At 56.1% G+C, this 56,092-nt stretch carries 58 protein-coding genes (1 of these 58 cut by a window edge); 35 read left to right on the top strand and 23 right to left on the bottom strand.

The annotated features are described in order from the left end of the window. Both bioH and HBA26_RS05150 read left to right on the top strand, forming a co-directional pair. Nucleotides 1-7 carry the 3' end of a pimeloyl-ACP methyl ester esterase BioH gene (bioH, locus tag HBA26_RS05155; protein WP_126345940.1) on the top strand. The gene continues 767 nt to the left of window position 1, outside the view, so the window shows 7 of its 774 coding nt (coding positions 768-774); the start codon falls outside the window, past its left edge; it ends in the stop codon at nt 5-7. Between the two features lie 111 nt (nt 8-118). After that, on the top strand, nt 119-388 hold the full coding sequence (locus tag HBA26_RS05150; RefSeq protein WP_028014676.1) for a YdgH/BhsA/McbA-like domain containing protein: 270 nt from the start codon (nt 119-121) through the stop codon (nt 386-388). 33 nt (nt 389-421) lie between these two features. On the opposite strand, the gene feoC is transcribed toward HBA26_RS05150, so the two are convergent. The 5 genes from feoC to greB form a co-directional block, all read right to left on the bottom strand. Further along, nucleotides 422-658 (bottom strand): [Fe-S]-dependent transcriptional repressor FeoC, encoded by a 237-nt coding sequence (gene feoC, locus HBA26_RS05145; protein ID WP_048960506.1) that lies wholly within the window; start codon nt 656-658, stop codon nt 422-424. A 12-nt stretch (nt 659-670) separates the two neighbouring features. Then, a complete protein-coding gene (gene feoB, locus HBA26_RS05140; protein ID WP_126345939.1) occupies nt 671-2,989 on the bottom strand; it encodes a Fe(2+) transporter permease subunit FeoB in 2,319 nt (772 codons plus the stop codon). A 30-nt stretch (nt 2,990-3,019) separates the two neighbouring features. Beyond that, nucleotides 3,020-3,247, bottom strand: a complete 228-nt coding sequence (feoA, locus tag HBA26_RS05135; RefSeq protein ID WP_006177893.1) for a ferrous iron transporter A — start codon at nt 3,245-3,247, stop codon at nt 3,020-3,022. A 301-nt stretch (nt 3,248-3,548) separates the two neighbouring features. Then, on the bottom strand, nt 3,549-5,879 hold the full coding sequence (locus tag HBA26_RS05130; RefSeq protein ID WP_028014673.1) for a Tex family protein: 2,331 nt from the start codon (nt 5,877-5,879) through the stop codon (nt 3,549-3,551). A gap of 86 nt (nt 5,880-5,965) precedes the next feature. Beyond that, complete coding sequence (gene greB / locus HBA26_RS05125) at nt 5,966-6,439, bottom strand: transcription elongation factor GreB (RefSeq protein WP_014885539.1); 474 nt, start codon at nt 6,437-6,439, stop codon at nt 5,966-5,968. A gap of 228 nt (nt 6,440-6,667) precedes the next feature. Between greB and ompR the strand changes: the two genes are divergently transcribed. Continuing rightward, on the top strand, nt 6,668-7,387 hold the full coding sequence (gene ompR, locus HBA26_RS05120) for a two-component system response regulator OmpR (protein ID WP_001157751.1): 720 nt from the start codon (nt 6,668-6,670) through the stop codon (nt 7,385-7,387). Further along, nucleotides 7,384-8,730: a two-component system sensor histidine kinase EnvZ gene (gene envZ / locus HBA26_RS05115; RefSeq protein WP_028014672.1), complete on the top strand. Its 1,347-nt coding sequence runs from the start codon at nt 7,384-7,386 to the stop codon at nt 8,728-8,730. Before ompR ends, envZ begins: the two co-directional genes overlap by 4 nt. Before the next feature lie 90 nt (nt 8,731-8,820). Here the strand turns inward: envZ and pckA are convergent, their stop codons facing one another. The 5 genes from pckA to HBA26_RS05090 form a co-directional block, all read right to left on the bottom strand. Then, a complete protein-coding gene (gene pckA, locus HBA26_RS05110) occupies nt 8,821-10,440 on the bottom strand; it encodes a phosphoenolpyruvate carboxykinase (ATP) (RefSeq protein WP_041911911.1) in 1,620 nt (539 codons plus the stop codon). Nucleotides 10,441-10,795: 355 nt separating this feature from the next. Next, nucleotides 10,796-11,680 (bottom strand): Hsp33 family molecular chaperone HslO, encoded by an 885-nt coding sequence (hslO, locus tag HBA26_RS05105; protein WP_161495995.1) that lies wholly within the window; start codon nt 11,678-11,680, stop codon nt 10,796-10,798. Nucleotides 11,681-11,698: 18 nt separating this feature from the next. Beyond that, nucleotides 11,699-12,100, bottom strand: a complete 402-nt coding sequence (gene hslR, locus HBA26_RS05100) for a ribosome-associated heat shock protein Hsp15 (RefSeq protein ID WP_028014669.1) — start codon at nt 12,098-12,100, stop codon at nt 11,699-11,701. Then, complete coding sequence (yrfG, locus tag HBA26_RS05095) at nt 12,097-12,780, bottom strand: GMP/IMP nucleotidase (RefSeq protein WP_028014668.1); 684 nt, start codon at nt 12,778-12,780, stop codon at nt 12,097-12,099. The genes hslR and yrfG overlap by 4 nt, the downstream gene beginning before the upstream one ends. Nucleotides 12,781-12,847: 67 nt before the next feature. Further along, nucleotides 12,848-14,983 carry an intracellular growth attenuator family protein gene (locus HBA26_RS05090; RefSeq protein ID WP_028014667.1) on the bottom strand — a complete coding sequence of 712 codons (2,136 nt, stop codon included), beginning with the start codon at nt 14,981-14,983 and terminating at the stop codon, nt 12,848-12,850. 322 nt (nt 14,984-15,305) lie between these two features. Here HBA26_RS05090 and nudE point away from each other — a divergent pair, with 322 nt between their 5' ends. Next, complete coding sequence (gene nudE, locus HBA26_RS05085) at nt 15,306-15,866, top strand: ADP compounds hydrolase NudE (RefSeq protein ID WP_028014666.1); 561 nt, start codon at nt 15,306-15,308, stop codon at nt 15,864-15,866. Between the two features lie 79 nt (nt 15,867-15,945). On the opposite strand, the gene mrcA is transcribed toward nudE, so the two are convergent. Beyond that, nucleotides 15,946-18,498: a peptidoglycan glycosyltransferase/peptidoglycan DD-transpeptidase MrcA gene (gene mrcA / locus HBA26_RS05080; protein WP_028014665.1), complete on the bottom strand. Its 2,553-nt coding sequence runs from the start codon at nt 18,496-18,498 to the stop codon at nt 15,946-15,948. Nucleotides 18,499-18,618: 120 nt separating this feature from the next. On the opposite strand from mrcA, the gene HBA26_RS05075 reads away from it, so the two are divergent. The 12 genes from HBA26_RS05075 (at nt 18,619) to trpS (ending at nt 28,587) form a co-directional block, all read left to right on the top strand. Beyond that, nucleotides 18,619-19,395, top strand: coding sequence for a DNA utilization protein HofM (locus HBA26_RS05075; protein WP_126345938.1), 777 nt, complete (start codon nt 18,619-18,621; stop codon nt 19,393-19,395). Beyond that, entirely contained in the window at nt 19,392-19,886 is a 495-nt protein-coding gene (locus HBA26_RS05070) for a PilN domain-containing protein (RefSeq protein ID WP_047367193.1), read from the top strand. The genes HBA26_RS05075 and HBA26_RS05070 overlap by 4 nt, the downstream gene beginning before the upstream one ends. Before the next feature lie 3 nt (nt 19,887-19,889). Next, the gene (locus tag HBA26_RS05065) at nt 19,890-20,345 is read left to right on the top strand and encodes a HofO (RefSeq protein WP_164558239.1); all 456 of its coding nucleotides are present in this window, start codon (nt 19,890-19,892) and stop codon (nt 20,343-20,345) included. Then, nucleotides 20,335-20,739 carry a HofP DNA utilization family protein gene (locus HBA26_RS05060; RefSeq protein ID WP_126345937.1) on the top strand — a complete coding sequence of 135 codons (405 nt, stop codon included), beginning with the start codon at nt 20,335-20,337 and terminating at the stop codon, nt 20,737-20,739. Before HBA26_RS05065 ends, HBA26_RS05060 begins: the two co-directional genes overlap by 11 nt. Next, nucleotides 20,651-21,889 (top strand): DNA uptake porin HofQ, encoded by a 1,239-nt coding sequence (gene hofQ, locus HBA26_RS05055; RefSeq protein ID WP_126345936.1) that lies wholly within the window; start codon nt 20,651-20,653, stop codon nt 21,887-21,889. Before HBA26_RS05060 ends, hofQ begins: the two co-directional genes overlap by 89 nt. Nucleotides 21,890-22,175: 286 nt before the next feature. Continuing rightward, nucleotides 22,176-22,697 (top strand): shikimate kinase AroK, encoded by a 522-nt coding sequence (gene aroK / locus HBA26_RS05050; RefSeq protein ID WP_003861630.1) that lies wholly within the window; start codon nt 22,176-22,178, stop codon nt 22,695-22,697. A gap of 57 nt (nt 22,698-22,754) precedes the next feature. Then, nucleotides 22,755-23,843: a 3-dehydroquinate synthase gene (gene aroB / locus HBA26_RS05045; protein WP_041911921.1), complete on the top strand. Its 1,089-nt coding sequence runs from the start codon at nt 22,755-22,757 to the stop codon at nt 23,841-23,843. Nucleotides 23,844-23,935: 92 nt separating this feature from the next. Continuing rightward, a complete protein-coding gene (gene damX / locus HBA26_RS05040; protein ID WP_126345933.1) occupies nt 23,936-25,237 on the top strand; it encodes a cell division protein DamX in 1,302 nt (433 codons plus the stop codon). A gap of 67 nt (nt 25,238-25,304) precedes the next feature. Then, nucleotides 25,305-26,117: an adenine-specific DNA-methyltransferase gene (dam, locus tag HBA26_RS05035; RefSeq protein ID WP_126345932.1), complete on the top strand. Its 813-nt coding sequence runs from the start codon at nt 25,305-25,307 to the stop codon at nt 26,115-26,117. Nucleotides 26,118-26,158: 41 nt separating this feature from the next. Beyond that, complete coding sequence (gene rpe, locus HBA26_RS05030) at nt 26,159-26,836, top strand: ribulose-phosphate 3-epimerase (protein ID WP_023333698.1); 678 nt, start codon at nt 26,159-26,161, stop codon at nt 26,834-26,836. Beyond that, the gene (gene gph / locus HBA26_RS05025; protein WP_028014658.1) at nt 26,829-27,590 is read left to right on the top strand and encodes a phosphoglycolate phosphatase; all 762 of its coding nucleotides are present in this window, start codon (nt 26,829-26,831) and stop codon (nt 27,588-27,590) included. The genes rpe and gph overlap by 8 nt, the downstream gene beginning before the upstream one ends. Continuing rightward, nucleotides 27,583-28,587, top strand: coding sequence for a tryptophan--tRNA ligase (gene trpS / locus HBA26_RS05020; RefSeq protein WP_166720816.1), 1,005 nt, complete (start codon nt 27,583-27,585; stop codon nt 28,585-28,587). Before gph ends, trpS begins: the two co-directional genes overlap by 8 nt. A gap of 72 nt (nt 28,588-28,659) precedes the next feature. On the opposite strand, the gene HBA26_RS05015 is transcribed toward trpS, so the two are convergent. The 5 genes from HBA26_RS05015 to tsgA form a co-directional block, all read right to left on the bottom strand. After that, nucleotides 28,660-28,830 carry a YhfL family protein gene (locus HBA26_RS05015; RefSeq protein ID WP_008503029.1) on the bottom strand — a complete coding sequence of 57 codons (171 nt, stop codon included), beginning with the start codon at nt 28,828-28,830 and terminating at the stop codon, nt 28,660-28,662. A 144-nt stretch (nt 28,831-28,974) separates the two neighbouring features. Next, nucleotides 28,975-30,348, bottom strand: coding sequence for a siroheme synthase CysG (gene cysG / locus HBA26_RS05010; protein ID WP_126345931.1), 1,374 nt, complete (start codon nt 30,346-30,348; stop codon nt 28,975-28,977). A gap of 135 nt (nt 30,349-30,483) precedes the next feature. Beyond that, nucleotides 30,484-30,810, bottom strand: a complete 327-nt coding sequence (nirD, locus tag HBA26_RS05005; RefSeq protein WP_045259347.1) for a nitrite reductase small subunit NirD — start codon at nt 30,808-30,810, stop codon at nt 30,484-30,486. Beyond that, nucleotides 30,807-33,350 carry a nitrite reductase large subunit NirB gene (nirB, locus tag HBA26_RS05000; protein WP_028014653.1) on the bottom strand — a complete coding sequence of 848 codons (2,544 nt, stop codon included), beginning with the start codon at nt 33,348-33,350 and terminating at the stop codon, nt 30,807-30,809. Before nirB ends, nirD begins: the two co-directional genes overlap by 4 nt. 259 nt (nt 33,351-33,609) lie before the next feature. Then, entirely contained in the window at nt 33,610-34,794 is a 1,185-nt protein-coding gene (gene tsgA, locus HBA26_RS04995) for an MFS transporter TsgA (protein ID WP_045259345.1), read from the bottom strand. 278 nt (nt 34,795-35,072) lie between these two features. Here tsgA and ppiA point away from each other — a divergent pair, with 278 nt between their 5' ends. The 4 genes from ppiA (at nt 35,073) to HBA26_RS04975 (ending at nt 38,238) form a co-directional block, all read left to right on the top strand. Next, nucleotides 35,073-35,645 carry a peptidylprolyl isomerase A gene (gene ppiA, locus HBA26_RS04990; protein ID WP_032644556.1) on the top strand — a complete coding sequence of 191 codons (573 nt, stop codon included), beginning with the start codon at nt 35,073-35,075 and terminating at the stop codon, nt 35,643-35,645. Nucleotides 35,646-35,752: 107 nt separating this feature from the next. Continuing rightward, nucleotides 35,753-36,337 carry a putative adenosine monophosphate-protein transferase Fic gene (locus tag HBA26_RS04985; RefSeq protein ID WP_126345929.1) on the top strand — a complete coding sequence of 195 codons (585 nt, stop codon included), beginning with the start codon at nt 35,753-35,755 and terminating at the stop codon, nt 36,335-36,337. A 30-nt stretch (nt 36,338-36,367) separates the two neighbouring features. Further along, entirely contained in the window at nt 36,368-36,931 is a 564-nt protein-coding gene (gene pabA, locus HBA26_RS04980) for an aminodeoxychorismate synthase component 2 (RefSeq protein ID WP_041911930.1), read from the top strand. A gap of 86 nt (nt 36,932-37,017) precedes the next feature. Next, entirely contained in the window at nt 37,018-38,238 is a 1,221-nt protein-coding gene (locus HBA26_RS04975; RefSeq protein WP_206512927.1) for an aspartate aminotransferase family protein, read from the top strand. Here the strand turns inward: HBA26_RS04975 and HBA26_RS04970 are convergent. Then, complete coding sequence (locus tag HBA26_RS04970) at nt 38,235-40,322, bottom strand: YccS/YhfK family putative transporter (protein ID WP_126345969.1); 2,088 nt, start codon at nt 40,320-40,322, stop codon at nt 38,235-38,237. The genes HBA26_RS04975 and HBA26_RS04970 overlap by 4 nt on opposite strands. A 57-nt stretch (nt 40,323-40,379) precedes the next feature. Continuing rightward, entirely contained in the window at nt 40,380-41,012 is a 633-nt protein-coding gene (gene crp, locus HBA26_RS04965; RefSeq protein ID WP_000242758.1) for a cAMP-activated global transcriptional regulator CRP, read from the bottom strand. 311 nt (nt 41,013-41,323) lie between these two features. Between crp and HBA26_RS04960 the strand changes: the two genes are divergently transcribed. Continuing rightward, the gene (locus HBA26_RS04960; RefSeq protein WP_166720819.1) at nt 41,324-41,728 is read left to right on the top strand and encodes an OsmC family protein; all 405 of its coding nucleotides are present in this window, start codon (nt 41,324-41,326) and stop codon (nt 41,726-41,728) included. A gap of 66 nt (nt 41,729-41,794) precedes the next feature. On the opposite strand, the gene HBA26_RS04955 is transcribed toward HBA26_RS04960, so the two are convergent. The 4 genes from HBA26_RS04955 to HBA26_RS04940 all read right to left on the bottom strand — a co-directional run bounded on the left by HBA26_RS04955 (nt 41,795) and on the right by HBA26_RS04940 (nt 45,948). Further along, on the bottom strand, nt 41,795-42,664 hold the full coding sequence (locus HBA26_RS04955; protein ID WP_028014646.1) for a phosphoribulokinase: 870 nt from the start codon (nt 42,662-42,664) through the stop codon (nt 41,795-41,797). A 30-nt stretch (nt 42,665-42,694) separates the two neighbouring features. Continuing rightward, nucleotides 42,695-42,913 (bottom strand): YheU family protein, encoded by a 219-nt coding sequence (locus tag HBA26_RS04950; protein ID WP_013099053.1) that lies wholly within the window; start codon nt 42,911-42,913, stop codon nt 42,695-42,697. Next, complete coding sequence (locus HBA26_RS04945) at nt 42,910-43,932, bottom strand: hydrolase (RefSeq protein ID WP_048998964.1); 1,023 nt, start codon at nt 43,930-43,932, stop codon at nt 42,910-42,912. Before HBA26_RS04945 ends, HBA26_RS04950 begins: the two co-directional genes overlap by 4 nt. 111 nt (nt 43,933-44,043) lie before the next feature. Continuing rightward, on the bottom strand, nt 44,044-45,948 hold the full coding sequence (locus HBA26_RS04940) for an ABC transporter ATP-binding protein (protein ID WP_028014644.1): 1,905 nt from the start codon (nt 45,946-45,948) through the stop codon (nt 44,044-44,046). 132 nt (nt 45,949-46,080) lie between these two features. Here HBA26_RS04940 and kefG point away from each other — a divergent pair, with 132 nt between their 5' ends. From kefG to slyD, 4 genes are all read left to right on the top strand, one after another. Then, nucleotides 46,081-46,632 (top strand): glutathione-regulated potassium-efflux system ancillary protein KefG, encoded by a 552-nt coding sequence (kefG, locus tag HBA26_RS04935; protein WP_006812200.1) that lies wholly within the window; start codon nt 46,081-46,083, stop codon nt 46,630-46,632. Then, on the top strand, nt 46,632-48,437 hold the full coding sequence (kefB, locus tag HBA26_RS04930; protein WP_028014643.1) for a glutathione-regulated potassium-efflux system protein KefB: 1,806 nt from the start codon (nt 46,632-46,634) through the stop codon (nt 48,435-48,437). Before kefG ends, kefB begins: the two co-directional genes overlap by 1 nt. Before the next feature lie 13 nt (nt 48,438-48,450). Beyond that, nucleotides 48,451-48,651 carry a YheV family putative zinc ribbon protein gene (locus HBA26_RS04925; RefSeq protein ID WP_003861689.1) on the top strand — a complete coding sequence of 67 codons (201 nt, stop codon included), beginning with the start codon at nt 48,451-48,453 and terminating at the stop codon, nt 48,649-48,651. Between the two features lie 94 nt (nt 48,652-48,745). Next, complete coding sequence (slyD, locus tag HBA26_RS04920) at nt 48,746-49,330, top strand: peptidylprolyl isomerase (protein WP_023331458.1); 585 nt, start codon at nt 48,746-48,748, stop codon at nt 49,328-49,330. A 51-nt stretch (nt 49,331-49,381) separates the two neighbouring features. On the opposite strand, the gene HBA26_RS04915 is transcribed toward slyD, so the two are convergent. Then, nucleotides 49,382-49,600, bottom strand: coding sequence for a protein SlyX (locus HBA26_RS04915; RefSeq protein WP_166720818.1), 219 nt, complete (start codon nt 49,598-49,600; stop codon nt 49,382-49,384). A gap of 238 nt (nt 49,601-49,838) precedes the next feature. Between HBA26_RS04915 and fkpA the strand changes: the two genes are divergently transcribed. From fkpA to HBA26_RS04870, 9 genes are all read left to right on the top strand, one after another. Further along, complete coding sequence (gene fkpA / locus HBA26_RS04910) at nt 49,839-50,660, top strand: FKBP-type peptidyl-prolyl cis-trans isomerase (protein ID WP_023331457.1); 822 nt, start codon at nt 49,839-49,841, stop codon at nt 50,658-50,660. A gap of 165 nt (nt 50,661-50,825) precedes the next feature. Beyond that, nucleotides 50,826-51,548 carry a transcriptional regulator gene (locus HBA26_RS04905; RefSeq protein ID WP_014885489.1) on the top strand — a complete coding sequence of 241 codons (723 nt, stop codon included), beginning with the start codon at nt 50,826-50,828 and terminating at the stop codon, nt 51,546-51,548. Then, complete coding sequence (tusD, locus tag HBA26_RS04900) at nt 51,548-51,934, top strand: sulfurtransferase complex subunit TusD (protein WP_126345927.1); 387 nt, start codon at nt 51,548-51,550, stop codon at nt 51,932-51,934. Before HBA26_RS04905 ends, tusD begins: the two co-directional genes overlap by 1 nt. Beyond that, nucleotides 51,934-52,293: a sulfurtransferase complex subunit TusC gene (gene tusC / locus HBA26_RS04895; RefSeq protein WP_063438501.1), complete on the top strand. Its 360-nt coding sequence runs from the start codon at nt 51,934-51,936 to the stop codon at nt 52,291-52,293. The genes tusD and tusC overlap by 1 nt, the downstream gene beginning before the upstream one ends. Before the next feature lie 7 nt (nt 52,294-52,300). Continuing rightward, nucleotides 52,301-52,588, top strand: coding sequence for a sulfurtransferase complex subunit TusB (gene tusB / locus HBA26_RS04890; protein WP_063438502.1), 288 nt, complete (start codon nt 52,301-52,303; stop codon nt 52,586-52,588). Between the two features lie 124 nt (nt 52,589-52,712). Further along, nucleotides 52,713-53,087 (top strand): 30S ribosomal protein S12, encoded by a 375-nt coding sequence (gene rpsL, locus HBA26_RS04885; protein WP_000246815.1) that lies wholly within the window; start codon nt 52,713-52,715, stop codon nt 53,085-53,087. A 96-nt stretch (nt 53,088-53,183) separates the two neighbouring features. Next, nucleotides 53,184-53,654, top strand: a complete 471-nt coding sequence (gene rpsG / locus HBA26_RS04880) for a 30S ribosomal protein S7 (protein ID WP_003861706.1) — start codon at nt 53,184-53,186, stop codon at nt 53,652-53,654. Between the two features lie 96 nt (nt 53,655-53,750). Further along, nucleotides 53,751-55,865, top strand: coding sequence for an elongation factor G (fusA, locus tag HBA26_RS04875; protein WP_028014637.1), 2,115 nt, complete (start codon nt 53,751-53,753; stop codon nt 55,863-55,865). A 69-nt stretch (nt 55,866-55,934) separates the two neighbouring features. Next, a partial coding sequence (locus HBA26_RS04870) for a GTP-binding protein (RefSeq protein ID WP_227507214.1) occupies nt 55,935-56,092 on the top strand: 158 nt, incomplete at its 3' end.

Raw genomic sequence — 56,092 nt, 5'->3', positions numbered from 1 at the left:
AGACTGATTATTTTCTATCCAGCCTGGAAAAAGTTACACACCGCAACCATACTCCAGATGTCGTTGCGGTTGTTCTGCCTACGATGATCAAAACAACAATCCTATGGAGAGTCAGGCTATGAAACTTGTTACAGGTATTGTCACTTCTCTGGTTATTGGGTCACTGTCATTTGGCGTTTTTGCGGCAAAAGAGCTGGAAAAAGATAAAGTTGCCGGGATGAATCTGACGAAAATTGGTGAGATTTCTACGTCTGACACCACCGCGCCGATGGATGCAAGAAAAGAGCTGTCGAAGAAAGCGGATGAGCTGGGCGGGACATACTTCGTCGTCACCAGCGCAGAAAAACAGACCAAAAACGTACGCGCTACTGCGGACGTCTATAAGTAATACGATAAAACCGGGCAGCAATGCCCGGCTTTATTAGCGCAGTGCCCACCACTCCCTGAGACAGGCCTTTCCTTCCGGACAGCTTTTACAACTGCCGGAGAGGCAACCCTCCGCTTCGTCCTGAATCCGCACGGCTTTACCCATGGCTTCCAGGCGCTCCAGCATGGCATCGATCATCGGCTGCGGCGTATGCAGGCTAAGGCTGAGCTGTTTTGCCTCCATGCGTCCCTGTAATGCCAGTAAGTCACGAACCTGAATCAACGATGCCATCTGTTTTTCCCCTTAGTGACAGTCGCCAGCCGGGCTGTTGCAGCAGGTGGCCGGGGTTTTACGCGTCGCCAGCAGGTTGATATCAACGCGGCTTCGCGCCCGGCGCAGCAGGCCAATCACAATCACGTTAAACAGGATGACCGCCAGGATGCTGACCAGGCTGTAGCGCGGATGCTGGCTGAAGTTAACGGTCTGGTAAAACAGCGTCGCCAGCGAGTAGGCGATATTCAGCCCCCACAGAATGGAGAAGCCCATCCAGCCGCGGCTGGACTCACGGGCAATCGCCCCCATCACCGAGATGCACGGAATATAGAGCAGAACGAAGATGAGATAGCTGTAGGCCGCTGACGCGCTGCCAAACTTCTCGCCCATCACGCCCATGGCACCGGTCGCCATTTCGCCATCGCCTTTGCTGGCCTCAATCGGGTTAGCCAGCACGCTCAGGCTGAAGGTGCCTTTCAGGCTCTGCCAGGTCTCCTCTACGGCCCCCAGCAGTTCGTCACCGAGGTGGAACTCCGCCGGGTTAAATTCCTGCTCCTGAATGTTCTCTGCGGTGTAGAGCGTGTTCAGGGTCCCGACGACCACCTCTTTCGCCATCGCACCGGTGAACAGGCCCACGGTCGCCTGCCAGTTATCCTCCTGCACGCCAATCGGTTTGAAGACCGGCGTGATGACGCGGCTGACGGAGGCGAGGGCAGAGTCGTTGATGTTATCTGCCGCCTGACCGGTGAGGGTGAAGCTGTTCAGCGCGCTCAGGAAAATACTGACAATAACAATCACCTTACCGGCGCGCAGCACAAAGCCTTTCAGGCGCTGCCAGGTCTGGATCGCCAGGCTTTTCAGATGCGGGACGTGATAGACCGGAAGCTCCATTACAAACGGTGACGCTTCACCGCGCATGATGGTGTGCTTGAGCATTAAGCCGGTCAGGATCGCCATCACGATGCCCAGCACGTACAGCGAGAAGACCGCCAGCGCGCCCTGCTGGCCAAAGAAGGCTGCCGCGAAGACGGCAAAGATTGCCAGACGCGCACCGCAGGACATAAACGGCGCCATCATAATGGTCATCAGTCGTTCACGCGGTGCATCCAGGGTGCGCGCGCCCATTACCGACGGCACGTTACAGCCGAAGCCGACGATCAGCGGGACGAAGGACTTTCCCGGCAGGCCAAGCGCCTGCATCAGGCGGTCCATCACGAAGGCGGCGCGCGCCATGTAGCCGGAATCTTCGAGGAACGAGAGGAACAGATACATCATGCCGATCTGCGGTACCAGCGGCAGAACGGTGTTGATACCGCCGCCAATCCCCTGGGCAAGGAAGATGGTCAGCCATTCCGGGAAGTGCAGGGTGTAACCTACCCACTGAATACCGTGTACGAAGACCGCGACAGAACCGGCGTCAAAAATCGGCTGCAGCGCGCCACCGATGTTAATCGCGAGCAGGAACATCACGTACATCACCAGCAGGAAGATGGGTAAGCCGAGGAAGCGGTTGAGCACAATCTTATCCACCGCCGCCGTGAAGCGGCTGGGCTCTGCGGTAAGGGCGTTGCTGACCACGTCGCAAATTGACGCAATGGCCTGATAACGCGCATCGGCGATGTGCAGCGCCGGATCGTCCAGCTCGTCGCTGAGACGGGCGAGGGCCACGTCCAGTTTATCCGCCGCATGTCCGGCATAGGCGCGGCTGTAGATATCCCCTTCCAGCATCTGCAGGCCGAGCCACAGGCGCTGTTTTGCAGGCATGCTGTTGTCCATTTCCTGCGCCAGCCGTTCGGCTTCGCGCAGCAGCGGCTGGGCGTAGTGCACCAGCTCAACGTCGCGGTTTCCCGCGTGGCGGTCAATCGCCAGCTTAAGGGCGTCGATACCGCGAGCGCGGGTCGAGACCAGCGGAACCACCGGACAGCCCAGGCGCGCGGAGAGCGCATCGACGTCGATGCGCAGCTTTTGTTTTTCCGCAATGTCGAGCATGTTGAGCGCCACGATGCAGGGGATCCCCAGCTCCAGCAGCTGTAGCGTCAGGTAAAGGTTTCGCTCGAGGTTCGAAGCGTCGACCACGTTGATCAGCAGATCCGCGTCGCCGCCTAGAATGTAGTGGCAGGCAATTTGCTCATCGAGCGAAGTCTGGGATGAAATCGTGGTTAAGGAGTAGGTTCCGGGAAGGTCAACCAGGGTGACCTGATTGTCCGTTGTCGTGAACTGGCCTTCTTTACGTTCAACCGTTACGCCTGCCCAATTTCCCACGCGCTGGCGCGCGCCGGTTAACTGATTAAATAAGGTTGTCTTGCCGGAATTAGGATTGCCAATTAAGCCAATAGTTAATTTTTTCATTGTATTAGACCCACCGAAACCGCTGGCTTGTTAACGGGATAAAGATTCAACTTCAATTAATGCGAGGTCTTTTTTGCGCAGAACCAGATTTACGCGCCGGGTTTCGATATGAACAGGATCGCCCAACGGCGCCACACGCACGACCTGGAATGATGAGCCGGGCAGCATGCCAAGTGACAGCAGCTTCTGCCGATAGGCCGGGCTAATTTCGCGGGTAAAACCGGTAATTTTCCATGCACTGTCTGGAGTGAATTGCATAATGCCTGATTCCACGAGAGGTTAAATAATCTACACTGCGATGATAATGAGAATAGTTTTTATCAGCAATAATAAAAATGTGACGGGATGTTGTTAATCGTATTAATTTGCGGTCTGATTGACCTTGCTCAATATTTGCAGAATTACCCGGGAAGGAATAAAAAGCGTATTTGTTAATGGAGTGATAAATAGCGGTTTGAATATGGGTGTGCAATCGGTTTCATATATTTCGAGAGGATTTTATTCCCCTCACCCCGGCTCTCTCCCCTTTGGGGAGAGGGGTAGGGTGAGGGGGGTTACCTTAGCGTTTCTTACCCATCGCCGCCGCCAGCGCGTCCATCATCGCGCTGTTGCCCGCAGGCTGCGCGTCACGCCCGCGCGGTTTTGTGGCTTTCGTGGCCGGACGCTGCTGCTCGCGGCCTCCGCCGTTGCCGCCACGGCGCGCGCTGGTGTCGCCCGGCTGCTCATCCAGACGCATGGTCAGGGCGATACGCTTGCGCTGCAGATCCACCTCCAGCACTTTCACCTTCACGATGTCGCCCGCTTTGACCACGGTGTGCGGGTCTTCAACGAACTTGTCGGCAAGGGAAGAGATATGCACCAGACCGTCCTGGTGCACGCCGATATCCACAAACGCGCCGAAGTTGGTGACGTTGGTCACCGCGCCTTCCAGCACCATGCCCGGCAGGAGATCGTTCATGGTCTCGATGCCGTCAGCAAAGGTCGCCGTTTTGAACTCAGGACGCGGATCGCGGCCCGGTTTTTCCAGCTCTTTGATAATGTCGGTAACGGTTGGTACACCAAATTTGTCGTCGGTGAAATCAACGGCTTTCAGGTTACGCAGAGCGCTACTGTCGCCCATGAGATCCTTCAGCGCCTGCTGGGTGGCGGCCAGGATGCGTTCCACCACTGGATACGCTTCCGGGTGAACGGTAGAGGCATCCAACGGGTTATCGCCGTGGTTGATGCGCAGGAAGCCCGCGCACTGCTCAAACGCTTTCGGCCCCAGACGGCTCACTTTCAGCAGCTGCTGACGGTTCTGGAACTGGCCGTTCTCATCGCGCCAGGCGACGATGTTCTGCGCCATCATGCGGGTTAAGCCCGCCACGCGGGTCAGCAGAGGAACGGAAGCGGTGTTCAGGTCCACGCCGACGGCGTTTACGCAGTCTTCCACGACCGCGTCCAGCTTGCGCGCCAGCTGCGTCTGGCTCACGTCGTGCTGATACTGGCCCACGCCGATGGATTTCGGATCGATCTTCACCAGCTCCGCCAGCGGATCCTGCAGACGACGGGCGATGGAGACCGCGCCGCGCAGGGAAACGTCCAGGTCAGGGAATTCCTGCGCCGCCAGCTCAGAGGCGGAATAGACCGATGCGCCCGCTTCACTGACGATCACTTTCTGTGCCGTCACTTTCGGGAACTGCTTTTGCACGTCGAGGTAGAAACGCTCGGTTTCGCGTGATGCGGTGCCGTTACCGATGGCAACCAGCTCCACGTTGTACTTCTCGCACAGCGCCGCCACCACGACGGCGGCTTTCGCTGCCTGGCCGGTGTGCGGGTAAATGGTATCGGTGGCGACCAGCTTGCCGGTGCCGTCAACGACCGCCACCTTCACGCCGGTACGCAGGCCCGGATCGAGCCCCATGGTGGCGCGCAGGCCCGCAGGAGCGGCCATCAGCAGGTCATGCAGGTTACGGGCGAAGACGTTGATCGCTTCATCTTCCGCGCGCTCGCGCACGGTGCCCATCAGCTCGGTTTCCAGGTGCATCAGCACCTTGATGCGCCAGGTCCAGCTCACCACGCCTTTGCGCCAGCTGTCCGCCGGGGCGTTGTTCAGGCGCAGGCCGAGATGGTCGATAATAATCTGCTCGCAGTGGCTCTCTTTCGGCGGCTCGTCAAACTGCGGGTCGGCGTTCAGGGAGAGCTGGAGCACGCCTTCGTTGCGGCCGCGGAACATCGCCAGCGCGCGGTGAGACGGGGTGGTCGAAATCGGTTCGTGGTGATCGAAGTAGTCGCGGAACTTCGCGCCTTCTTCCTCTTTGCCCGCGACGACGGTAGAGACGATGTGGGCGTTCTTCCATAGATAATCACGCACTTTGGCCAGCAGGGCGGCGTCTTCCGCGAAGCGCTCCATCAGAATGTAGCGCGCGCCGTCCAGAGCGGCCTTGGTGTCAGCGACACCTTTGTCGGCGTCGACGAATTTCGCCGCTTCGGTTTCCGGGTCGTGAGATGGCTCATTCCACAGCAGCTCTGCCAGCGGCTCAAGGCCCGCCTCAATCGCAATCTGCCCGCGGGTACGGCGCTTCGGTTTGTACGGCAGATAGAGATCTTCGAGTTCGGTTTTGCTCAGGGTGCCGTTAATGGCGCTTTCCAGCTCGCTGGTCAGCTTGCCCTGTTCGCCGATGGATTTGAGGATCGCCTGACGACGTTCTTCCAGCTCGCGCAGATAACCCAGGCGGGTCTCCAGGTTACGCAGCTGCGTGTCATCCAGACCGCCTGTGACTTCCTTACGATAACGTGCAATAAACGGCACGGTGTTCCCTTCATCAAGCAGGCGAACGGCAGCTTCTACCTGTTCGGCTCTGGCCTGAAGTTCACCCGCAATAATGCGGCAGAGCGAATCTTTCATCATGGCTTTATCATCTTGTGGGTCAAAAATCAGGGGATAGTTATACGGGCTGACACGGCAAAATGCCAGCCGGGGAGGGCGCTCTCGGACTATTTTACGTAGACGATCTCATTGACGTACCAGCTGGCTTCACCGGCTGGGGTCTGAACGACGGCTAAATCGCCCACTTCCTTTTTCAGCAGCGCGCGGGCCATCGGGGAGTCGATAGAAATGTAATCTTTACGACCAAAAATTTCATCGTAACCGACGATGCGAAAACGCAGGGTGTCACCATCGTCGTTTTCAATCTCCACCCACGCGCCGAAGAACACTTTGCCCTCCTGCTGCGGGGAGTAATCGACGATTTTTAGATTCTCAAGACACTTCGTCAGATAGCGTACCCGGCGGTCAATTTCACGCAGCCGCTTCTTGTTGTACTGATAATCAGCATTTTCGCTGCGATCGCCCAGGCTTGCCGCCCAGGTCACCTTTTTGGTTACTTCAGGACGCTCTTCGCGCCACAGGTAATCCATCTCTTTTTTGAGCTTTTCGTACCCTTCGCGGGTGATCAGGGGCGTTTTCATGGTGCTGCCTTTGCTGCCGGTTCTCTGTTTTGCGCACAATACGTACCACACAGTGTAACAGACAGGATTAATAATGATTTATGTGATGAAATGAACAGATAAGCTGCTGTTAAATATGCTTTGTAACAATTTCGACTAGAATTTATACCAGAATTAACTGGTCGAATACGTGCACTTTTTTAGAATACGCTGTTACAAAGACTATCCGAACCTTTGGGAGTACACACAATGCAAGAAAACTACAAAATTCTGGTCGTGGATGACGACATGCGCCTGCGCGCGCTGCTTGAGCGTTATCTGACCGAGCAGGGCTTCCAGGTTCGTAGCGTCGCGAACGCTGAGCAGATGGACCGTCTGCTGACCCGCGAATCTTTCCATCTGATGGTTCTCGACCTGATGCTGCCGGGTGAAGACGGGCTTTCTATCTGCCGCCGTCTGCGCAGCCAGAGCAACCCGATGCCGATCATCATGGTTACGGCGAAGGGCGAAGAAGTTGACCGTATCGTGGGCCTCGAAATCGGCGCCGACGACTACATTCCAAAACCGTTTAACCCGCGCGAGCTGCTGGCGCGTATTCGTGCCGTGCTGCGCCGTCAGGCGAATGAACTGCCGGGCGCGCCGTCCCAGGAAGAGGCGGTGATTGCCTTCGGCAAGTTCAAGCTGAACCTCGGCACGCGCGAGATGTTCCGTGAAGATGAGCCAATGCCGCTCACCAGCGGCGAGTTTGCCGTACTGAAAGCGCTGGTCAGCCACCCGCGCGAGCCGCTTTCCCGCGACAAGCTGATGAACCTGGCGCGCGGTCGCGAATACTCCGCAATGGAACGCTCCATCGACGTGCAAATTTCCCGCCTGCGCCGCATGGTGGAAGAAGATCCGGCGCATCCTCGTTATATTCAGACCGTATGGGGTCTGGGCTACGTGTTCGTTCCGGACGGCTCTAAAGCATGAGGCGAATGCGCTTCTCGCCGCGAAGCTCGTTTGCCCGCACCCTCTTACTGATCGTCACCCTGCTGTTCGTCAGCCTGGTGACGACCTACCTGGTGGTGTTGAACTTTGCGATTCTGCCGAGCCTCCAGCAGTTTAATAAGGTCCTGGCCTACGAAGTGCGTATGCTGATGACCGATAAGCTGCAGCTGGAGGACGGCACGCAGCTGGTTGTTCCCCCGGCATTTCGCCGTGAAATCTACCGTGAACTGGGCATTTCGCTTTACTCCAATGAAGCGGCGGAAGATGCTGGCCTGCGCTGGGCGCAGCACTATGAATTCCTCAGCCAGCAGATGGCGCAGCAGCTGGGTGGCCCGACGGAAGTGCGCGTTGAGGTCAACAAAAGCTCGCCCGTCGTCTGGCTGAAAACCTGGCTGTCACCCAACATCTGGGTACGCGTTCCGCTGACTGAAATCCATCAGGGCGATTTCTCGCCGCTGTTCCGCTATACCCTTGCCATTATGCTGCTGGCGATAGGCGGCGCGTGGCTGTTTATCCGTATCCAGAACCGACCGCTGGTCGACCTGGAGCACGCGGCGCTGCAGGTCGGTAAAGGCATTATTCCTCCTCCACTGCGCGAATATGGTGCCTCTGAAGTGCGCTCAGTAACGCGCGCGTTTAACCACATGGCGGCAGGCGTTAAGCAGCTGGCGGATGACCGTACGCTGCTGATGGCCGGCGTCAGTCATGACCTGCGCACCCCGCTAACGCGTATTCGTCTGGCGACGGAGATGATGGGTGAAGAGGACGGTTATCTCGCCGAGTCTATTAACAAGGACATCGAAGAGTGTAACGCCATCATCGAGCAGTTCATCGACTACCTGCGCACCGGTCAGGAGATGCCGATGGAAATGGCCGATCTGAACGCGGTGCTGGGCGAAGTGGTGGCCGCAGAAAGTGGTTATGAGCGTGAAATTGATACTGACCTTCAGGACGGTGAAATTCAGGTTCGTATGCACCCGCTTTCCATTAAGCGTGCGGTGGCCAATATGGTGGTTAACGCGGCGCGCTACGGTAACGGCTGGATTAAGGTTAGCAGCGGGTCTGAACTCAACCGCGCCTGGTTCCAGGTGGAAGACGACGGCCCGGGCATTAAGCCCGAGCAGCGTAAGCATCTGTTCCAGCCATTTGTGCGCGGCGATAGCGCGCGCAGCACCAGCGGTACGGGCTTAGGCCTGGCGATTGTGCAGCGTATTGTGGATAACCATAACGGATTGCTGGAGATTGGTACCAGCGAGCGGGGCGGGTTGAGCATTCGCGCCTGGTTGCCGGTTCCGGTGACGCGGGGGCAGGTGAAAGAGGGATAGTGCGGTCTGATGCCCTCACCCCGGCCCTCTCCCACGGGGAGAGGGAGAAAACATTAAAAAAGGCAACTTTCGTTGCCTTTTTGCTTTTACCTACAGCTTCGGTCCCGCACTCACCAGCGCAGCACCCGCCGGGGTATCGGTGTACTTCTCGAAGTTCTCGATAAACAGCTTCGCCAGCGATTCCGCCTTCTCGCGCCACTGTTCCGGCGAACCGTAGGTATTGCGCGGGTCGAGGATACGCGTGTCCACACCCGGCAGTTCCGTCGGAATGGCCAGATCGAACATCGGCAGCGTGAAGGTTTCAGCGTTATCCAGAGAACCATCCAGAATGGCGTCGATAATGGCGCGGGTATCTTTGATGGAGATACGTTTGCCGGTACCGTTCCAGCCGGTATTCACCAGGTAGGCCTGCGCGCCGGATGCCTGCATGCGTTTCACCAGCACCTCAGCGTATTGCGTCGGGTGCAGCGACAGGAATGCCGCACCGAAGCAGGCGGAGAAGGTTGGGGTTGGCTCCGTGACGCCACGCTCGGTACCCGCCAGCTTGGCGGTAAAGCCAGAGAGGAAGTGGTACTGCGTCTGGCTGGCGGTCAGGCGAGACACCGGTGGCAGCACGCCGAACGCATCCGCCGTCAGGAAAATCACCTTCGTGGCATGGCCCGCTTTTGACACCGGCTTCACGATGTTGTCGATGTGGTAGATCGGGTAAGAGACGCGGGTGTTTTCGGTTTTTGACGCATCGTCGAAGTCGATAGAGCCGTCGGCACGCACGGTGACGTTTTCCAGCAGCGCGTCGCGGCGGATCGCGTGGAAGATATCCGGCTCGGCCTCTTCAGACAGGCGAATGGTCTTCGCGTAGCAACCGCCTTCGAAGTTAAACACCCCGTCATCGTCCCAGCCGTGTTCGTCATCGCCAATCAGACGGCGTTTTGGATCGGTGGAGAGCGTGGTTTTCCCGGTGCCGGAAAGACCGAAGAACACCGCTACGTCGCCTTTCTCGCCGACGTTCGCCGAGCAGTGCATAGAGGCAATACCGCGCAGCGGCAGCAGGTAGTTCATGACCGAAAACATCCCTTTCTTCATTTCGCCGCCATACCAGGTACCGCCGATCAGCTGAATACGTTCGGTCAGGTTGAAGGCAATGAAGTTTTCGGAGTTCAGACCCTGCTCTTTCCACTGTGGGTTAGTGCATTTCGCACCGTTCATCACGATGAAGTCAGGTGTGAAGTCCTGCAGCTCTTCGTCGGTCGGACGAATAAACATATTCTTAACGAAATGCGCCTGCCAGGCCACTTCGGTAATGAAACGCACGGAAAGGCGGGTGTCGGCGTTAGCGCCGCAGAAAGCGTCGACAATGAACAGACGCTTACCGGAAAGTTGATGGGTGACGAGCCCTTTCAGATGCTGCCAGGTTTCCGGGGAGAGCGGTTTGTTGTCGTTCTTCCCTTTGCCCTTGTCAGCCCACCACAGCGTATCGCGGGTAGTTTCGTCTCGGACGATATACTTATCTTTCGGCGAACGACCGGTAAAGATACCGGTATCGACGGCGATAGCACCAAGGTTCGTCAACACACCGCGCTCGTATCCTTCCAGTGCTGGATTGAGCTCTTCCTGATACAGCGTATCGTAATCGGGGTTGTAGACGATTTCCTGGACGTCGTGAATACCATAAGCCTTGAGATCTTGCGGGGTTAAACCAGTAACACGCATATCACTGCTCCTTAGCCAATATGTACTGCCTGAAATTGTAGGGTTTTTCTGGGGATGTTAACCGCGACGGGGCTCATAGATTTGTGCATCTGGATAAAACCCTTACTAACGGAAAACGCTGCGACTCCAGTCACAGTGCAGGCGGATTATCGCAGGAATCGCTTTTTGGTTGGGGAAAATGTTCCGAAAAGGTTAAGAGGTGGTGATTTTATCGGAGAGAATGTGAATGTAATCGCATACATGTAAGAAAATTACGTAAGAGTTACACAGGGAAAACGATTCAGCTTTCGGGAGATTTTTGCCCCTCACCCTAACCCTCTCCGCAAAGGGAAAGGGCAGGGTGAGGGGTAGCGTATTAATGAACCTGCGGATCCGCCGGAGAGGCGTTATTGCGGATTTCAGCGATATCCATTGAATTGAACACGTAGTGCGTACCGCAGTAGTCACAGTGCATATCAATTTCGCCGTCTTCAGCCATGATGCTGTCGATCTCTTCATCCGGCAGAGTTTTCAGTGCGCCAGCGCAGCGCTCGCGCGAGCAGGTGCACTTAAACTCCACGGACTGCGGATCGTACACGGTTACTTCTTCTTCGTGGTACAGACGCCACAGCACGTCGGTCGCCGACAGGTTGAACAGCTCTTCCGCCTTGATGGTTTCGGTCAGCGTCGCCAGATGCTCAAAGTCATTGGTCTGCGCGTCCTGCGCTGGCAGAACCTGCAGCAGCATGCCGCCCGCAGCAGGCTGGCCGTCCACTTCACCGGTACGGATGAACAGACGCGTCGGCAGCTGTTCGGAGCGCATGAAGTAATCTTCCAGGCAGGCTGCCAGGGTATCGCCTTCCAGACCGACCACGCCCTGATAGCGTTCACCTTCCTCCGGGGAGATGGTGATCACCAGGTAGCCATTGCCCACCAGCGTTTTGAGATCAGCATTTTCAGGAACGTCGCCCTGAACGCGCGCTACGCCGCGCATCTGCTGCTGGTTATTGCCGTTGATCACCGCCAGCGTCATCGGGCCGTCACCCTGCAGCTGCACGGTGATATCACCGGCAAACTTCAGCGTTGCGGTCAGCAGGCTGGTGGCAACCAGCAGTTCGCCCAACAGGGTCTTCACCGGCAGCGGGTAGTTGTGGTTTTCCAGAATCTGTTTCCAGGTTTCGGATACGGTGACCAGCTCGCCGCGCACGGCGAATTGTTCAAACAGATAGCGGTGTAATTGGTCGTGTTGGGCCATTTTCATCTCTCGTGCGGGTGAGGGTTACTCGCTCTCACCGTGTTTAAATTTCATCAGATCGCGGCGCTCTTTTTTATCCGGTCGCCGGTCCGGGTGGGGCATGGTCAGCGCATTCATTTTGCGCGCCAGCGCGGTCTTCTCGCGCTTTTCAACGCTTTCAGCCGTCTCTTCGTAAAGCAGTACGGCTTCCGATGCGGGCCGCCGCTGTTCGGTAATGGCTTTAATCACTACCGTACGTTCGTCGTTGCCCTGGCGCAGCGTTAAGGTGGCGTTCAGCTCAACCAGCTTGCTCGGCTTGCTGCGCTGGCCGTTGTAATGCACTTTACCGCCGTCAACCATTTCACGGGCAAGGGCGCGCGTTTTATAAAAACGGGCTGCCCACAGCCATTTATCCAGTCTTACCCCATCTGAGGGCTTTTCTTTCATGGCGTCTCCTTCACGGTCAGTGAGGGGATCATCTGGCGGTAGTCGTTCAGTCCCGGATGGCGCAGATAGCTTTTTTCAGCCAGACCAGAGTCAGGATTAGTGACACCCAGACAGTAGCGAATGCCAAACGTTGCCGCAGAATCCAGAATAGGCTCGCTGTCGTCAATGAACAGCGTGCGCTCCGGCTGCAGGCCGGTCTCTTCCTTCACCGCATGCCACAACCGCTGATCCTCTTTCGGATAACCAAATGTGTGGGTGGAAAGTAATAAATCAAGGTGCGACGCCAGTCCCGTATGCTCCAGCTTCACGGCCAGGTTATGTGGATGCGCGTTAGTCAGCAAAATACGGCGCTTGCCGCTTGCTTTCAGCGCGTCCAGGAAGGGAACCGTATCTTCGCGCAGCACGGCGCGTGGTCCCTGGGCAGTGGTCATGGCACAAATATCCAAACCGAGGCGCTCGCTCCAGTAGTCCAGACAGTACCAGTTTAGCGTATGTTGCACCGCGCTATATTGCGAACGAATGAACGCCTGCGCTTCTGCCGGGGAGATACCCTGCTGCTCACCATAGGTTTCCGGCACCAGCTTTTGCCAGAAATAGTTATCAAAGGCGAGATCGAGCAGCGTGCCGTCCATATCCAGCAGAACGGTGTCGACCTGCTGCCAGTCGATATCAAGATGCATAGGGGGGAACTCCAGCCAGAAGAAACGTGCGCGACAGGGTAGCACATCTTGTCGCGCAACGACGTTATCAGATCAGGCTCTCAGAGGAGGGGATCAGCTTAGGATTGAGGCAATTCTCATAATATTGCTGGATCTCCGCCAGACGCGTGCGGGAGCGCTGGTAGCGGCGCAGGGCCATAAAACCGTTCCAGAAAATGGCGATCAGCATGGCGATCATCAGCAGAGAGGTGCCAATGTAACGCCACAATCCTGCGCTGTCCGGCATCCGGTGCAGGCCGATATGGCGCGTGCCGTTGGCGTCGGTGTAGATGCTTGTGACAATCCCTTCGGCACTGAACGGCGTTTGCATCAGCATCTGCGCCAGACGCTGGAACTGGCTCCACTGCTCCTGGGCCGGGTAGTCATAAAGCGCTACCTGCGGGTAAGGCTGATCGACCAGGTCGCTGCCTTCATCGCTGGCAATCACAAAGCCGCCCGGTGCCGGACTGTTGAGCGCCTGAGCCGCCCGGGTGGTTTCGCGCATCATAAACGGCGATGTCGAGGTGGCGACCAGGTTATCAAGCGATTCCGCGCTGACCGGACGCAGCAGCACGTTGACGCCATCCAGTCGTCCCGCCTCGGCGCGTTTCACCAGCGAGTCCCAGTCTTTACTGTTCCCGAGGTTAACCAGCGCGTTCTTGAGGCGTATGCACTCATCCTGCGAGGAGCATAAGTCCTGGGTTTTCAGGACAATGTCGCCAAAATCATCCAGCAGAATCATGCCTGATTTCTGGATGGCGGAACGCAGCGCGGGGCTGACGCGTGAATCATCGTCCGGTTTCGGGTGCAGCTGGCGGTTGACCGTCTGGGTCAGCGCCGTGGCTTTATTCACCACTTCGGATTCCGGCAGCGGCAGCGGCGGGGCGTCGTTCCAGATAATTTGCGAACAGTCGAACGGCGTGAACGGTGAATTCTGGCGCGTGTTCCACGCCCCCGGGGTATGGATATTACACATTCCGGTGCCTTTCAGGCGCAGCGTATCGCCCACCCGTACACCCGCTTCATCGAGCTGGTTGACGCTGGTCGCCTCGATGGTCTGCGCGCCTTTGATCCACGACAGGGTAAATTTGATGGGCATATCCAGCGGCACGAAAAGCAGCAGCATGATAAACACCAGCCCGGCGCCGGCGGCGATGACCGTGCTGCGGAGCCAGTGCTGAAGCGGGAAATTTTTCACTTCATCATGCAGAGACAGGAAGCGCCCCTGTCGCACAACGTGGCGGTCAAGATAGATATCAATATCGGTTTTCTGCCCTAAATCCTGCGCAATCCACGGTTGCCAGTGGCGCGGGTAGATCAGGTCGATAATCCCGAGTGAGATATTGTTGAGATGCTCCTGATCGTTCTCACCGAACAGGCCCCAGCGCTTTGGCGTGCCGCGCAGGCAGTGGATCTCCCGCAGCGAGGTTTTGGCCGGCGGGGCAAAGAGCCCCCACAGCCCGGCCGCAAGAAGCAACACCGCGCCACCCGCCAGCCATGGGACAAAGACGTCCGGCGTCAGCAGGCAGACAAAAAAGAGCAGGAAAGCGGCAACGATCAGGATGGCTTCACGAATACCGTCCGGACGGCTCAGGGCATACTCTTCATGCGTCTCCTGACGAATATTCAGCAGCTCAATCTGCTCGGTCTCTTCACCACGAATAGAGGCCTGCGTTGAACTCGCGCGTTCCAGCGCAAAGCGCGGGGCTTCGTGAAGATAGTCATTCAGGGTATGGCCGTTGAGCGAGATTACCAGCGGCAGCGAATCGGTGTGAATTAGCTCAACGCTGTTTTCGTCGTTAATGTACTGCTCCCAGGACGGAGGCAGATGCACCTCAACCGAATCCAGGTAGTAGCGCCACTTGTTGGGGTCGTCAGTCGTAATGCCGTAGCGCGTGATGGAGCGCGTCACGCAGAGCACGGTGTCACTTTGCGCGTTAAGCTTAAGCGCGACAGGTGCAGTCGTGGCTCCCGTCGGCCCAGGCGTTAACTGAGAACGGTTCAGCGTTTCGAGATAGTTTTCAACTGCATCGCGCTCGTCTTGCGTGAGTTTACGCGTTGTCGCACCCGCGAAGGCATTTAAAAAGGGCAGCCGGTAACGGCGCTGTATGCGTCGCCTGTACAGCCACCCTGCAATCAATGCGCTGACCAGCATAGCAGCGAGAACAATCAAAATGGTGCTCATGCTTTCCCCATCTTACTTATCTTACAGGTGTAGTCAGTAGCACCTTTACATTGAATGAGAGTCTGTGGCTGGCTATCGGCAAGTATGGAGTCGAACTTGAGCATTTTAAAGCGCATCCCAGTGACCGGTGATGATAGCAAAGCCTGTCATGGCGCGATATCAGCAAATTCCTGGAAACATTTCAACCTCTTGACATTTGTTTTGAATTGAGGATTGATCCCTGCTGCGTTGCATAAATGTAAATAAAGAACAATTGACATTGCCGAAACCGTGCGGCATATCGCACAATAACGCCAGTTCACACTGCTAAGACCCCATCAAGATGAGCAAACCACTACAAAAACCCACCATTCTGCACGTTGAAACTGTCGCCAAATCGCGCCTGTTTAACGTCGAGAGTGTGGATCTGGAGTTCAGCAACGGTGTGCGTCGTGTTTATGAGCGTATGCGCCCCTCTTCGCGCGAAGCGGTGATGATTGTCCCTATCGTCGACGATCATCTGATTTTGATCCGCGAATACGCCGTGGGGACGGAATCTTACGAGCTTGGGTTCTCGAAAGGGCTCATCGATCCGGGTGAAACGGTCTTTGAAGCAGCAAACCGCGAGCTGAAAGAAGAGGTGGGTTTTGGCGCGAACGAACTGTCGTTCCTGAAAAAACTGAGCATGGCGCCGTCCTATTTTTCCAGCAAAATGAACATTGTGGTGGCTGAAGATCTCTATCCTGAATCGCTGGAGGGAGATGAACCAGAGCCGCTGCCGCAGGTTCGCTGGCCGCTGGCGCATCTGATGGATCTGCTTGAAGACCCTGACTTTAACGAGGCTCGCAACGTGAGCGCGCTGTTCCTGGTTCGCGAGTGGCTGAAGGGGCAAGGGCGGCTGTAGGCCATAAAAAAGCCGGGTGGCGGCTTCGCCTTACCCGGCCTGCAATTCTTTGCCCGGTTTTTACCGGGCATTTTTATGCTTAAAACAGCTCGTGCGTCTCGCCGTTATCAATAATCTCTGTACCCACCTCATGCACCGCCTGTGTGGTTGGCTGCGTACCTTCGATGAAATACTCGGCACGGCTATTACCGCCGTTAGCGAGCTGGCCGGTGCTGCGGTCAATATTGACCGTCACCACGCCCGGTGGCGGCGTCAGCGGCTGCTCCGGCACGCCTTCAAGAACGGATTTCATGTAGGCATCCCAGGCCGGCTGCGCGCTTTTGGCGCCGCCTTCGTAGCCGGAAATCTGATCTTTAATCGCGCCGGATGCCGTGGTACGGCCTAAATCACGGCGATGATCGTCGAAACCGATCCAGACTGACGTCACCACGCCCGGCCCATAGCCGGAGAACCACGCATCTTTCGAGCTGTTAGTTGTCCCGGTTTTACCGCCGATATCATGGCGCTGCAGATCGCGCCCTGCTCGCCAGCCGGTACCCTGCCAGCCGGGTTCACCGAAGATGTTGGTGTTCAGCGCGCTCTTGATCAGGAACGCCAGCGGCGTGTTGATCACGTGCGGGGCATACTCCTGCGCGCCGGTTTGCGCCACCAGCGACTGGTTAGCCTGCTCCAGCTGCGGCTGCGGCAAGACGATATTTGGCTGCTCCTGAGAAACGGCAGGGTCTTCCATGTCTTTGTTTTCGAGCACCTCGGATTTCGGCGTATTGCCGTAAATGACCGGAATATCACATTCAGGGCAGGCAATTTTCGGCTTCGCTTCAAACAGCACGCCGCCCTGGTCGTTCTCGATTTTGCTGATGAAGTACGGGTCAACCAGGAAGCCGCCGTTGGCCATCACCGAGTATCCGCGGGCGACCTGAAGCGGCGTAAAGGAGGCTGAGCCCAACGCCAGCGACTCGGTGCGAACGATGTTCTGCGCCGGGAAGCCGAAGCGCTGCAGGTACTCTGCTGCATAGTCGACGCCCATCGCGCGCATGGCACGCACCATCACCACGTTTTTCGACTGCCCCAGACCCTGGCGAAGACGAATAGGACCGGCATACTCCGCAGGAGAGTTCTTCGGCTGCCAGTCGGAACCGGCACCGGCATCCCAGCGGGAGATCGGCACGTCGTTTAGGATGCTGGCAAGCGTTAGTCCCTTATCCATCGCAGCCGTGTAGAGGAACGGCTTGATGTTGGAACCCACCTGACGCAGCGCCTGCGTGGCGCGGTTAAATTTGCTCTGGTTGAAATCGAACCCGCCGACCAGCGCCATTACCGCCCCGTTCTGTGGGTTGATGGAGACCAGAGCCGAGTTCACATCCGGTACCTGCGCCAGCCACCAGGCATCGCCTGACTTGCGCACCCAAATCTGCTGCCCGGCCTGTACCACGTCGGTCACCTTGCGCGGCGTTGGCCCCTGCAGGGTGTCCGAACGGTATGGACGCGCCCAGCGAATACCGTCCATGCGCAGGGAGACGGACGTGCCGTCCGCCAGCGTCGCAACGGCTTCCTGAGGATCGGCCTGCGTCACTACGGCTGGAAGGAGCGGACCATAGGTTGGCAGCGCTTTCAGCGTGCTGGTGATTTTTTTGCTGTCCCATGCGCTTTCGCCCACTTTCCAGAGCACGTTCGACGGTCCGCGATAGCCGTGACGCATATCGTAGTCCATCACGTTATTGCGCACCGCGTCCTGAGCCGCCTGCTGCACTTTACGGGTAACGGTGGTGTACACGCGATAGCCATCTTCATAGGCCTTGTCGCCATAACGACTCACCATCTCCTGGCGCACCATTTCGGTCAGATAAGGGGCAGAGAAGGCGATCTCAGGGGCGTGATAATTGGCGTCAATGACGTCGTTACGCGCCTGGTCGTACTCGCTCTGGCTGATATAGCCTTCACTCAGCATACGTGACAGGACGACATTACGACGTGAGGTAGCGCGATCGAGCGAGTAAAGCGGGTTAAACGTGGACGGCGCTTTTGGCAGACCGGCAATGGTTGCCATTTCGCTTAGGGTGAGCTGTTCAACAGGCTTACCGAAGTACACCTGCGCGGCTGCCCCCACGCCATAGGCACGGTAGCCCAGGTAGATTTTATTGAGGTACAGCTCAAGGATCTCGTCCTTGTTCAGCAGTTGCTCAATACGGATCGCCAGGAACACCTCTTTGATCTTACGCGTCAGCGTCTTTTCAGGGCTGAGGAAGAAGTTACGCGCCAGCTGTTGCGTAATGGTGCTCGCCCCCTGGGAGGCGTGACCGGAGAACAACGCAATGCTTGCGGCACGGAAAATCCCGACCGGATCGACACCGTGGTGCTCGTAGAAACGGCTGTCCTCCGTGGCGATAAAAGCTTTCACCATCACGGGGGGAATTTGGTTTAAGGTCAGCGGGATACGACGCTTCTCGCCATACTGCGCCATCAGCTCGCCATCGGCGCTATAGACCTGCATTGGGATCTGGAGACGCACATCGCGGAGCGTGGCGACATCAGGTAGCTGTGGCTCAATATATTTGTACAAACCGTAAATCGAGCCTGCTCCCAGCAGAATGCAACAGACTGCAAGGATGAATAAATACTTTACGAACTTCACCGGAGATTTCCCATTTGGTTTCACTTGGGCAGTTTCTAAACAATCGCGCGGTAGTATAAAGGCAAGCCTGATTCATTGATATAGCCGTCAAGGCGACGGGCGATAAGGAGATCGTGAAGCATGGCTTTCAAAACATGGCAAACGGGCGTTCATATTCAACAGGATAAGGTCCTGATTACGGCACTGGTCCGGGAGAGAGGCGGCTGGTGCTTACGCCGCTGGTGGGCCATTTCTCTGGCCGAAGGCATCATTCGTGACGGCAAAATTTGTCAGCCAGAAGCGCTGGCCGATGCCTTACGCGACTGGCGAAAAGCGCTCCCGCACTACCATCGGGTATTTCTCTCCTTTCCTGCTGCACGGACTCTGCAAAAAACGTTGCCCCGACCGGCTCTTGCATTGCGCGACAGCGAGCAGCTCTCGTGGATGGGGGCGGCGTTTTCGCGCGAACTGGAGATGTCGACAGAGTCCCTCTGTTTCGACTACACCCAGGACACCTTCAGCAATACGTTTCACGTGACTGCTGCACAAAACAAAGAGGTTGAAACGCTTCTTGATCTGGCGAAAACGCTACGTTTGCGGCTGGCGACCATCACCCCGGATGCCAGCGCGCTGACGAACCTGCTGCCTGCGGTAGCGCCGACGCTGTGCGTCGCCTGGCGAGATGCGCATCACTGGCTGTGGGCTATGCGCCATCAGTGGGGGCGTCGTTATACCACTGAAGCAGAAAACGTCACTGAGCTGGCGGCGCTGCTGGCCCTCAACCAGAATGACATCGCGTTCTTTGATGCCGAACGAACCCCATGGGAAACGCTGCAGCGCTGGCATGCGCCTCTTCCCGAATGCGGGGCTGACTATACCGTCGCGCTGGCGCTGGCCATGAGCGAGGTGCCTGAATGAACGTGACCAACTTCCTGCCCTGGCGTCAGCAGCGGCGCGCGCGATGCCTGCGTTTCTGGGGCGGCGTATTTGTCGGCGCATTGCTGCTCATGCTGGTGACCGTTTTTAGCGTAAGGATGAATCATCTGGTAACGCTGCGCGCGCTGCAGGCTCAACTGGCGGGTACGCAGTCCGTGCAGCGTGGTCTTGTGTCTCGCCAGCGACCCACCGCAGAGGTGCAGAACCCTGCGGGCACGCCGCAACGCCGCGCATGGCAACCGGTGCTGGAGTCACTTTCTGAGGCCATGCCTGCGCAGGTATGGCTGACAGAGCTGCGTTATCAGCCTCCTGCTCTGATGTTGATCGGATATGCCACTACCCTGCAGGCACTTTCTGCCTTGCGTAATGGGCTGGAGCACATAGACGGCTTTACGCCCGGTTCTGAGGGGGAACTCCGGCAGGATAGCCAGGGGCGCTGGATGTTCACTCTGCACCTGAAAAGCGAGGGGTAATGCGTGGAGACCTTGCTAGAACGCTGGTGTGAAAGTCGTCCCTGGTGTCGGCTGGTCTGCGGGGGGCTGGGTATTCTCCTGATGGGCCTGACAGCATGGGGTGTATTGCTCCGGCCAGCAGAGAGGCAGTGTGCGGATCAGCGGCAGCAGTTGAGCCAGGCGGCGAGGACTAACGCGTCGCTGTGGCCCACCGCCAGTCAGGTGCCGTTTAGCCCGCAAACCCGGACGGCACTGGAGATAAAGCCCTTTTCACCGCTCGATTTTCAGGGGGAGGGTACAAGGCTCCTTCACTGGAAGCCGTTGCAAAACGGCGGTGAACTGGCGCTGGAGGCGGAGTGGCAGGCGATCCCGCCTCTTTTTTCCCGGCTGGCGCAGCGGGATGTGCGGGTCGCTGCTTTTACGCTTGCGCCACAAAGTACGGCGTTACGCCTGAGGCTGGAGCTGGAACATGCGAAATAGCGCGAGATACCTGCTGGTTTGCTCGGCGCTGCTGTTGACCGGCATGCGCGATCCGTTTCGCCCGCCGGACGACCCCTGCGCCACAGCCGAGCTGGCACAGTGGCAATACCGCGGAATGGTGGGAGGGCAGCAGCGCGTTGGTATTTTGCTGGATGGGCAACGGCGCTGGCATCGTCTGAAAGAGCATGATCGTTTCCCGGCGGGCTGGCGGATAACGGCCATCAATGAAACGGAACTGGTTGTTGATGTGGGTGACACATGCGATCCCGAAGAATGGGCGTGGCAACGAGAAGGAAAGGATAAAAATGAAGTTAAGGATAGTGCTGTTGCTGCTGGCGTTCAGCCGCCCGCTGTGGGCCGCCGCGCCAAAGCCGGTCACGCTGGTGGTGGATGACGTGCCGGTGGTTCAGGTGCTACAGGCGCTGGTTGCGCAGGAGAACCGTAATCTGGTGGTATCGCCGGATGTCGGCGGCACGCTCTCGCTTAACCTGACGCGCGTTCCCTGGCGGCAGGCGTTACAGACGGTAGTCACCAGCGCCGGACTCGTTTTACGAGAGGAGGGCGGTATTTATTATGTCCATACCGCGGCCTGGCAGCGTGAACAGCGGGAACGTTTAGAGCAGGAGCGAGCGCGTCGACAGCTTGATGCTCCGCTGGTCTCGCACAGCATCCCATTTTCTTATGCGGATGCCGGAGAACTGCAAAAAGCGGCTGAAAAGCTCCTGAGCCCAAAGGGGAGTTTATCTGTCGACAAACGCACCAACCGTCTGCTCATCAGGGATAACCAGGTGGTACTGGAGGCGCTGCAGCAGTGGGCGGCTCAGATGGATATTCCCGTCGAGCAGGTCGAACTGGCGGCGCACATTGTCACCATTAATGAAAAAAGCCTGCGAGAGTTGGGGGTGAAGTGGAACCTTGCCGAGGCCACTGAGGCGGGCAAGGTTGGACAGCTCACGACGCTTGGCAGCGATCTTTCCGTGGCCAGTGCTACCACGCATGTGGGGTTTAACATCGGGCGGATTAACGGCAGGCTGCTGGATCTGGAACTCTCTGCGCTGGAGCAAAAACAGCAGGTCGATATCATTGCCAGCCCGCGGCTGCTGGCCTCGCACATGCAACCGGCCAGCATTAAGCAGGGGAGTGAGATCCCGTATCAGGTTTCAAGCGGTGAAAGCGGGGCGACCTCGGTGGAGTTCAAAGAGGCGGTACTCGGAATGGAGGTCACGCCGGTAGTATTGCCCGGTGGGCGCGTGCGCCTGAAGCTACACATCAGTGAAAACATGCCGGGACAGGTGCTGCAGCAGGCCGATGGCGAAACGCTTGCCATCGATAAGCAAGAGATAGAAACCCAGGTGGAGGTAAAAAGTGGAGAAACGTTGGCGCTGGGGGGAATTTTCTCGCAAAAGAACAAAACCGGCAGTGACAGCGTGCCCGGGCTTGGGAGCATCCCCTGGCTCGGACAGCTTTTTCGCCATGATGGAAAAGATAATGAGCGGCGTGAGTTAGTGGTGTTTATTACGCCACGTCTGGTCGGTATTCACTAACGGGTAACGATCCCCGCAATGATTTTGCATTCAGTTTGTTGCAGATGTTTGACGTGGGGCATGAATTAGCATACAAGGAGTACCGATTTGAGTTGGACTTACGTCTTATTACCTTATGCGTCCGGTGCGGTGATTTAATCAGTTGCCAAACAAGCCGGAGTATTGAGATAATTTTTAGTCTGACTCTCGCTCTATTGCATATGAGGTTTCAGTTCATGTCCTGCTACGCCGGGTGTCTGCGAAGCGGGGATTACCATTAACGAATAGTCTTAGTAGTACCGATAAAATGGCAGAGAAACGCAATATCTTTCTGGTTGGGCCTATGGGTGCCGGCAAAAGCACTATTGGGCGTCAGTTAGCTCAACAACTCAATATGGAATTTTACGATTCTGATCAAGAGATTGAGAAACGAACCGGAGCTGATGTGGGCTGGGTTTTCGATGTAGAAGGCGAAGAAGGTTTCCGTGACCGAGAAGAAAAAGTGATCAACGAACTCACGGAAAAACAGGGCATCGTACTGGCAACAGGCGGCGGCTCTGTGAAATCTCGCGAAACCCGCAACCGTCTCTCCGCCCGTGGCGTAGTGGTCTATCTTGAGACGACCATTGAGAAACAGCTGGCACGTACGCAGCGCGATAAAAAGCGCCCGCTGCTGCAGGTTGAAACGCCACCACGCGAAGTTCTGGAAGCGTTGGCCGACGAACGCAATCCGCTGTATGAAGAGATTGCCGATGTGACCATTCGTACTGACGATCAGAGCGCTAAAGTGGTTGCAAACCAGATTATTCATATGCTGGAAAGCAACTGATTCTGGCTTTAAATACACTCGCCTGCGGGTAAAAGCATTAAAGGTGGATGTCGCGTCATGGAGAGGATTACAGTTACTCTCGGGGAACGTAGTTACCCTATCACCATCGCGGCTGGTTTGTTTAACGACCCAGCTTCCTTTTTACCACTAAAAGCGGGTGATCAGGCGATGCTGGTCACCAATGAGACGCTGGCTCCGCTTTATCTCGACCGCGTGCGCCACCTGCTTGAGCAGGCAGGCGTAAAAGTCGACAGTGTGATTCTGCCCGATGGCGAGCAGTATAAAAGCCTGACGGTACTCGATACCGTCTTTACCGCATTGCTGCAAAAACCGCACGGTCGCGATACAACACTGCTTGCCCTGGGCGGCGGTGTTGTGGGCGATCTGACCGGCTTTGCGGCCGCAAGCTATCAGCGTGGCGTCCGTTTTATTCAAATCCCGACCACGTTGCTGTCTCAGGTCGACTCCTCTGTCGGTGGCAAAACGGCAGTCAACCATCCCCTCGGCAAAAACATGATTGGCGCGTTCTACCAGCCTGCGTCGGTGGTGGTGGATCTCGACTGTCTGAAAACCCTGCCGAAACGCGAGCTGGCCTCTGGCCTGGCTGAAGTGATCAAATACGGCATTATTCTGGATGGCGAGTTCTTTAACTGGCTTGAAGAGAATATGGATGCGCTGCTGCGCCTGGATGAGGCGAAACTGGCATACTGCATTCGTCGTTGTTGTGAGCTGAAAGCAGAAGTTGTCGCGGCAGACGAGCGTGAAACCGGCTTACGTGCTTTACTGAATCTTGGGCATACGTTTGGCCACGCCATTGAAGCCGAAATGGGTTACGGCAACTGGCTGCACGGTGAAGCCGTCGCGGCTGGCATGGTCATGGCAGCCCGCACCTCTGAACGTCTTGGGCAGTTTAAACCGGAAGAGACGGCACGTATCATTGCGCTACTTGAACGTGCAGGTTTGCCGGTAACCGGGCCGCAGGAGATGTCGGCGCAGGCGTATTTACCCCACATGATGCGCGATAAAAAAGTATTGGCAGGTGAGATGCGTCTTGTACTCCCGCTTGCAATAGGGAAGAGTGAAGTGCGCGGCGGAGTGTCGCACGATGTCGTTCTTGGCGCCATTGCTGATTGCCAGCAGGCGTAACAACTAGAAAGGTCAGGCCACTGTTATCGGTGGTCGTTTAGCTTCAGGCGAAATGCAAAGACGTAGGCATAAGCCTTTGAGTGGGGTGTTAAATGGATGAATTCAAACCAGAAGACGAGCTGAAACCCGATCCCAGCGATCGTCGTACTGGTCGTTCTCGTCAATCTTCAGAACGTGATAACGAGCCGCAGATCAACTTTGACGATGTTGATCTGGATGCAGACGATCGTCGCCCTTCGCGCAGCCGCAACGCGCGTGATGAGCGAGAAGAAGAGGATTATGAGTCCGAAGAAGATTCAATGGACGAACAGCCTGTAGAGCGTCGCCCGCGTAAACGTAAAAAAGCCGCTGCGCAGAAACCGGCCTCCCGTCAGTACATCATGATGGGACTTGGCGTTCTGGTGCTTGTGCTGCTGATTGTTGGCATTGGCTCTGCGCTGAAAGCACCGTCCACCAACTCTACCGAACAAACCGCCTCCGCAGAGAAGAGCATCAACCTCTCCGGTAATGATGCGACGGATCAGGCGAATGGTGCACAGCCAGCGCCGGGCACCACTTCCGCTGAGCAGACTGCCAGCAACACAACGAAGCCGCAGGATGTTTCTCTGCCGCCCGTTTCATCAACGCCTGCTCAGGGCCAGGCACCTGTCACGCCCGAAGGCCAGCAGCGTGTTGAAGTTCAGGGAGACCTGAACAATGCGCTGATGCAGCCGCAAAACCAGCAGCAGGTTGATAACGTTGTGGTTAACTCTACGCTGCCAACTGAACCTGCAACCGTCGCGCCGATCCACGGTGCTACCGCGCAGCCGCAGACGGCAGCAACGGAAACTAAACCGCGCCAGACGCAAACTGCGACGCGTCCTGAACGTAAGCAGGCGGTCATTGAGCCTAAGCGTGAAACCAAGCCTCAGGCCGTGGTAAAAGCGCCTGAAGTGAAAGCCGCACCGGCACAGCCGAAACGCTCTGAAACGGCTGCCGTGAGCGAGCCGGCCAAAGCGCCAGTCACGCAGACTGCGCCGAAAGCGACGGCAACCACAACGGCACCTGCTGCCACCGCTGCGCCTGCCGCAACGGCGACGGCTTCCAGTGCTGCAGCAGGTAAAACAGCTGGCAACGTCGGTTCGCTGAAATCTGCACCGTCCAGCAACTACACGCTGCAGTTGAGCAGTTCGTCTAACTATGACAACCTCAACGGCTGGGCGAAGAAATCGAATCTGAAAAACTATGTGGTTTATCAGACAACCCGTAACGGACAGCCGTGGTACGTGCTGGTGAGCGGTGTGTATGCTTCCAAAGATGAAGCGAAGCGCGCCGTGGCGACACTGCCAGCAGACGTTCAGGCGAAAAACCCGTGGGCGAAGCCGATTCATCAGGTGCAGGCCGATCTGAAGTAATGTTTAAAGCGCAGGATGCTGTCGGAGCTTTCTCCACAGCCGGAGAAGGTGTAATCAGTTAGTCAGCATGAAAAAAAATCGCGCTTTTCTGAAATGGGCAGGGGGGAAATACCCCCTGCTCGATGATATTAAAAAGCACCTGCCAAAAGGCGAGTGTCTTATCGAGCCCTTCGTGGGTGCGGGATCGGTGTTCCTGAACACCGATTTTTCTCGTTATATCCTGGCGGATATCAACAGCGACCTTATCAGCCTTTATAACATCGTTAAGCTGCGTACCGATGAGTATGTGGAAGAGGCGCGCAAGCTGTTTACGCCAGAGAACAACAACCCTGACGTTTACTATCAGTTCCGCACGGAATTTAATCAGAGCCAGGATCCGTTCCGCCGCGCGCTGCTGTTCCTTTACCTCAACCGTCATGGTTACAACGGCCTGTGCCGGTATAATCTGCGCGGCGAATTTAACGTGCCGTTTGGTCGTTATAAGCGCCCGTACTTCCCGCAGGACGAGCTGTATCATTTTGCGAAGAAAGCGCAGAATGCAGAGTTCCACTGCCTATCCTATGAAGAGTGCATGGAACTGGCAGGCGTAAACTCGGTGGTCTACTGCGATCCGCCTTATGCGCCGCTGTCTGCGACGGCGAACTTCACCGCCTACCACACCAATAGCTTCAGCCCGGCCGAACAGGCCCGCCTGGCGGAGATGGCGGAAAAACTGGTCAGCAAAAGAATTCCGGTGTTAATTTCAAATCACGATACCCCTGATACGCGCGAATGGTACAAAGCCGCGAAGCATTTTCAGGTTAAGGTGCGGCGTAGCATTAGCAGCAACGGCGGCACACGTAAAAAGGTGGACGAACTCCTGGCTCTTTATCGCCCCTGAGCCGTTTTGCCCGCCGGTAAACACATTTCAAGGAGATGCGGATGAAACAGTTTTTGATTGCCCCCTCAATTCTGTCGGCCGATTTTGCCCGCCTGGGTGAAGACACAGCGGAAGCTCTCGCAGCTGGCGCAGATGTCGTCCATTTCGACGTTATGGATAACCACTACGTTCCCAATCTGACCATCGGTCCGATGGTGCTCAAGGCCCTGCGTAACTACGGCATTACCGCACCGATCGACGTTCACCTGATGGTGAAGCCTGTCGACCGCATCGTGCCTGACTTCGCCGCAGCGGGCGCCAGCATTATCACTTTCCATCCGGAAGCCTCCGAGCATGTTGACCGCACGCTGCAGCTGATCAAAGAGAACGGCTGTAAGGCGGGGCTGGTGTTTAACCCGGCAACACCGTTGAGCTATCTCGATTACGTGATGGACAAGCTGGACGTGATTTTGCTGATGTCCGTTAACCCGGGCTTTGGCGGCCAGTCGTTCATCCCTCACACGCTGGATAAGCTGCGCGAAGTGCGCCGTCGCATTGACGAGTCTGGCTATGATATTCGTCTGGAAGTGGACGGCGGTGTGAAAGTGAATAATATTGGCGAAATTGCGGCAGCGGGCGCGGATATGTTCGTTGCAGGTTCGGCAATTTTCGACCAACCGGATTACAAAAAAGTCATTGATGAAATGCGCCGCGAGCTGGCGAAGGTAAGTCATGGATAAATTGCAGGCAATTCGGGGTGTGGCATTCGACCTCGACGGCACGCTGGTGGACAGCGCGCCGGGCTTAACGAGCGCCGTCGATCAGGCGCTGTATGCACTGGAACTGCCCGTTGCGGGCGAAGATCGTGTGATTACGTGGATTGGCAACGGTGCCGATGTCCTGATGGAGCGCGCGTTGACGTGGGCTCGTCAGGAACGCGCGTCGCAGCGTTCCGCGCAGGGGAAACCAAGCGTCGATCACGCCGATATCCCGCAGGATGAGCAGCTGCGTATTCTGCGCAAGCTGTTCGATCGCTTCTACGAAGAGACCGTCGAGGAGGGGAGCTTCCTTTTCCCGGACGTCCAGGAAACCCTGAGCGCGCTGCACGCGAAAGGCATCCCGCTGGGACTGGTGACCAACAAGCCGACGCCGTTTGTTGCGCCGCTGCTGGAGGCGCTCAATATCGCGAAATATTTCTCCGTGATTGTAGGCGGGGATGACGTGCAGAACAAAAAGCCGCATCCGGAGCCGCTGTTGCTGGTGGCAGGAAAATTATCCTTAACGCCTGCGGAGCTGCTCTTTGTCGGGGATTCGCGTAATGATATTCTGGCTGCCCGAGCGGCGGGGTGTCCTTCCGTCGGTTTAACCTATGGCTACAACTACGGTGAGGCCATTACGCTGAGTGAGCCGGATGTTGTGTTCGACCACTTCAAAGATTTGTTGCCCGCACTCGGGCTTTCGCACAGTGAACATCAGGAATTGAATAATGACTAAGCCCATCGTTTTTAGTGGCGCACAGCCTTCAGGTGAATTGACCATTGGTAACTACATGGGTGCGTTGCGTCAGTGGGTCAGCATGCAGGATGACTACCATTGCATTTACTGCATCGTAGATTTGCATGCTATCACCGCGCGTCAGGATCCTGAGAAGCTGCGCAAAGCCACCCTGGACACCCTGGCCCTCTATCTGGCCTGCGGTATCGATCCTGAAAAGAGCACCATTTTCGTTCAGTCTCACGTGCCGGAGCATGCGCAGCTGGGCTGGGCGCTGAACTGCTATACCTATTTCGGCGAGCTGAGCCGCATGACCCAGTTCAAGGATAAGTCTGCCCGCTACTCTGAAAACATCAACGCTGGCCTGTTCGACTATCCGGTGTTGATGGCGGCCGACATCCTGCTGTACCAGACCAACCAGGTGCCGGTGGGTGAAGACCAGAAGCAGCATCTGGAGCTGAGCCGTGATATCGCCCAGCGCTTTAACGCGCTTTACGGCGACGTATTCAAAGTGCCAGAGCCGTTTATTCCGAAATCCGGCGCGCGCGTGATGTCGCTGCTGGAGCCAACCAAGAAGATGTCCAAGTCTGACGATAACCGCAACAACGTTATCGGCCTGCTGGAAGATCCGAAATCGGTGGTGAAAAAGCTCAAGCGCGCGGTCACCGACTCCGACGAGCCGCCTGTGGTGCGCTACGACGTGCAGAACAAAGCGGGCGTCTCCAACCTGCTGGACATTCTCTCCGGCGTGACCGGCCAGAGCATTCCCGAGCTGGAAAAACACTTCGAAGGCAAGATGTACGGCCACCTGAAGGGTGAAGTGGCAGAGGCCGTTTCCGGCATGCTGACCGAGCTGCAGGAGCGCTACAACCGCTACCGTAACGACGAAGCCTTCCTGCATAAGGTGATGAAAGACGGTGCGGAAAAAGCCAGCGCGCGCGCGTCCGAAACCCTGAAAGCGGTGTACGAGGCGATTGGGTTTGTGGCGAAACCTTAAGCCGCCACCCGACAAATACGGACTCAATAAAAAAACCGGGAAATCCCCGGTTTTTTTACGCCTGAAAAACGCTTACTGCTGTGCCGCCGGGCCGCAACCGCCGATGATCTTCGAAATGGAGATCGCCGGGTGCAGCAGGTAATCGTAGCTGCAGTTATTTTTAGTATTTTGAACGTGACCGGTGCAGGCGGTCAGAGTCGATAACAGGCCAACCAGAACGGCGGCTTTTGCCAGCTTGAACATACGCATTCCTTGTCTAAAAATCTTAAATTGGATGTAACACGAGGGAATAAATGGAAAAGTTCCACTATGCGGGCGGTATGTTATCGACTGAGGTATGAAGGGAGTAGTCCGCTTAAGGACTACTCGAAGGAGGGACAATATGCGTTAGTGATTCGAGAACCAGTTCAGCTTATCGCGCAGTTCAACCACGCGACCCACCACAATCAGCGCCGGGCTTTCGACCTGCTGCGCCAGCTCACCGAGCTGCGTCAGCGCGCCATTCACCACGCGCTGCTTGATTGACGTCCCGTTTTCCACCAGCGCAACGGGCATATCAGGCTCCATGCCGTGTTCCAGCAGTTTCGCCTGGATGGTGGCGGCCTGGTTCAGCCCCATGTAGAACACCAGCGTCTGCTTTTCAGCGGCCAGGTTATGCCAGTCCAGCTCGCTGCCGGTTTTCAGGTGGCCCGTGACCAGACGCACGCTCTGAGCGTAGTCGCGATGGGTCAACGGAATGCCTGAGTAGGCTGAACAGCCGGATGCCGCCGTTATGCCCGGCACCACGGAGAACGGAATACCCGCGTTGCACAGGGTTTCCAGCTCTTCACCGCCGCGACCAAAGATAAACGGATCGCCGCCCTTAAGGCGCACCACGCGTTTTCCCTTTTGCGCTTCACGCAGCAGGATCTGATTAATCTCCTCCTGCGGCACGCAGTGGTAGCCTGCCCGTTTACCGACGAAGACGCGGTCGGCGTCGCGGCGCACCAGGTTCATGATGTCATCGGAGACCAGGCGGTCATACACCACGATATCCGCCTGCTGGATCTGCTGGAGCCCTTTCAGGGTCAGTAAACCCGCATCTCCCGGACCAGCCCCGACCAGCACCACTTCACCACGGTGATCCAGTGGCTCGCTCAGCAGCTGCTCGGTCGTCTCTTCAACCGCTTTCGCGTCCTGATTCGCCAGCGACTGCGCCAGCCTGTCGTTAACGAAAAATTTCTCCCAGAAGCGACGACGCTCACCCACGGTTGAGAAGGTTTGCTTCACGCGGGAGCGAAGCTGCCCGGCGTAGTGGGCTATCTGGCCGAGATGCTGCGGCAAAATAGCTTCCAGTTTTTCCCGCAGCAGGCGGGCAAGTACGGGCGAGCGGCCGCCGGAAGACACCGCGATCATCAGCGGTGAACGGTCGATAATCGACGGCATGATAAAGCTGGCCTCTTTCGGCGCATCCACCACGTTGCAGAAGATCCGGCGCGCTTCGCAGGCGTCGCTGACGCGCTGGTTCACTTCATCGTCATCCGTCGCGGCAATCGTCAGCCAGCAGGTATCCAGCAGGGACTCATCAAACTCCCCCTGCACCAGCGTGAGCATCCCTTCCTGAGCCCAGACGTCAAACTGCGGAGCGAAGGTGAGGGCATTGACGGTCAGTCGGGCTCCAGCATCCAGCAACAGGCGCGCTTTACGTTCAGCCACATCGCCGCCGCCTACAAGCAGGCAGTCGCGATGGCGTAATTGACAGAAAATCGGCAGGTGGTCCACGACGTTACCTCACAGCATTCAAGGAGGGGGTAAGAATTGACGTCAGGATAACAGCAGGAATCGTACAGAACATACGGTTTTTCCTGCCGTTACCCATAAGGGGTCATAAGCCTTTCCTATTGGAAAGGCGGAGGGTTACGCTTTGAGCTGCACCTTGCCGTCCTTCACGCGGGCGTCGTAGTGCTTCACGGAGAAGCTTTCATCTTCCATGCAGTGCCCGTCGGTTAAGCGGAAACGCTGCTTTTTCAGCGGGCTGGCGACCCACAGCTCACCCTGATGTTCAGCAATCAGACCGCGTGAGAGCACGCTGGCTTCAAAGAACGGATCGATATTGCTGATGGCAAAGACCTGTTCATCGTGGCGAGGGCGGAAAATAGCTACCTGCTCGTTACCCAGCAAAGCACAGACGCCGGTTGCTGGCAGAATGTCGTTAATGTTGCAGATGTTTACCCACTGGCTCATGCGTTTTCCTCCACCAGCATCACCGGAATGCGTTCATACGGGGTTGCAGGACGATGCTGTTCGCGCTCCGGCACCACCTGCACGTTCGGGTCGCGCTGGGTGCTGTTGATAAAGTGTTTGAAGCGCGTCTGCGCCGCCGGGGTGTTGACGGTTTCGGTCCACTCGCAGATCACCGCCTCGCGCAGGCGAGCCATCTCGGACTCAAGCTGTTCGTTCAGACCCAGCTTGTCGTCAATGATGACCGACTTCAGGTAGTCGATACCGCCTTCGAGATTATCCAGCCAGGACGCGGTACGGGTCAGCTTATCGGCGGTACGAATGTAGAACATCATGAAGCGGTCGAGATACTGGATCAGCGTGTCGCGATCGAGATCCGCCGCCAGCAGGTCGGCGTGGCGTGGTTTCATCCCGCCATTGCCGCACACGTACAGGTTCCAGCCTTTCTCGGTGGCGATGATCCCTACGTCTTTACCCTGCGCTTCCGCACATTCACGGGTACAGCCGGAGACGCCGAACTTCATTTTGTGTGGGGTACGGATGCCTTTGTAGCGGTTTTCCAGCTCGACGCCGAATCCCACGCTGTCGCCCACGCCGTAGCGGCACCAGGTGCTGCCCACGCAGGTTTTCGCCATACGCAGCGCTTTGGCATACGCGTGACCGGTTTCGAAGCCCGCTTCAATCAACTGACGCCAGATTTCCGGCAGGTCATCCTTCTGCGCGCCAAACAGGCCGATACGCTGGGAACCGGTGATTTTGGTGTACAGATTAAACTCACGGGCGATACGGCCCACGGCGACCAGCCCTTCCGGGGTGATTTCGCCACCGGCGGAACGCGGAATGACGGAGTAAGTACCGTCTTTCTGGATGTTCGCCAGGAAGTTATCGTTGGTGTCCTGCAGCGGCGTGTGTTCTGGTTTGAGCACGTACTCATTCCAGCAGGACGCGAGCAGGGAACCGACGGTCGGCTTACACACTTCACAGCCGTAACCCTGGCCGTGTTTCTCCAGCAGTTCGTCGAAGGACTTGATGCCTTCCACGCGGATCAGATGGTACAGCTCCTGGCGAGAGTAGGCGAAGTGCTCGCACAGGTTGTTGTTCACTTCGATGCCCTGTTTCGCCAGTTCAGCGTTCAGCACCTGAGTCACCAGTGGAATACAGCCGCCGCAGCCGGTACCGGCTTTGGTCTCGGCCTTCAGCGCCGCAACGGTGTGGCAGCCTTTGTTGATGGCGGAGATCAGCATGCCTTTGGTGACGTCGAAGCAGGAGCAAATCTGCGCGCTGTCCGGCAGTTTATCTACGCCGATAGATGGTTTACCGCTGGAGGCGTGCGCCGGCAGGATCAGCGCGTCCGGGTTTTCCGGCAGCTCAATGGCGTTCAGCACCAGCTGGAGCAGGTTACCGAAGTCGCTGGTATCGCCCACCAGCACCGCACCGAGCAGGGTTTTGTTGTCCTGGCTGACGATAAGGCGTTTGTAGACCTCTTTGCTTTCGTCCAGATAGACGTAGCTGCGGGAGTTCGGGGTGCGGCCATGCGCATCGCCGATACCGCCTACATCCACGCCCAGCAGCTTCAGCTTCGCGCTCATGTCTGCGCCGGTGAAGGCGTTTTCGCTGCCGAGGATATGGTCCACGGCGACCTGCGCCATTTTGTATCCTGGCGCCACCAGACCGTATACCCGGTTATTCCAGCTGGCGCACTCGCCGATGGCGTAGATATCCGGATCGGAGGTCTGGCAGGTATCGTTAATCATGATCCCGCCGCGCTGGGCTACGGCCAGGCCGCACTGCGTGGCGAGCTTGTCGCGCGGACGAATACCGGTGGAGAAGACGATGAAGTCCACTTCCAGCTCGCTGCCGTCGGCAAAGCGCATGGTTTTACGCGCCTCTGTGCCTTCCTGCACGATCTCTTTGGTGTTCTTGCTGGTGTGAACCTTCACACCCATGCTTTCGATTTTACGACGCAGCTGGTCGCCGCCCATGTGGTCCAGCTGTTCCGCCATCAGCATCGGGGCAAATTCGATAACGTGGGTTTCAACGCCGAGGTTTTTCAGCGCGCCTGCCGCTTCCAGGCCCAGCAGGCCACCGCCAACAACCGCACCGCGTTTGCTTCGACGTGCGCAGGATTCAATGGCGTTGAGGTCTTCAATGGTACGGTAAACGAAGCAATCCTGGGTTTCCGACCCTTTAATCGGCGGGATCCACGGATACGAGCCAGTCGCCATGATCAGCTTATCGTAAAAAACCGTACGCCCGGCGCTGGAGTGGATCACTTTCTCCTGACGGTTGATGGTGATAGCGCGTTCGCCCACCAGCACTTTTACGCCATGCTTCTCGTAGAAACCTTCGCGCACCAGAGAGAGCTCTTCGGCGGTATGGTGAGAGAAGTAGGAAGACAAGTGCACACGGTCGTACGCCTTGCGGGGTTCTTCACAGAACACGGTAATATCGAACTGGTCAGCATCGGCTTTATCGAGAAGATCCTCAATAAAGCGGTGGCCGACCATGCCGTTACCGATGATAGCGAGTCTGACTTTGCTCATTTTTGCCTCGATTTCTTTTCTATTACTGCCTACCTTAACGATTCAGCAGGGGCACTTATTGATGCAAATCAAATACGCCTTCACCTACCCCTTAGTGGGTATATCTATGATTTGTCAGGTTTTTTATAAGTAACGGATATTGTTTGATTTTTGTGCTTGCTTGTTTTTCGCACAAATTTGAGGGGTTTTTTACGAATCGGCAGTCAGAGCGGGTAAGCAGGGTAAAACCCCTTTGCAGAACGCAAAGGGGTTTTGACGATTAGTGGGTAGCCGTTGCCGTATTGTGCTGGCGGTGACGGGTCACGAAGCCCAGAATGAAACACATGATAAACACCACGGCATACAGACCGTTAGCGGTGTGCAGCGCGGCCAGCGGGCCGCTGTGCGCCACAATCGGGCCCGTGACCACGAAGGTCAGCATGGTGCCGATGGTGCCGCAGGTCAGCACGAAGTTCACCAGCTTTGGCGAAGCCACTTTGGTCTGCAGGGAGCCCAGGGTGATGATTGAGGTGTAAATCGCGCTGGAGAAGAAGCCCAGGGTCAGGATGAACCATGGCATATGCTCCGGGGCACCGTTGATGAACAGATACATCAGCACGGTCGCCAGACCCGCCAGGACGGTCAGAATACGTTGCAGGTCGAAGAAGCGCAGGATGAAGCTAAAGGCCCACATGCCGAACATGTAAGACATCCAGAAATCGCTCACCAGTTTGCCCGCGTCGTTCAGGCTCATGCCCAGACCTTTAGCGTATTCAGGTACCCACGAGATAAAGCCCAACTGACCGAGGATGTAGCACAGGGCGGCAATGGAGAGGAACAGCACGCCAATACCCCATTTTTCTTTCGCCACCGGCTCTGAGGTGGTCTGCGCTTTTTTGCCCAGCACCGGGAAGTCACAGCCGAAGGTCAGAATGAAGATCGCGACATAGACCAGACCGATACAGGCGTATACCCAGTACCATTCAATGCTGCGCGCGAGCAGATACGCGGCGACCATCGGGAAAATCATCCCGGCCATGCTGAAGAAGGAGTCGGTAAACAGCAGGCGCGCGCCGCGCTGGCGGCCTTCATACATGTGCGTAATAAGGAACGTACCGATCGACATCGTGATCCCGCTGACCAGGCCCAGCACGAACATGGCGGCGGAGAATAGGGCGATGCTGTGGCTCAACATCAGGCCCGCCACGGCGGCAACCATCAGCACGAAGCCGAAGCGCAGCTGGGTTTTCAGCGGGACAATTTCCATCAGCCAGGCATTCAGGAAAATTGAGATCAGGATCCCCGCGTTGAGGAAGGTGAAGGTGTTACTCATGCTGGAAACGGGCAGCTGGAAGTAGTCTGCGATATTTCCCATCACCATCCCGGTGACGATCACCAACGCGCCGGTCAGGGCGTAGGAGAAGAAGCTTATCCATGTGAGCTTGATGCGATTGCTGTTAGTCATGTCTGGCCTGTTCAGAAAAAGAAAAGCGCCGGAAGGGCGCTGAGAGCGGGCAGATTTTAGTCGCTAAAGTGATCTATTCCTATCTTTTAAGGGAAATGAATATGCCATTGCAGGTTTTAGTGTGATCTAAGTCACACTAAATGGCGGTATAACCAATCGTTTGCGCAGTAATAATTGTTTCAATTTCGTAAAATTAGGTAAAAGGCTGGTCTCGGTTCATACTGCTCTTTAGAATCAAGCCATTCGCTTTTTATACTGCGCTTTGTTAAGGAATTCTCATGCTCAAATCAACACTGGCGGCTGTCGCAGCTGTGTTTGCTCTTTCTGCCGTTTCCCCTGCTGCGCTGGCAGCCAAAGGGGACCCTCACGTTCTGCTGACCACCTCTGCCGGGAACATTGAGCTGGAACTAAATAGCCAGAAAGCTCCGGTTTCTGTGAAAAACTTCCTCGACTATGTGAACAGTGGTTTCTATAACAACACCACCTTCCACCGCGTGATCCCTGGCTTCATGATTCAGGGCGGCGGCTTCAACGAGCAGATGCAGCAGAAACAGCCTAACCCACCCATCAAAAACGAAGCGGACAACGGCCTGCTGAACAAGCGCGGCACCATCTCCATGGCGCGCACGGCGGATAAAGACAGCGCCACCAGCCAGTTCTTCCTCAACGTGGCGGATAACGCTTTCCTCGACCACGGCCAGCGCGACTTCGGCTATGCGGTCTTCGGTAAAATTGTGAAAGGGATGGACGTGGCGGACAAAATCTCTCAGGTTCAGACCCACGATGTCGGTCCATACCAGAATGTGCCGTCTAAGCCAGTGGTGATTCTCTCCGCGAAAGTGCTGCCGTAATCGTTCTCCCACACGGGCATATCCTGCCCGTGTCTTTCAGCCCTCCCTGCGAAAGCGCGTTTTGCTGCTTATACTTGTGGCAAACGGACTATTCAGGGAGGCGTTAAGTGAAAAAACTCACCGATAAGCAAAAATCCCGTCTCTGGGAGCAACAGCGTAACGTCAATTTTCAGGCCAGTTGTCTCCTTGAAAAAGGTAATGGTCCTTCAGAGCCCGGCATTGAGACGCTGGAGCTTGGGCCCTCAGCGCCCGGGCTACCGCATCTGTGCCTCATTCATCGCCATCTGTATCACAGAGAGATGAAGCAGGCAGGCGAATTCCGTACCGACGATATTTTTAAGGGTGACATTCCCTTCTGCCATTTTGAGTACATCGAGACGATGGGTAACGAACTGATGGCAGCGCTAGAAAGTGATAAGTATCTTGTGGGTCTTGAAAAAGCGGCGTTTGTTGAAAAAGTGAGCCATTACTACTGTGAAATCAACATGCTGCATCCCTTTATGCGCGGTAATGGCATAGCTCAGCGCGTCTTCTTTGAGCAGCTGGCCATCCACGCGAATTACGCGCTGGACTGGCGGGATATTGATCCCGAGCAGTGGGTGGCGGCGAACCGAAGCGGGGCCACGGGCGATTTGACCGCGCTAAGCGCTATCTTTACCAAAGTAGTGAGCGAAGCGCGGGAATCTGAGTAGAATAGGGCGGCATTTTTTTCGGGAGCCGCCATGATTCTGCTGATTGATAACTACGATTCCTTCACCTGGAACCTTTACCAGTATTTTTGTGAACTGGGTGCAGAGGTGGTTGTCCGCCGCAACGACGAACTCAGCCTGTCTGATATTGAGGCGCTGGCTCCGCAGAAAATTGTCATTTCGCCGGGACCGTGTACGCCGTCGGAATCGGGCATTTCTCTGGAGGTTATTCACCACTATGCCGGCAGGCTGCCGATCTTGGGCGTCTGTCTCGGTCATCAGGCGATTGCCCAGGCATTTGGGGCTACCATCGTGCGTGCCGCGAAAGTGATGCACGGCAAAACCTCGCCGGTCACCCACACCGGCACGGGCGTATTCACAGGGCTCAATAACCCGCTAACCGTGACGCGCTACCATTCGCTGGTGATTGACCCACCGACGCTGCCCGACTGCTTCGACGTGACCGCCTGGAGCGATACGCAGGAGATCATGGGGATTCGCCACCGCGAGTGGGATCTCGAAGGCGTCCAGTTCCACCCTGAAAGTATCCTCAGCGAGCAGGGGCACGCCCTGCTGGCAAATTTCCTCAATCGCTGAATATCTGTTGCCTTGTTGTGAGTTTTTATGCATATTTTGTGATTATATTTTCACAATGAATGTGACATAAAATGGATGGGCATGACATGGCAACTGAACAACCAGCAATTACCCGCGCGACATTCGATGAAGTGATTCTGCCGATTTATGCACCGGCTGAGTTTATCCCGGTGAAGGGGAAAGGCAGCCGCGTCTGGGATCAGCAGGGCAAAGAGTATGTGGATTTCGCGGGCGGTATTGCGGTCACGGCGCTGGGCCACTGCCATCCTGCGCTGGTGGACGCGCTGAAAACCCAGGGCGAAACCCTGTGGCACACCAGCAACGTGTTCACCAACGAACCTGCGCTGCGACTGGGCCGTAAGATCATTGATGCGACCTTTGCCGAGCGCGTGCTGTTTATGAACTCCGGCACTGAAGCCAACGAAACCGCCTTTAAGCTGGCGCGCTACTACGCCACCACGCGCCATAGCCCGTACAAAACTAAAATCATCGCCTTCCATAACGCCTTCCACGGACGCTCTTTCTTTACCGTCTCCGTTGGCGGCCAGCCGAAGTATTCCGACGGCTTTGGTCCGAAACCAGCCGACATTATCCACGTGCCGTTTAACGATCTGCACGCGGTGAAAGCGGTGATGGACGACCACACCTGCGCGGTGGTGGTGGAGCCGATTCAGGGCGAAGGCGGCGTGACCGCGGCAACCCCGGAATTCCTGAAAGGGCTGCGCGAACTGTGCGACGAACATCAGGCGCTACTGGTGTTTGATGAAGTGCAGTCCGGGATGGGGCGTACCGGAGAGTTGTTTGCCTACATGCACTACGGCGTGACGCCGGATATTCTGACCAGCGCGAAAGCGCTCGGCGGCGGTTTTCCGGTGAGTGCGGTACTGACGACGCAGGAGATTGCCTCTGCGTTCCACGTCGGGTCTCACGGCTCGACCTACGGCGGTAACCCGCTGGCGAGCGCCGTGGCGGGTGCCGCGTTCGACATCATCAACACCCCTGAGGTGCTAAACGGCGTTAGCGCGAAACGCGAGCTGTTTGTGCAGCATCTCCAGCAGATTAACAATAAGTACGACGTCTTCAGCGAGATCCGCGGCATGGGGCTGCTGATTGGTGCGGAACTTAAGCCGCAGTACAAAGGCCGCGCGCGCGATTTCCTGCATGCCGCCGCTCGCGAAGGGGTGATGGTGCTCAACGCCGGGCCGGACGTGATGCGTTTTGCGCCGTCGCTGGTAGTGGAAGAGAAAGATATTGACGACGGGTTAACCCGCTTTGCCGCGGCGGTCGAGAAGATCGTAAAAGGCTAATACTCGGTTCGCTTTAACCGCCGCGTTAACCAAATGCCGTGATGCGGGCGCTGACGCCATGCCACCGACGAAATGGTGTGCATGGTGTTCAGATGTCCCAGCACGCGCTGCAAATGCTGCTCCAGGGTGCTCATCGGCCCGTGGGTCAGCGTCTCCGGTGCCTCCAGAATGTTCGAATCCCACGACTCGCCCGGCGCGTCATACTCCAGACGCTGCTGACACCGCTGCAGGGCAATTTCACAGGACTGCAAATAGCGCTGCGCCAGATCCGGCGTCAGCATCGTGTGTTCGCGCGCCAGCGTGGTCATGGCGTTAATGTGCTCGACGATAAACTGGCTGTGCGTGACCCACAGCTTCATATCGGCAAGATAGTGTGAGTTAAAGCCCGGCTCCTGCATCGCCTGGTTGAGCGAGTTAAACAGGGCGTTGTGCGCCTGGTTGACCTTCATCCGCTGATACGCCAGCGGGGAAGGCTGCGGATCGTCGCTCAGGATCAGACGAATGGCCTGCTGATCGGCCTCCAGCGCGTCGTGGGCGTTCTGCCTCAGCAGCCCGCTCTGCCACTGCGGCCACAGCCAGACCATGCCGCCGAAGGCAATCAGGCAGCCGATCAGCGTGTCGATCAGGCGGGCAATGATGAACTGTTCGCCGTTAAGCGTCAGCAGCTGCAGGGTATATACCGCCGTCACCGTAAAGCCCACCATCGCCCAGCCGTAGTTTTTGCGAATGATTAGATAGCTTACCAGGGTGATCGCCAGCATGCCCGCCAGGGTATAGCCTTCGGGCACGTGAAAATGCAGCGTCACGCCCGCAATAATCAGCCCCGCCATCGTGCCGCCTGCCCGGTGCAGAATGCGCACCCGCGTGGCGCCGTAGCCGTTCTGGGTAACAAACAGCACGGTCATTAAGATCCAGTACGGTTTCGGCAGGTGGAGCGCCATGCCCATCAGGCTGGCGATACTGAGCATGACGCTAATCCTTGCAGCGTTGCGCAGAGCGGAAGATTTCAGAGACAGGTAGCTCCTCAGCGCCGGCAGTAGCGGCAGACGTTTCTGTTTATCCGCCATCAGGTCACGGGAATAAAGCGGGCGCTGTGTGCGCAGCACGCGGGCGATGCGGCTGAAGTGCCAGGCGGCGAACTGGCCGACCGGGTTATCCGGGTGCTGACGGGCAATTTTCTCCAGCGCGCCGAGCTGTTTGTCCATGTTAAAGCGCGTGGGGTAGCGGTGGTAGAGAATATCATCGGCCAGCACCCGCAGGCGCGCGGAGACGGTCTGCGCGTTCCAGCGGATCACCGCTTCGGCATGGCTGCGCTCAACCAGCTTTTGCACCTCCTGCGGGTGGTGAAGGCTAACGGAGATATGCTCCTGAAGATCCAGCCCCACCTGAAAAGTGCGCAACAGCCGTTTATATTCGTGGTTCTTGTTGGCGGCGAGCATATGCAGCTGCTGATAGCACTGGCTTATCAGATCTACCACCTTTTGCTGGCGCGTCAGCAGCGGCGGTAAGGATTTTTCCGGATCCGTATGCTGGGTGAGCAGGGTGTATTTGGCTTCACAGTAATCCGCAAGCTGCACGTAGAGCAGGCTCAGAGATTCGCGCAGCGGCTGCTCCCGCCACAGCCAGAACCAGAACCAGTTAAACAGCCCGTACCACAGCGTGCCGAGGGCGTAGATCAGCAGCGGCTCCCACACGGGCATATTACCGGCGAGGCTCAGGGTGAAGATGGCCGCAATGAGTGACGCGGGAAGCAGCCGGGCATGGAGCGAGCTGATTTCGGCGGTGACGCCGAGGGTCATCGCCAGCACGGTCAGGATCAGCGGCAGGGGAATATCACGAGCCAGCAGAAGCTGCACCGCGAGGCTACAGCCAGCAAACAGCGAGCCGCCAATTATCAGACGTTTGAAAAAGCGTTTATGGGGCGTGTCCAGACCGGCAATGTTGCAGCAGGCGGGGACGAGAGAAAACAGAAGGCCCTGCTGAAGATGTCCCAGGATCAGGCCCACGGCCACGGGAAGACACAGCACCAGCGTTTGTCGTAGTGCGTAGTTAACTTCCGGGTGATAGATCAGCCTGCGCCACATGGGGAAAAGAGACAAAAACGGCGTGACACCTCGCGATGGCACGCCGTTTAGGCAGGATTAACGGGTTCCGTAAACCACGATGGTTTTACCGTGGGCGGAGATCAGGTTTTGATCTTCCAGCATTTTCAGAATACGGCCCACCGTTTCGCGGGAGCAACCGACGATCTGACCGATTTCCTGACGGGTAATTTTAATTTGCATGCCGTCCGGGTGGGTCATCGCGTCTGGCTGTTTCGCCAGGTTCAGCAGAGTCTGCGCAATACGGCCAGTCACGTCCAGGAAGGCGAGGTTACCCACTTTCTCTGACGTCACCTGCAGACGGCGCGCCATCTGGGAAGAAAGACGCATCAGGATGTCAGGGTTTACCTGAATCAACTGACGGAATTTCTTATAAGAAATTTCAGCCACTTCACATGCTGTCTTTGCACGAACCCAGGCGCTACGTTCCTGGCCTTCTTCAAACAGGCCCAGTTCACCGATAAAATCGCCCTGGTTCAGATAGGAAAGGATCATCTCTTTGCCTTCCTCATCTTTGATCAGCACTGCCACCGAGCCTTTGACGATGTAATACAAGGTTTCCGCTTTTTCACCCTGGTGAATCAGCGTGCTCTTCGATGGGTACTTATGAATGTGGCAATGAGACAAGAACCATTCGAGAGTCGGGTCTGTTTGCGGTTTGCCAAGCACCATGCGCTGTTATCCTCTGTTATAAGCTGTCACCAGAGTCATCAGATGCATCCGGACTCTGGGGTTGCAATCGAATTCTTACCCATACCCTGGGAAGTCGGCTGTCGTAACGTTTCGCAGCCAGTAAAGTTTGATGTCCTCTGCATACATGTGTAACGTCAATGTATTACTGTAGCATCCTGAGTGTTTTAGCATAGCTTTTGCCGCGTGTCTCCTGGTGTCTCGCTTCAGCATGATGCAGGTCGCCTTCCATTGCGAGAAATGTAACGCACGCGTAATCTGTCACCAAAAATGCAACGTTGGAGTTAATGAATATGCAAGCGCGCGTGAAGTGGGTTGAAGGTTTAACGTTCCTGGGCGAGTCCGCATCAGGACACCAGATTTTGATGGATGGTAACTCCGGCGATAAAGCTCCAAGCCCAATGGAAATGGTGCTGATGGCGGCAGGCGGATGCAGCGCGATCGACGTGGTGTCGATTCTGCAAAAAGGCCGTCATGACGTGACGGATTGCGAGGTTAAACTCACCTCAGAGCGTCGCGAAGAGGCGCCACGCCTGTTCACCCACATTAATCTGCACTTTGTTATCACCGGGAAAGAACTGAAAGACGCGGCGGTCTCACGCGCGGTGGATCTCTCTGCGGAGAAATACTGCTCTGTGGCGTTAATGCTGGAGAAAGCGGTAAAAATCACCCATTCGTATGAAGTGATCGAGGCCTAATTATTGGGGCATCGTGCGTGTTGATGCCCTCACCCTAACCCTCTCCCACGGGGAGAGGGAACATGTTCACGCGATCTGCTTCCCTTCCATAAGTCGCTCCACCAGCGGCGTCATGATCAGCTCCATTGCCAGCCCCATTTTTCCACCGGGAACCACTAACGTATTCATGTGGGAAATAAACGAGCCCTGCAGCATCGCCAGCAGCCAGGGGTAATCAATGCCTTCAAGATTGCGGAAGTGGATTACCACAAAGCTCTCATCCAACGAAGGGATGCTCTTCGCCGCGAACGGATTGGAAGTGTCCACCGTCGGCACGCGCTGGAAGTTAATGTGCGTGCGGGAGAACTGCGGCGTGAGATAGTTGATGTAATCTTCCATGGAGCGCACCACCGAGTCCATTACCGCCTCGCGCGAATGGCCGCGCTCGCTCATGTCGCGCGTCAGCTTCTGGATCCACTCCAGGTTAACGATCGGCACCACCCCGACCAGCAGATCCACATGGCGCGCCACGTCGTGCTGAGGTGTGACAACGCCGCCGTGCAATCCTTCATAAAACAGCACGTCGGTGGGTTCCGGCAGCGGTTGCCAGGGGGTAAAGGTGCCCGGCACCTGATTCCAGGGTACGGCTTCGTCGTAGGTGTGCAGATACTTACGGGACTGCCCGGTACCGCTCTGACCGTATTCGCGGAAGGTTTGCTCCAGCAGGCCGAAATCATTGGCTTCCGGGCCAAAGTAGCTGATGTGTTTACCCAGATCGCGTGCCTTGCGGATCGCCATGTCCATCTCAGGCCGCGTATAGCGGTGAAAGCTGTCGCCTTCGACCTCCGCCGAACGGAGATTCAGCTGGGCGAAAATCTTGCGAAAAGCGAGGCTGGTGGTGGTGGTTCCCGCACCACTCGACCCCGTAACGGCAATAATGGGATGTCTGGCAGACATAGCAACTCCCTGACGGAAAAGGTTGGAAGATCAGCCGTGAAACGCGTTGCGGGGCATGATATTGACCGTCTCATGCAGTTCTGACCACACCAGCACCACGTCGCCGCTTTTCAGCTGGCGTTTTACATCGTTGACCTTTTGCTCAAGCGAACGCTCATGTTCACCATAATCGGTGCCTTCGCGTAATACAAAGCTTTCAATCAGATTATCGAGCGTTTCGGGAGCCAGATCCTGCCAGGGAATGATCATTTTGCACCATCCAGATAAGGAGTCAGCCAGTCAGGAATGCGCGCTTCCAGCCACATTTTCGGCCTGCGCAGCGTGCCGCCGATGAACCCCACGTGGCCACCATGTTCGGTCAGCTGGTAGTGAACGTTGTCAGGCAGGAATTCCTGCGCGGGAATAGAGTGATGATCCATGAACGGGTCATCTTTGGCGTGAATGATCAGCGTCGGCTGCGTGATTTTGCTGAGCAGCGGCATGGCGCTGCACTGTCGGTAATAGTCGATAGCATCGGCGAAGCCGTGAATTTTGGCGGTGATCAGATCGTCGAATTCGCGGATGCAGCGAACCTTTTTCAGCTGGCGCAGGCTTACCGGCAGGGTATCCGGATAGGCCTTCAGCTTTCGCGCCGCGTTGGCTTTCAGCAGGTTGAGCAGATAGCGCTGATAGACGCGAGAAAAGCCTTTTTCCATGTGGTAGCTGCACTGCTCCAGCATAAACGGTGCGGAGACAATCACTGCCGCATTCAGCGGTACGCTTTCGCCCTCTTTGGCCAGCAGACAGGCGAGCATATTACCGCCCAGCGAGTAGCCCACGGCGGCCGTTGGCGCGGCGCCATAATTTTCCCGCAGCCAGTGCAGAAACCACGTGCCATCTTCGGTTTCACCCGAGTGATAAATGCGTTTCTGACGATTCGGCTCGCCGCTACAGCCGCGAAAATGCATCACCACGCCGAGCCAGCCGCGCGCTTTGGCGGCCTCAATTAACCCATGCGCATACGGACTGTGCAGGCTGCCTTCTAAACCGTGAAAAACCACCAGACGCGGCTTATGAAGAGCCTGTTCCGGCGCTTCGCTCCAGGCGAGATCCAGAAAATCACCGTCCGGCAGATCGAGCCGTTGCCAGTGCGGAGTGAACTGGACCTTGCGGCGGATCAGCCGCGGCAGCATGGTCTGCAAATGGCAGTTGGTCACGCCGCGCATGGGCACGAACTCGGTGCTGTCTTCGGCTGTAATGTCGAAGTCTGATGGAATGATTTGGGTCATAAGGACGATGCTGATTCTTGTCAGAAATTCACTATACCTTCCGAATTGTACCCCGTTTAGCCTGGATTTCCGAACCAGAGATAGATTCCGTTCGCACAACGGGGTAAAAATTCAGTCTGCCTGCAGCATCGCTTCCAGCTGTTCCTGGGCATCCAGCCATGCCATTTCGCACTCTTCGAGGCTGGATTTAGCTTTCGCCTGCGTTTGCAGACAATCCGTTAGCTCCGCTTTACGGCTCTGATCGTACAGGTCGCTGTCGCCCAGCTTCTCTTCGACGGCGGCAAGCGTGGCGTTGAGCTTTTCCATCTCTTTTTCAAGACGGGCAATCTCTTTACGCAGCGGCTGGGTCTGGGTGCGCAGTTCCGCTTCGCGGCGCTTCTGGTCTTTACGCGACTGTGCGCTGTTGACGTTGTCTTTCGCTGACTCTTCCGGCTGGTTTTCCTGCTTTTGTACGTCCGTCAGCCACTGCTGGTAGTCTTCAAGATCGCCGTCGAACGGTTCGACTTTGCCGCCGTGTACCAGGTAGAGATCGTCGGTGGTGGAGCGGATCAGGTGGCGATCGTGCGACACGACAACCAGTGCGCCTTCGAACTCAATCAGCGCTTCGGTCAGCGCCTGACGCATGTCGAGATCCAGGTGGTTGGTCGGTTCATCGAGCAGCAGCAGGTTGGGTCTCTGCCAGACGATCAGCGCCAGCACCAGACGGGCTTTTTCGCCGCCCGAGAAACGCTCGGTGTTTTCGGTCACCTTATCGCCCTGGAAGCCGAAGCCGCCGAGGTAGTCGCGCAGCTTCTGCTCCATTTCCTGCGGCGCAAGACGCGCCAGATGCTGAATCGGGGATTCATCCGCGCGTAAAAATTCCAGCTGATGCTGGGCGAAATAGCCAAGCTTAATGCCCTTCGCCAGGCCGATTTCACCGCTGGTTGGGTTAAGCTCGCCCGCGAGCAGCTTAATTAATGTTGATTTACCGGCGCCGTTGCGCCCCAGCAGGCCAATGCGCGAACCCGGCACCAGGTTAAGCTTGATAGAGTCGAGGATGATGCGATCCCCATAACCCGCGCTGACCTTTTCCATCTTCAGAAGCGGGTTCGGCAGGCTTTCCGGCGCGCGGAAGCTGAAGTGGAACGGGTTGTCCACGTGCGCCGGGGCAATCATCTCCATGCGTTCCAGCATCTTGATGCGGCTCTGGGCCTGCTTGGCTTTTGACGCTTTAGCTTTGAAGCGATCCACGAAGCTCTGCAGGTGCGCCACGCGCTGCTGTTGGCTTTCATACATCGACTGCTGCTGGGCAAGGCGCGTCGCGCGCTGGCGCTCGAAAGAGCTGTAGTTGCCGGTGTACTCGAACATGGTTTGCTGTTCGATATGAATGATTTTATCCACCACCGGGTCGAGGAAGTCGCGGTCGTGGGAGATGAGAATCAGAGTGCCCTGATAGCTCTTGAGCCACTTCTCGAGCCAAATAACCGCATCGAGATCGAGGTGGTTGGTCGGTTCATCGAGCAGGAGCAGGTCTGAGCGGCAGATCAGCGCCTGCGCCAGGTTGAGGCGCATGCGCCAGCCGCCGGAGAAGTCGCTGACCGGGCGTTCAAGCTGTTCATTGCTGAAGCCCAGGCCGTGCAGCAGGCTGGAGGCGCGGGAGCGAATGGTCCACGCGTCGATGGCGTCCAGCTTGCCGTGAACGGTAGCGATGGCGTGACCGTCGTTGCGCTCGTTGGCCGCGTTGAGTTCCGCTTCGAGCTTACGGTACTCGCGATCGCCGTCGATAACATAGTCGAGTGCCGGTTCGCTCAGGGCTGGCGTCTCCTGGTTTACCCACGCGAGCTGCCAGTTCCCCGGGAAGGTAAAGTTACCGCCATCCGCGCTAATCTCGTTTTTCAGCAGCGCCAGCAGGGTGGATTTACCGCAGCCGTTTTTGCCGACCAGACCCACTTTCTGGCCCGGGTTGATGGTAGCAGTGGCGTTATCCAGCAGGACGCGCACGCCGCGACGAATTTGTAACGAGGAGAAAACAATCATAGAAGCGCCGTATGTTCCGACTATGTTAATTTGTCATTATGATAATGTAAGGTGTGGGCCATTTTCCCCACCGGGCCGCCATGGTAGCCCAAAACGACAACAATACACAAAAACAGAACCGGGAGGGGAGTGATGTCTCAGACAGCGAAAGTGCTGCTGCTGTATGCCCATCCGGAATCTCAGGACTCGGTGGCGAACCGGGTGCTGCTTAAGCCGGCCACACAGCTCAGTAACGTCACGGTGCACGATCTCTACGCGCACTATCCTGATTTCTTTATCGATATTCCTTACGAGCAGGAACTGCTGCGTCAGCATGATGTGATTGTATTTCAGCATCCGCTTTATACCTACAGCTGTCCGGCGCTGCTGAAAGAGTGGCTGGACCGCGTGCTGAGCCGGGGCTTCTCCAGCGGGGTGGGGGGCAACCAGCTGGCGGGAAAGTACTGGCGCAGTGTGATCACCACCGGTGAACCCGAAAGCGCTTACCGTCACGACGGGCTGAACCGCTATCCCATGAGCGACATCCTGAGGCCGTTCGAGCTGACGGCGGCCATGTGCCGCATGCACTGGATGAGCCCGATTATTGTTTACTGGGCACGGCGTCAGGACCCGAAAGCGCTGGCAAGCCACGCCAGAGCCTACGGTGAATGGCTGGCATCACCGATTCCGGCAGGAGGTCGTTAATGGAAGGATCGAATTTACTCCTCGCCGGGGTGCTGTTTTTATTTGCCGCCGTCGTCGCGGTGCCGCTTGCCGCCCGTATCGGCATCGGGGCGGTGCTGGGGTATTTGCTCGCGGGGATCGCCATTGGCCCATGGGGACTGGGTTTCATCAGCGACGTGGATGAAATTCTTCACTTCTCGGAGCTCGGCGTGGTGTTCCTGATGTTCATCATCGGCCTCGAACTGAACCCCTCGAAGCTGTGGCAGCTTCGACGCTCTATCTTTGGCGTGGGCGCCGCGCAGGTGCTGTTTAGCGCCGCGATTCTGGCTGGCCTGTTAATGCTGACCAACTTTTCCTGGCAGGCGGCGGTGATTGGCGGGATTGGTCTCGCAATGTCGTCGACGGCGATGGCGCTGCAGCTGATGCGCGACAAGGGGATGAACCGCAATGAGGCCGGACAGCTGGGCTTTTCGGTGCTGCTGTTCCAGGATTTAGCGGTGATCCCGGCGCTGGCACTGGTGCCGCTGCTGGCGGGCTCGGGCGACGATCACTTCGACTGGGCAAAAATTTCTATGAAGGTGCTGGCCTTCGCGGGCATGCTGATTGGCGGACGTTTCCTGTTACGTCCGGTGTTCCGCTTTATTGCCGCCTCGGGCGTGCGCGAGGTGTTTACCGCCGCGACGCTGCTGCTGGTGCTCGGCTCGGCGCTGTTTATGGACGCGCTGGGGCTGTCGATGGCGCTGGGCACCTTTATTGCCGGCGTGCTGCTGGCGGAGAGTGAATATCGGCACGAACTGGAAATTGCCATCGATCCCTTCAAAGGGCTGCTGTTAGGCCTGTTCTTTATTTCGGTGGGAATGGCGCTCAATCTTGGCGTGCTTTATACCCATTTGCTCTGGGTTGCGGTGAGTGTTGCGATCCTGGTGGCGGTGAAAATGCTGGTGCTGTACGTCATGGCACGTATCTACGGGTTGCGCAGTTCTGAACGCATGCAGTTTGCCAGCGTGTTGAGCCAGGGTGGTGAGTTTGCGTTTGTGCTGTTCTCCACCGCCTCCTCCCAGAAGCTGTTTAAAGATGACCAGATGGCGTTGCTGCTGGTGACGGTAACGCTGTCGATGATGACCACGCCTCTGCTGATGAAGATGGTGGATAAACTGCTGTCGCGCCGCCTGAATCCGGCAGACGATGAAGATGAAGCGCCGTGGGTAGAAGACGATAAGCCGCAGGTGATCGTCGTGGGCTTCGGCCGCTTCGGGCAGGTGATTGGCCGCCTGTTGATGGCGAACAAAATGCGCATTACGGTGCTGGAGCGCGATATCAGCGCGGTCAACCTGATGCGCAAATATGGCTACAAGGTCTATTACGGCGATGCCACTCAGCTTGAGCTTCTGCGCTCGGCCGGGGCGGAAGCCGCGGAGTCTATCGTCATCACCTGCAACGATCCGGAAGATACAATGAAGCTGGTGGAGCTATGTCAGCAGCACTTCCCGCACCTGAATATTCTGGCGCGTGCCCGGGGGCGTGTTGAAGCTCACGAATTGTTGCAGGCAGGTGTGAAACACTTCTCCCGTGAGACGTTCTCCAGTGCGCTGGAACTGGGGCGCAAGGCGTTAATCTCCCTGGGGATGCATCCTCACCAGGCGCAGCGCGCCCAGATGCACTTCCGCCGGCTGGATATGCGCATGCTGCGCGAATTAATGCCTGTACATAGCGATACGGCGCAGATCTCCCGTGTGCGGGAAGCGCGGCGCGAGCTGGAGGAGATCTTTCAGCGAGAGATGCAACAGGAACGACGCCAGCTCGACGGCTGGGATGAATTTGAATAAAGGGTAACGAAAGATGGCTGTACGTAAACGCTTTATCGCGGGTGCAAAGTGCCCGTCTTGCCAGGCTCAAGATACGCTGGCCATGTGGCGCGAAAATAATATTGATATAGTTGAGTGCGTTAAGTGCGGTCACCAGATGCGTGAGGCCGACAAAGAAGCACGCGATCACGTTCGCAAAGAAGAGCAAGTGATCGGCATTTTTCATCCAGACTAGCGATATGCTCTGAGTTTTTTTAAGCTTAAGGGTACACGGGTGCAGATTTCCGCTACAATCTGCGCCAGCAATTTTCCCACGCTCAGGAGATATCATGAAAGTAGCAAAAGACCTGGTGGTCAGCCTGGCCTATCAGGTACGTACAGAAGACGGTGTGTTGGTTGATGAGTCTCCGGTGAGTGCGCCGCTGGACTACCTGCATGGTCACGGTTCCCTGATTTCCGGCCTGGAAACTGCGCTGGAAGGTCATGAAGTTGGCGATAAATTCGACGTTGCTGTAGGCGCGAACGACGCTTACGGTCAGTATGACGACAACCTGGTTCAGCGCGTTCCTAAAGACGTGTTCATGGGCGTTGACGAGCTGCAGGTTGGCATGCGCTTCCTGGCTGAAACTGACCAGGGTCCGGTTCCTGTTGAAATCACTGAAGTTGAAGACGACCACGTTGTGGTTGACGGCAACCACATGCTGGCTGGCCAGAACCTGAAGTTCAACGTAGAAGTTGTTGCGATCCGTGAAGCGACCGAAGAAGAGCTGGCTCATGGCCACGTTCACGGTGCGCATGGTCACGACCATGATCACGATCACGGCCACGACGGCTGCTGCGGTGGTCACGGCCACGACCATGGTCATGACCACGGTAAAGGTGGTTGCGGCAACGGCGGCTGCGGTTGCCACTAATTCCGTCATGCGGAAAATAAAAAAGCGGGATAATCCCGCTTTTTTTACGCCTCAATAATGAGGTGGTGGCGTCTCTTCCGACTGAGAGGCAATATTTGACGGCTGCGTCGCCTTCAGCTTTTCCGTCAGCAGGCGCATATGATCCCGTAGTTTCGCCATTTCGAGTTCGTGCGCGGTCACGGTCTGGTTAAGCTCTTCGATGGTGATGTCCTGAAAAGCCAGGCGGCTTTCCAGATCAGCCATTCTCGCTTCTATCATTGTGTCCTTCATCATTCACCTCGTTTATATCTGATACGCCATATTGGCCCAGCGGCGGCGCAGTTTAACTGAGTTTATCCTTAAGTGCAGTCTCTATCCCGTTGGCAAGAAACTTATTTAAACAAAAATAGTCTGAAAAGTGGCGAGAATTGGAAGTGTCTGTCTGTAGATTTCTTCCGCAACGTTTTATAGTACGTCACTCATTTACGTTTAACGCTGGGGTGAGAGTCCCCAGGCCCTGGAGATATGGATGAAATCACTGTTTAAAGTAACGCTGCTGGCGACGACGATGGCTGTTGCACTGAACGCGCCGCTGTCATTCGCTGCTGATACTGCTGCGAAGCCTGCTGCCACTGCAGACAGCAAAGCGGCGTTCAAAAATGACGACCAGAAATCCGCCTACGCACTGGGCGCATCTCTGGGCCGCTACATGGAAAACTCTCTGAAAGAACAAGAGAAACTGGGCATCAAACTGGACAAAGCCCAGCTGATCGCGGGTGTTCAGGACGCCTTTGCTGATAAGAGCAAACTGTCTGACCAGGAAATCGAACAGACTCTGCAGGCGTTCGAAGCGCGCGTGAAGGGTGCCGCTCAGACCAAGATGGAAGCGGACGCTAAAGACAACGAAGCGAAAGGCAAAGCCTACCGCGACACCTTTGCTAAAGAGAAGGGTGTGAAAACCTCTTCTACTGGTCTGGTGTACAAAGTTGAGAAAGAAGGTACCGGTGATGCGCCTAAAGACAGCGACACCGTTGTGGTGAACTACAAAGGTACGCTGATCGACGGTAAAGAGTTCGATAACTCTTACACCCGTGGTGAACCTCTTTCCTTCCGTCTTGACGGTGTGATCCCAGGCTGGACTGAAGGCCTGAAAAACATCAAAAAAGGCGGCAAAATCAAGCTGGTTATCCCACCGGATCTGGCCTATGGCAAAACTGGCGTTCCGGGTATCCCGGCTAACTCCACGCTGGTCTTCGACGTAGAGCTGCTGGACATCAAACCAGCGCCGAAAGCGGATGCGAAACCGGAAGCGCAGGCAGATCAGAAAGCTGCGACAGACGCTAAGAAGTAATGTGATGCAAACCGCCGCCTTTTAAGGCGGCGGTTTTTTATTGTGGGGCAGATATAATTAACACTGGAAAGCGTTAGGCACGCTGTATTAATTTAGTTGTCCGTGTAGATAATGAGCCTGCCCTGAAAACCTAACGACAGGCTCCTGAAAAGGAGTGTTTTTTTCATGTCCAGGTCGCTTTTAACCAACGAAACCAGTGAACTTGATTTGCTGGATCAACGTCCTTTTGACCAGACCGACTTCGATATTCTGAAATCCTATGAAGCGGTAGTGGACGGGTTAGCGATGCTCATTGGTTCCCACTGCGAAATCGTATTGCACTCCCTGCAAGATCTGAAGTGTTCCGCCATCCGCATTGCTAATGGTGAGCATACCGGCCGTAAAATTGGTTCGCCAATTACCGACCTTGCATTGCGTATGTTGCATGACATGACCGGCGCGGACAGCAGCGTCTCAAAATGTTATTTCACCCGCGCCAAAAGCGGCGTGCTGATGAAATCAGAAACCATCGCGATTCGAAATCGCGAGCATCGTGTGATTGGGCTGCTGTGCATCAACATGAACCTTGATGTGCCATTCTCGCAGATCATGAGCACCTTTATTCCGCCAGAAACGCCAGACGTTGGCTCTTCTGTTAACTTTGCCTCCTCCGTTGAAGATCTCGTCACGCAGACGCTTGAGTTCACCATTGAAGAGGTCAATGCTGACCGCAACGTATCGAACAACGCCAAGAATCGCCAGATCGTACTCAATCTCTACGAGAAAGGGATTTTCGACATTAAAGATGCCATCAACCAGGTGGCCGATCGTCTGAACATCTCCAAGCATACGGTTTACCTCTACATCCGTCAGTTCAAAAGCGGCGATTTCGTGGGGCAAGATAAGTAATGCGTTTTGCATTAATGGTGACGGGCCCGGCTTATGGGACTCAACAGGCCAGCAGCGCGCTGCAGTTTGCGCATGCGCTGCTGGCGGCCGGACACGAACTGGCGAGCGTCTTCTTCTATCGGGAAGGGGTGTATAACGCGAACCAGTTTACGTCGCCGGCGAGCGACGAGTTTGATCTGGTCCGCGCCTGGCAGGCGTTAAATGAAAAGCAGGGCGTTGAGCTGCATATCTGCGTGGCGGCGGCGCTGCGTCGCGGCGTGACGGATGCAGCCGAAGCCGAGCGCCTGGGATTATCAGGCGCTAACCTGCAGCCTGGTTTTACGTTGAGTGGTCTGGGCGCATTGGCTCAGGCGGCGTTAACCTGCGACAGAGTGGTGCAATTCTGATGAAGCGTGTGGCATTTGTTTTTACTTCTGCGCCGCATGGCAGCACCTCTGGCCGCGAAGGCCTGGATGCGCTGCTTGCGACATCGGCGTTAACAGAAGATATCGGTGTCTTCTTTCTGGGGGACGGCGTGCTTCAGCTTCTGGCGGGCCAACAGCCGCAGGCCATTCTGGCGCGCGACTACATCGCCACCTTCAAAGTGCTGCCGCTTTACGATATCGAAACCTGCTATGTCTGTGCCGACTCTTTAACGGCGCGCGGTTTAAGCGATCAGACGCCTTTTGTGCTGGATGTTACGACCTTACCTGCCGCAGCACTGCGTGAACAACTATCCCACTACGACACCATTCTGACTTTCTGAGGCTTCCATGCTCCATATTCTCAGCCATTCACCATGGCAATGTGATATCGACACGCTGTTGAGCATGCTGTGCGAAGGTGACGATCTGCTGCTGATTCAGGATGGCGTGCTCGCTGCACTTGAAGGTGGACGTTTCGTTGAAATTCTCACGAATGCCCCCATAACGGTCTCTGCGCTGAAGGACGATCTGGATGCGCGGGGTCTTTCTGGTCAAATTTCAGCCAAAATTGACGTGGTTGGCTATACTGATTTCGTCAATCTTACTGTGACGCACGCCAGTCAAATGAACTGGTGATTTGAGATCGCTGTATATTTCTTGACACCTTTTCGACGTAGCCCTAAAATTTCGCGTCCTCATATTGTATGAGGTCGTTTTATTACGTGTTTACGAAGCAAAAGCTAAAACCAGGAGCTATTTAATGGCAACAGTTAACCAGCTGGTACGCAAACCACGTGCACGCAAAGTTGCAAAAAGCAACGTGCCTGCGCTGGAAGCCTGCCCGCAGAAACGTGGCGTATGTACTCGTGTATATACCACCACTCCTAAAAAACCAAACTCCGCACTGCGTAAAGTATGCCGTGTGCGTTTGACTAACGGTTTCGAAGTGACTTCCTACATCGGTGGTGAAGGTCACAACCTGCAGGAGCACTCCGTGATCCTGATCCGTGGCGGTCGTGTTAAAGACCTTCCGGGTGTTCGTTACCACACCGTTCGTGGTGCGCTGGACTGCTCAGGTGTTAAAGACCGTAAGCAGGCTCGCTCCAAGTACGGCGTGAAGCGTCCTAAGGCTTAATGGTTCTCCGTTAAGTAAGGCCAAACTGATTTATCTTAATGTCAAACTAAACTCGTAGAGTTTTGGACAATCCTGAATTAACAACGGAGTATTCCCATGCCACGTCGTCGCGTCATTGGTCAGCGTAAAATTCTTCCAGATCCGAAGTTCGGATCAGAACTGCTGGCAAAATTTGTAAATATCCTGATGGTAGATGGTAAAAAATCTACTGCAGAAGCAATCGTATACAGCGCGCTGGAGACCCTGGCTCAGCGTTCTGGTAAAAATGAACTGGAAGCTTTCGAAGTCGCTCTCGACAACGTTCGCCCAACTGTAGAAGTTAAGTCCCGCCGCGTTGGTGGTTCTACTTATCAGGTTCCAGTTGAAGTTCGTCCGGTTCGTCGTAATGCCCTGGCAATGCGTTGGATCGTTGAAGCTGCTCGTAAACGCGGTGATAAATCCATGGCTCTGCGTCTGGCGAACGAACTTTCTGATGCTGCAGAAAACAAAGGTACTGCAGTTAAGAAACGTGAAGACGTTCACCGTATGGCAGAAGCCAACAAGGCGTTCGCACACTACCGTTGGTAATCCCTTCGGAGTATTAGTCACCAGGCGGGCGCTTCAGAGAAGCTGCCCGCTCTGGGTAACTTAACTGAACGCCTAAAGAAACAAACGAGGAATCAAATGGCTCGTACAACACCCATCGCACGCTACCGTAACATCGGTATCAGTGCGCACATCGACGCCGGTAAGACCACTACTACCGAACGTATTCTGTTCTACACCGGTGTAAACCATAAAATCGGTGAAGTTCATGACGGCGCAGCCACCATGGACTGGATGGAACAGGAGCAGGAGCGTGGTATTACCATCACCTCCGCAGCGACTACTGCATTCTGGTCAGGTATGGCTAAGCAGTACGAACCGCATCGCGTAAACATCATCGACACCCCGGGCCACGTTGACTTCACCATCGAAGTAGAACGTTCCATGCGTGTTCTTGACGGCGCGGTAATGGTTTATTGCGCAGTTGGTGGTGTTCAGCCACAGTCTGAAACCGTATGGCGTCAGGCGAACAAATATAAAGTTCCACGCATCGCGTTCGTTAACAAAATGGACCGTATGGGTGCTAACTTCCTGAAAGTTGTTGGCCAGATCAAAACCCGTCTGGGCGCGAACCCTGTTCCGCTGCAGCTGGCAATTGGTGCTGAAGAAGGCTTCACCGGCGTTATCGACCTGGTGAAAATGAAAGCCATCAACTGGAACGATGCAGACCAGGGCGTTACCTTCGAATACGAAGATATCCCGGCTGAGATGCAGGACCTGGCTGACGAATGGCACCAGAACCTGATCGAATCCGCTGCTGAAGCTTCTGAAGAGCTGATGGAGAAATACCTGGGTGGTGAAGAACTGTCTGAAGAAGAGATCAAAAAAGCTCTGCGTCAGCGCGTTCTGAACAACGAAATCATCCTGGTAACCTGTGGTTCTGCGTTCAAGAACAAAGGTGTTCAGGCGATGCTGGATGCGGTAGTTGACTACCTGCCATCCCCGGTTGACGTTCCTGCGATCAACGGCATCCTGGACGACGGTAAAGATACTCCGGCTGAGCGTCACGCAAGTGATGACGAGCCGTTCTCTGCACTGGCGTTCAAAATTGCTACCGACCCATTCGTGGGTAACCTGACCTTCTTCCGCGTTTACTCTGGTGTGGTTAACTCTGGTGACACCATCCTGAACTCCGTGAAAGCGGCGCGTGAACGTTTTGGCCGTATCGTACAGATGCACGCTAACAAACGTGAAGAGATCAAAGAAGTTCGTGCGGGCGACATCGCTGCAGCTATCGGTCTGAAAGACGTGACCACTGGTGACACCCTGTGTGACCCGGATCACCCGATCATTCTGGAGCGTATGGAATTCCCTGAGCCGGTAATCTCCATCGCGGTTGAACCAAAAACCAAAGCTGACCAGGAAAAAATGGGTCTGGCTCTGGGCCGTCTGGCGAAAGAAGACCCATCATTCCGCGTATGGACTGATGAAGAATCTAACCAGACCATCATCGCTGGTATGGGTGAACTGCACCTGGACATCATCGTTGACCGTATGAAGCGTGAATTCAACGTTGAAGCGAACGTGGGTAAACCTCAGGTTGCTTACCGCGAAGCGATTCGCGCGAAAGTTACCGATGTTGAAGGTAAACACGCTAAGCAGTCTGGTGGTCGCGGTCAGTACGGTCACGTTGTGATCGACATGTACCCACTGGAGCCGGGCTCTAACCCGAAAGGTTACGAGTTCATCAACGACATCAAAGGTGGTGTAATTCCTGGCGAATACATCCCAGCCGTTGATAAAGGCATCCAGGAACAGCTGAAAGCGGGCCCTCTGGCTGGCTATCCGGTTGTTGACATGGGTATCCGTCTGCACTTCGGTTCTTACCACGACGTTGACTCCTCTGAACTGGCGTTTAAACTGGCTGCGTCTATTGCCTTTAAAGAAGGCTTTAAGAAAGCAAAACCAGTTCTGCTTGAGCCAATCATGAAGGTTGAAGTAGAAACTCCTGAAGAGAACACCGGTGACGTTATCGGTGACTTGAGCCGTCGTCGCGGTATGCTGCGTGGTCAGGAATCCGAAGTAACTGGCGTTAAGATCCACGCTGAAGTTCCGCTGTCTGAAATGTTCGGATATGCAACTCAGCTGCGTTCTCTGACCAAAGGTCGTGCATCATACACCATGGAATTCCTGAAGTATGATGATGCGCCTAACAACGTTGCTCAGGCCGTTATTGAAGCCCGTGGTAAGTAATCCACAGGATTAAAACCTAAGTCCCGTGCTCTCTCCAGAGGGGAGAGCACTATAGTAAGGAATATAGCCGTGTCTAAAGAAAAATTTGAACGTACAAAACCGCACGTCAACGTTGGTACTATCGGCCACGTTGACCATGGTAAAACTACCCTGACCGCTGCAATCACTACCGTTCTGGCTAAAACCTACGGTGGTTCTGCTCGTGCATTCGACCAGATCGATAACGC

Origin of the sequence: Enterobacter sp. 725m/11, from assembly GCF_011683705.1 — a bacterium.
Classification (GTDB): domain Bacteria; phylum Pseudomonadota; class Gammaproteobacteria; order Enterobacterales; family Enterobacteriaceae; genus Enterobacter; species Enterobacter bugandensis.
Note: the sequence above shows the minus strand (reverse complement) of the source record. Positions and strands in the feature narration are given on the sequence as shown.

Bases quoted from the DNA above. Each gene is read 5' to 3' on its own strand.
- HBA26_RS05150 (WP_028014676.1), top strand. From the start codon at position 119: ATGAAACTTGTTACAGGTATTGTCACTTCTCTGGTTATTGGGTCACTG.
- feoC (WP_048960506.1), bottom strand. From the start codon at position 658: ATGGCATCGTTGATTCAGGTTCGTGACTTACTGGCATTACAGGGACGC.
- feoB (WP_126345939.1), bottom strand. From the start codon at position 2,989: ATGAAAAAATTAACTATTGGCTTAATTGGCAATCCTAATTCCGGCAAG.
- feoA (WP_006177893.1), bottom strand. From the start codon at position 3,247: ATGCAATTCACTCCAGACAGTGCATGGAAAATTACCGGTTTTACCCGC.
- HBA26_RS05130 (WP_028014673.1), bottom strand. From the start codon at position 5,879: ATGATGAAAGATTCGCTCTGCCGCATTATTGCGGGTGAACTTCAGGCC.
- greB (WP_014885539.1), bottom strand. From the start codon at position 6,439: ATGAAAACGCCCCTGATCACCCGCGAAGGGTACGAAAAGCTCAAAAAA.
- ompR (WP_001157751.1), top strand. From the start codon at position 6,668: ATGCAAGAAAACTACAAAATTCTGGTCGTGGATGACGACATGCGCCTG.
- envZ (WP_028014672.1), top strand. From the start codon at position 7,384: ATGAGGCGAATGCGCTTCTCGCCGCGAAGCTCGTTTGCCCGCACCCTC.
- pckA (WP_041911911.1), bottom strand. From the start codon at position 10,440: ATGCGTGTTACTGGTTTAACCCCGCAAGATCTCAAGGCTTATGGTATT.
- hslO (WP_161495995.1), bottom strand. From the start codon at position 11,680: ATGAAAATGGCCCAACACGACCAATTACACCGCTATCTGTTTGAACAA.
- hslR (WP_028014669.1), bottom strand. From the start codon at position 12,100: ATGAAAGAAAAGCCCTCAGATGGGGTAAGACTGGATAAATGGCTGTGG.
- yrfG (WP_028014668.1), bottom strand. From the start codon at position 12,780: ATGCATCTTGATATCGACTGGCAGCAGGTCGACACCGTTCTGCTGGAT.
- HBA26_RS05090 (WP_028014667.1), bottom strand. From the start codon at position 14,983: ATGAGCACCATTTTGATTGTTCTCGCTGCTATGCTGGTCAGCGCATTG.
- nudE (WP_028014666.1), top strand. From the start codon at position 15,306: ATGAGCAAACCACTACAAAAACCCACCATTCTGCACGTTGAAACTGTC.
- HBA26_RS05075 (WP_126345938.1), top strand. From the start codon at position 18,619: ATGGCTTTCAAAACATGGCAAACGGGCGTTCATATTCAACAGGATAAG.
- HBA26_RS05070 (WP_047367193.1), top strand. From the start codon at position 19,392: ATGAACGTGACCAACTTCCTGCCCTGGCGTCAGCAGCGGCGCGCGCGA.
- HBA26_RS05060 (WP_126345937.1), top strand. From the start codon at position 20,335: ATGCGAAATAGCGCGAGATACCTGCTGGTTTGCTCGGCGCTGCTGTTG.
- hofQ (WP_126345936.1), top strand. From the start codon at position 20,651: ATGAAGTTAAGGATAGTGCTGTTGCTGCTGGCGTTCAGCCGCCCGCTG.
- aroK (WP_003861630.1), top strand. From the start codon at position 22,176: ATGGCAGAGAAACGCAATATCTTTCTGGTTGGGCCTATGGGTGCCGGC.
- aroB (WP_041911921.1), top strand. From the start codon at position 22,755: ATGGAGAGGATTACAGTTACTCTCGGGGAACGTAGTTACCCTATCACC.
- damX (WP_126345933.1), top strand. From the start codon at position 23,936: ATGGATGAATTCAAACCAGAAGACGAGCTGAAACCCGATCCCAGCGAT.
- dam (WP_126345932.1), top strand. From the start codon at position 25,305: ATGAAAAAAAATCGCGCTTTTCTGAAATGGGCAGGGGGGAAATACCCC.
- rpe (WP_023333698.1), top strand. From the start codon at position 26,159: ATGAAACAGTTTTTGATTGCCCCCTCAATTCTGTCGGCCGATTTTGCC.
- gph (WP_028014658.1), top strand. From the start codon at position 26,829: ATGGATAAATTGCAGGCAATTCGGGGTGTGGCATTCGACCTCGACGGC.
- trpS (WP_166720816.1), top strand. From the start codon at position 27,583: ATGACTAAGCCCATCGTTTTTAGTGGCGCACAGCCTTCAGGTGAATTG.
- HBA26_RS05015 (WP_008503029.1), bottom strand. From the start codon at position 28,830: ATGTTCAAGCTGGCAAAAGCCGCCGTTCTGGTTGGCCTGTTATCGACT.
- nirD (WP_045259347.1), bottom strand. From the start codon at position 30,810: ATGAGCCAGTGGGTAAACATCTGCAACATTAACGACATTCTGCCAGCA.
- nirB (WP_028014653.1), bottom strand. From the start codon at position 33,350: ATGAGCAAAGTCAGACTCGCTATCATCGGTAACGGCATGGTCGGCCAC.
- tsgA (WP_045259345.1), bottom strand. From the start codon at position 34,794: ATGACTAACAGCAATCGCATCAAGCTCACATGGATAAGCTTCTTCTCC.
- ppiA (WP_032644556.1), top strand. From the start codon at position 35,073: ATGCTCAAATCAACACTGGCGGCTGTCGCAGCTGTGTTTGCTCTTTCT.
- pabA (WP_041911930.1), top strand. From the start codon at position 36,368: ATGATTCTGCTGATTGATAACTACGATTCCTTCACCTGGAACCTTTAC.
- HBA26_RS04975 (WP_206512927.1), top strand. From the start codon at position 37,018: ATGGCAACTGAACAACCAGCAATTACCCGCGCGACATTCGATGAAGTG.
- HBA26_RS04970 (WP_126345969.1), bottom strand. From the start codon at position 40,322: ATGTGGCGCAGGCTGATCTATCACCCGGAAGTTAACTACGCACTACGA.
- crp (WP_000242758.1), bottom strand. From the start codon at position 41,012: ATGGTGCTTGGCAAACCGCAAACAGACCCGACTCTCGAATGGTTCTTG.
- HBA26_RS04960 (WP_166720819.1), top strand. From the start codon at position 41,324: ATGCAAGCGCGCGTGAAGTGGGTTGAAGGTTTAACGTTCCTGGGCGAG.
- HBA26_RS04955 (WP_028014646.1), bottom strand. From the start codon at position 42,664: ATGTCTGCCAGACATCCCATTATTGCCGTTACGGGGTCGAGTGGTGCG.
- HBA26_RS04950 (WP_013099053.1), bottom strand. From the start codon at position 42,913: ATGATCATTCCCTGGCAGGATCTGGCTCCCGAAACGCTCGATAATCTG.
- HBA26_RS04945 (WP_048998964.1), bottom strand. From the start codon at position 43,932: ATGACCCAAATCATTCCATCAGACTTCGACATTACAGCCGAAGACAGC.
- HBA26_RS04940 (WP_028014644.1), bottom strand. From the start codon at position 45,948: ATGATTGTTTTCTCCTCGTTACAAATTCGTCGCGGCGTGCGCGTCCTG.
- kefG (WP_006812200.1), top strand. From the start codon at position 46,081: ATGTCTCAGACAGCGAAAGTGCTGCTGCTGTATGCCCATCCGGAATCT.
- kefB (WP_028014643.1), top strand. From the start codon at position 46,632: ATGGAAGGATCGAATTTACTCCTCGCCGGGGTGCTGTTTTTATTTGCC.
- HBA26_RS04925 (WP_003861689.1), top strand. From the start codon at position 48,451: ATGGCTGTACGTAAACGCTTTATCGCGGGTGCAAAGTGCCCGTCTTGC.
- slyD (WP_023331458.1), top strand. From the start codon at position 48,746: ATGAAAGTAGCAAAAGACCTGGTGGTCAGCCTGGCCTATCAGGTACGT.
- HBA26_RS04915 (WP_166720818.1), bottom strand. From the start codon at position 49,600: ATGAAGGACACAATGATAGAAGCGAGAATGGCTGATCTGGAAAGCCGC.
- fkpA (WP_023331457.1), top strand. From the start codon at position 49,839: ATGAAATCACTGTTTAAAGTAACGCTGCTGGCGACGACGATGGCTGTT.
- HBA26_RS04905 (WP_014885489.1), top strand. From the start codon at position 50,826: ATGTCCAGGTCGCTTTTAACCAACGAAACCAGTGAACTTGATTTGCTG.
- tusD (WP_126345927.1), top strand. From the start codon at position 51,548: ATGCGTTTTGCATTAATGGTGACGGGCCCGGCTTATGGGACTCAACAG.
- tusC (WP_063438501.1), top strand. From the start codon at position 51,934: ATGAAGCGTGTGGCATTTGTTTTTACTTCTGCGCCGCATGGCAGCACC.
- tusB (WP_063438502.1), top strand. From the start codon at position 52,301: ATGCTCCATATTCTCAGCCATTCACCATGGCAATGTGATATCGACACG.
- rpsL (WP_000246815.1), top strand. From the start codon at position 52,713: ATGGCAACAGTTAACCAGCTGGTACGCAAACCACGTGCACGCAAAGTT.
- rpsG (WP_003861706.1), top strand. From the start codon at position 53,184: ATGCCACGTCGTCGCGTCATTGGTCAGCGTAAAATTCTTCCAGATCCG.
- fusA (WP_028014637.1), top strand. From the start codon at position 53,751: ATGGCTCGTACAACACCCATCGCACGCTACCGTAACATCGGTATCAGT.